The following is a 57,671-nucleotide window of genomic DNA, read 5'->3' as shown; positions in this document are numbered from 1 at the left end:
CGCTGCAGGAGGATATGGGGAACCGATAGCTATTCTAAGTCAGAATGAAGTGAGTGAAACAATAAAAAGCGGTAGTCTAGGACGTTAATTCTCGTCCAAAGGCTGTCCGCTTTTTTCAAAAAATCATATTATTTAAACTCAGCCTTAATCAGTGCTATCTCACTATTCGTGCCAATGCGTAATGGCGGTCCCCAAGTCCCTGCACCAGATGTAACGATGACGTGAGGACTGTTCGAATTCTTCTGATAGTGGCCATAATCTACTGTAAACATAGCGTTGGTGATTAGGTTTCCAGGGAATACTTGTCCTTGATGCGTATGTCCGCTAATGATTAGATCGACGTCATCTCCGTATTGAATCATATTCGTTGGTTGATGGTCCATTACGATAACGGGCATATTTGTATCAATCTTACTCATCACTTCGGAAGTAATTGCTCTTGGGTTTCCTTGATTGCCAATCGGTGATGAATCCCTCCTACCAACAACAACGAATTGATTATCTATAACAACATGCTCATCATTTAGAAGTTTAATATTACTCTTATCTATAAAGTTCACAATCTCATCGTATGATCGCCCTGCATCATGGTTGCCTAAGCAAGCATAAACTCCATAGGTGGACTGAAGGGTACTTAATAACTCCATTCCTTTGGAAGGATTAGAGAGCGCGTAGTAGTTACCATTAAAGATATCCCCTGTCATTAACACAATATCCGGCTGTAATCCATTAATACGATCAACAACGTCTTCAATAAATTTCACATCATTTATGTAGCCCAAATGTAAGTCGCTGATCAGAACAATATTTAATTGATCTAATGAGGTGTTTTTATGAATTTGGATCGGATAAGTGACTTCTTTTAACTGATTCGCATTATAAATCCCATAAGACACTAACCCTATGACTAGAACTAACACTACTGATCTTGTATGAAAAATAACACGCGCTGGTGTAGGAGAGGGGATGATTTTAACCCACTTACTAACCAGTAAGATTATATCTGAAAGGATCAATAGCAATAGCAAATAGAAATAGATCCCCATCCAATAGTCCCCGAATTGACCCAAAAAGTTAACGATGCTTAAATCGGTCATCATAGCTGAAGAGGACAATAGTAAATTAATTATGATTGTTAACGCACATAAGCTGTAGATGACTCCATATAGAATCCCGTTTACATTTGGAAATATATGTTGCAGCCATTTAAAAATCTTTCTCGCGATATAATAGTTAGTTGCCGCGTACAAAGCGAATATACACAGAAATGCAAATATCATATGATGAATCACCCTTTTTCTTTAGATTTCTGAGAGTAAACAATTATTATCAATAAGAATGAATAAATAGTCATGTACTCAGTAAGAGTAACATATTTTTTCATGTTGGAAGAGGAGATAGTTGATTTTGAATAAGAAGAATCGAAACGGTTTGAACATATTTTAAAGCGCTTACTTATATGAAATTTATATAAAAATGTAAACTATAGCATTTTACGACAATATTCACCTTACTTTTACATGGGGGGTATGATATATTCTGGGCGAATATGGATAACTCAAACAGAAAGGAAGTATGCGTATGGAAGCGCTGGTGTGGACATCCAATCATAAGCTGGAACTCTGCGAATGGGAAGAGCCACAGATCACAGCCCCGGATGAAGTTAAGATCCGGATTGAGATGACTGGTATTTGTGGAACAGATCTAGCAGTCGTAACCGGTAAAGAGGAAGGAGTATCAGGGGTCATTCGCGGTCATGAGGCTGTAGGGACTGTAGTCGAAATCGGCAGTAACGTTGACCGTGTTAAGGTGGGCGACCGTGTAGTTATCGATCCGAATCAAAGCTGCAATGAATGTTATTTTTGTTTGAAGGAACAGCCGCACCTATGTACGGGTCAGGATGGAAATGGAATGCCTATTGCTGGATTGAATCGAAACGGGACATTCACTTTTTTTTATGCTACTGCACAAACGTTTGCACACCTCCTTCCTGATCATATGAGCTGGGAGACGGCAGTCTTGATCGAGCCACTTGCCTGTGTGCTGCACAATTTCAAAGAGGCTAACGTCTCAGCAGACGATAAGGTGCTCATTCTTGGATCGGGTCCGATGGGACTGTTAAGTCAAATTGTGAGTAAATCCAAATCCGCGCTCACGGTGGCGACAGAAATTAATCCCTATCGGTTGGCTTTTGCCAGAGAGATTTCAGATTTCGCTCTGACACCTTCCCAATTAAATCAAGCTACTGTGGATGAAATCTGCGAGGGACATAAGTTTGATCTGATTATCGACACAGTGGGGACACAGCTCGAAATGGCAGAGAAGTGGATTGAGCGTGGGGGCCGCATCGTTCCTTTTGGTATTAATGCAAAGTACCGGTATACCTTTTCTCCTACCAAATTCGTACAGCTTGCAATCAAAATTATTGCGGCAGGCGAATACCGCTACATGTTCGAGGAGGCTTTGCGGTTTGCCGCTGAAACACCTGAACTGGAGAAGCTGGTAACTAGAAAAGTTAGGCTCAGCCAGCATGAAGCAGCAATAGACGAGTTGATCGGCTATGAGTTGAACTCTTTGAAGGTGGTTAGGAGTGAAACCGTAAAGACGGTTTTTGTTCCTTAAAAGAAATCCTACAATCAATGAGAGGTGGCACTGATAATGAGCAACGACAGCAAATTTAGGCTAGTTCAGGACTACTTGTCTATACACAGGGAAAAAGACGTGGAGCCCATTTGGATACCTGCAGTGTGGAATGAGTGCCAGTATGAGCGTGTTCTCTTTGAAAAAGACGGTGAAATCTGTGTACATCCGTATGATTTTATGACGGAGCATTTGAAGTATGTGGACAAGCTTTCGTGGAGGTATTTGCTCAAGGAACGCACGAATCTGGACGACAGCGCGATCTATTCCTCACTTATTCGGTATTCGACGGCTTGGGATTACAACCATGATGGAACAATCGAATCTGGTACGTTTTTAAGATTCCTTATTCTTCTGCCGCTGCTAAAAAAAATGGGCATCAATATTCTATACATGCTTCCTGTGAACCAGTACAGCAAGTTAAATCTGAAGGGGGATATCGGATCACCTTACGCGGTGCAGTCGTTATTTCACTTGGACCAGAACCTGCATGATAGCTTGTTGGATGGTATGGAAGAGTTCACGATCCACGATGAGCTTAGCGCTTTGGTAGAAGCTTGTCATTTACTTGATATTAAGACCGTTGTTGATTTCATTCCCCGTGTAACGGCGAAAAACAGCGCGTTCATTAATGAACATCCTGAATGGGTGTATTGGATCAAGATGGATGAATTAGAAGGCTTTGCGCCACCACCGATCCCTGAGCTTGGTTTTTTTCAGGAGTGTACGCCTGACAAATTGGAGACGGTCTATCAAAGCCAGGAGACCGCAGCATTTCTGCGGAAGTTCTCACTGCCACCCAATGAACTTCATCCAATCCTTTGGCAGCAATTAAAAGAGAGGGCTGATAGAACTGGGGAGGAGATATTAACTTTGGTGGAGCGAGAGATGGGGATAACGACTGCTCCAGCGCATTCGGATTGGATAAATGATGTACAGCCGATTTGGACAGACATTACGTTTTTACGCCTATACAAGGACTTTTCTCCACAAGTGAGACATCTTATAAGTCCGGATCAGGCGCCATATGTCCTTTTTGATACGATTAAATGCAATGACTATCCTGGAGAGGAGCCGAATTTGGAGCTCTGGGATGTTCTGGAGGAGGCCGTACGGTTTAATCTCGAAAAATATGGAATTGACGGCTTTCGCATCGACATCGGACATGTGCTTCCAACACCGTTGCTGACTCGAATTTTTAATACGATTAAACAGCTGAATCCGAATGCAATCTTGATCAGCGAAGATTTGTTCAATCGTAACCACAAGAAGGCAGCGAGCACCGGTTACAACATTATGCTAGGGAGCGGATGGAACGTTATGACTCAGATTACTAAGGAGAATCTCGTTTCATTCTTAGAGGAGCTGCCGGAGTTGAACATTCATGTGTTTGCCTGTGCAGAGACGGCGGATACTCCCCGGATCACAAGCCGTGGCGGTATAGACGTTGCTCGAATGATCGCGGTGTTTAATCAATTTCTTCCGAACGCCATTCCGTATGTGACGACGGGCTATGAAATGAATGAAGAGCAGCCCCTCAACTGCGGTCTTGGAGACAACACGAACGGAGAAGAGATTTCTCGTGCTTTTTTTAACGTCATGCAGATTAATTGGACCAATCCTGCACCGATGCTGCCGCTGCTGACGGAGCTAAGTGAATTCAAGAAAGACTGGCGCCAGCTAGTTCAGCCAGAGAATTTTTTCGTGGCTCAGTCCCCGGAGGGTACTGTTCTGTACGGATATATGCACGGGGATCGGACGCTGTTATGCTGCTTTAACTTGAGTGCTGATACTTCCTGCCAAGTCGATTTAAAGGCTGCCGTACCTGGTCGATACCCAATGTCCGTGACACTGGATAGTTGCTTAACGGACAGCAGCGTAGGTCAGGTGTTCGAAAGCTTACTGCTTGCGCCTAATCAGGCACTAGTGCTAGTAAACAATCATAGACAAGTTAGTTAAGGGAGAGAGGTTGCAATGGAAAAGAAAAACAAGGAAATCGTGTTATGGCATGAGTTTGATGGTCCGGGAGATACCTCGATTGAGGTGTTAGAGGGAATTTGCAAGCTGTATACGGAGCGCTTTGGCGTACAAGTTACACCTCAAGTGATGAATATTACAGAGCTGACTGCGCGCCTGAACCGAATTAAGGATACCCACCAAGGTCCGCACCTGGCGATGGTTCCCGCCGACATGTCCTCTTATGTCGAGAATGGCCTCTACTCCGAGGTGCCTGGCGGGCTGCTCGATGATGTGTTGACTGAAGGGACCCTTTCAACGATGCAAATGGATGGCGTTCAGTATGGTATTCCGGTATTGCGGGGCAATCATCTGGTCCTATACTACAACTCAGAAATTTTCACTAGTGCGCCGACGACATGGGATGTGTTCGAAGAGGAAGCTGAGAGGTTATCCGCACAAGGTATCGTGCCGATTGGCGCAGATTTACAACAGGGCTATTGGTTTATTCCGTTCCTTACGGCTTTTGGTGGTTGGCCTGTACAGAATGGAAAGCCGAATATCATCACCGCTGAAATGAAGCAGGCACTACAATTTATCCGCGACAAGATGGATCAAGGTGTACTTGTAAGTCTTGATGGTTCTACAGGACTGCTAGAGCAGTTCATTGATGGTAAGATCGGCGCCATCATTTGTGGCGAGTGGATTTATAATCATCTGGATAAGCATATGAATCATAGACTTGCGGTTTGCCAGCTTCCGGTCATCGAGGGGAGGCAATCGCTATCCATGACTTCTTCCATCGGCCTGATCTATCCCAATCATTCGTTAACATCAGAGGAGCGGGAAGATATTTTATCATTCACGCGTTTTATGCTGAGTGATGAATGCCAAACTATGTGGACGCTGGATGTGCAGCGGATTCCGGCACAGGAAGAAACACTTAAACGGTTAACTGGTATTGTGGCACCTAACAAAAAAATAATTTTATCATTATTGGATCAAGCAAGGCCGATGCCGACTTTCCCCTTCATGATCCACGTATGGGAGGCACTGAATGCAGGTCTTATCGAGTTGCCCTTGAGTAATCCTGAACAAGCGCTTAAAAAAATAGAACAGAGCCTCCAAGCATCTTGGGGCGCATTTAAAAGCTAATAAGAGACGGGGAGAAGACAAATGAAAACAACGATATTCAGCCAAATTTCGATTGACGGAAAGCTCACGATGGGAGCCGGTAATTCGAGTAAAGAGCTTTTTTCTTTGTTTTCCAATGAGGATATGGAATTCATCCATCTATTTCGGGGGAACGTGCAGGGCATTATGGTTGGAAAAAATACGATCCTGACAGACAATCCGTTTCTTACTAATCGATATGAGGAGAACAAAAATCCAATTCGTATCATTCCGACAACTACCTTGGATATTCCGCTAGACTGCAATGTTCTCTCGGATCAGGGGAAGACGATTATTGTCACAACCGAGAAAGGACGGGATGAAGAAAAAATCAAGCAGATTCGGGAAAGAGGCAAGGAATGCCTCATTTGCGGCGAGGATAAAGTCGATTTCGTTGAGCTTGAACGTCAGCTTGAGAAAAATTATGGGATTACTAGCCTGATGGTCGAGGGCGGCGGATTTTTGAACTGGCATATTTTCAATCAGGATATCGTTGATGAAATTATTCTGATGCAGCTACCGATCATTATAGGCGGCTCCACGAACATTACTTTAGTGGATGGAGACGGGTACCAGCAATTGAGCTTTGCAAAAAAGTTCAAAGTTGTAGAAATTCAGCCAAAAGATAATTACACGCTCATGCGCTACAAAAAAGTAGTATGACCTCTCACAAGGTCATAGACTCCAAAAGGCTATGGATTCGGGAAAAATTAAGAATATGGGGGTTGTGAACATTACATGTCAGATAAAGAGAATTTCTACAAAAGTGTGTATAAAATAGCTGTGCCCGTCACACTTCAGAGCTTACTGATGGCCTTGCTCAATTTGACGGATCAATTGATGGTCGGTCAGCTTGGAGATGTGGCGATTGCCTCGGTGGGGATGTCCACCAAAATATACGGAATTATCGCGGTTGTCTTAGCCGGTTTATCGACGGGTGTATCTATTTTTGCTGCCCAATTTTGGGGGAACAAAGATTCCAAAAGTGTCTCCCAGGTGCTGGGTCTCGGTCTGATCGTCGGCTTCGCGTTCTCGTTCCTGTTCTCTGCGGCTGTATTCATCGATTCGCCGTTCTTTCTGAGTATGTTCACTACAGATGCGAATGTAATAAATGACGGGTATATTTTTCTGCAGATTATGTCGATTGGCTTTGTGCCTGTCATGCTCACGATGATGTATTCTGCGATTTTGCGCAGTACCGGGCATGCCAAATGGCCGATGTATGTTAGCTTAATTGCTGTTGGATTGAATCTTATACTGAACTACGTGCTTATCTTCGGTCACTTCGGCGCTCCTGCACTTGGCTTGAAGGGTTCGGCAATCGCTACACTTGTTTCCAGAGTGATCGAATGTTTATTAATCATTGGCGCCGTGTACCGGTATCGGTTACCGGGAGCTGTCGGATTAAGGAACTTGTTGATCATTCCTAAACCGCTCGTCCGCAAGTTTTTTGGAACGACTTATCCGCTGTTGCTAACGGAATTGATCTGGGTGTTGGGTGAAACGGCATATGCAATCATCTATAGCCGCATGGGAACGACGGAAATGACAGCAATGACCATTACCTTCCCGTTGCAAGGGCTTTGTATCGGCTTATTATCCGGTCTGGCTAGTGCAGCCGGGGTGCTCGTTGGCAACCGTTTGGGCGCGAACGAAACAGATATCGCACTCGATCACGCCAAAAAATTCATTCGGCTTGGTATCATTATCTCTCTGATTGTAGGGGCTATCATTGCGGCAGGTTCGAAGCTGTATGTATCCGCATTTAATATCTCCGAGGATGCCAAACAAATGGGTGTGTATATCGTTATCGTATTCGCTGGATTTCTTTGGGTCAAAGTATCTAATATGATTATAGCGGGTGGCATTCTAAACAGCGGGGGAGATAGCAAGTTCGTATTTAGCATGGAATCGACAGCAACGTGGCTGATTGGGGTCCCATCTGGGCTGCTGCTGTCATACGTCTGGAAGCAGCCGGTCTACCTCGTGTATCTTGTCATCTCACTGGAGGAGCTTGTCCGCTTTGGTTTTGGCTATGCCCGGATTTACTCCCGCAAGTGGATGAGAAATTTAGTTAGCGATTTGGCTGAAAAAGCGATGTAGAGGTTAAGGTTACATAAAACTCTGCAACTATCCGGGATGATTGGTTTTTGTTGCTACCGATTTGATTGTCGTATGGGGTGGCTTTGAATGGGTGATAATTAGTTAAACGGATCTAGTCAGAAAGGAACTGCTATGCGAGAAACCTCTAGAAGGTATAGGTTCAATGATGTTATTGAAATGATTTTGTACATCATATGCGGTGTATCATTTGTTTATTTTAGCGTGATTGGGAACTATGGTAAAACCTTTCAAGCGGGTCTTATCATTGTCGTCCTATTACTCTTTAGGGGCTTAATCACATGGACTAGAAGCGAATTGCCTCCTGCACTGCGGTTCTCGGTGCTGATCTTTATCACGATTACGATGATGCTCGCCAATTTATTCAATATGTATGCGTTCATCCCTTATCTAGACAAGATTGAACATCTGCTGTCCGGAGTTATTCTATTCTTCGTAGGACAATTCATTTTGATCAAGATGGCTAAGCGTAAAGAGCTGGGCGGTTTACCTCCCAACATTATCATCTGGTTCGCTTTCCTGTTTGCTGTTGCCATGGCTGGGATGTGGGAGATTTATGAGTTTACAGTAGATCATCTATTCGGATTACATTCACAAAACGGTAGTTTGAGCGACACGATGATGGATATGATCTGCGGAACATTGAGCGCAGCCGTCACAGCCGTTTATTTGTACAATAAAGCGCGCAGCACAAGAAAATATGACTAACGTTGATTTAAACGATCACTAGGAGGCTTTTTAGGAATTGTAATCTGAAAAATAGTTTCTGTCGTTGTTCCCTCGAGCAATCGCACGCTGCCATGGTATAATTCCGCAATTTCTTTGACGATTGAGAGGGCGATGCCTTTGCCCCGATTTTGACCGTGAGATTCACTTCCTCTGTAACCTCCGTTAGTCTAATTCCCAGATAATGGCCCTCTTCACCGTACCGAACGACATTATCCAGTAAGTTGCGGAAAGCGCATTCGACAGCGGCGCGTCGATTAGTGCTGGCAGAATGGTTTTTGCGATCATCCATTTGAGAAGTAGAAGTCGGCTGTTGATGAACGTATAATGGGTACATTGAAAAGGACAGAATTGGGAGCTACATACATCATAATTTAGGTCATAACTGAGGAGTGGAAGGGATGGCGCGTGTCTTATTTATTAATGCAGGATCAGAGGGACATATCAATCCAACGATTGGTATTGTACAGGAGCTTATTTCTCGTGGAGAAGAGGTAGTGTACTTCTCTATAGAAGCTTTTCGGGAACGTATTGAGGAGACGGGCGCTTTAGTGCGGACATTGGACGATCAACAGTATATAAAGGCTTTTATTTCAGGTGGAAGAGATTATTTACTCGAAAGAGTGAATGGGCTTTTACTTACAGCGGATATAGTTATTCCGGGCGTTCTTGAGCAGATCAAAGGGGAGCATTTCGATTACATCATTCATGATTCCATGTTTGGTTGCGGACGTTTAATTGCTCAAATCCTCAAGCTTCCTGCAATCAACTCTTGTACTTCTTTTGTACAGACAAAGGCATCATTTGATCAACTTATGGAGCAGTTTTACATGGAAGCTCCTGCAGAAATAGTAAAAGCTGTGGACGATAGATTTCAAAGCCTGACGGCAAAAATAAAAGAAGAATACGGCGTGGAAATCCATTCTCCTTATGAAGTGTTCTGTAATCCTGCACCACTTACAATCGTTTATACGACAAGGGAGTTTCAACCTTATGATGAAGCCCTGGATCAATCGTATAAGTTCGTGGGTCCATCTATCTCCTCACGATCAACTCTAGATGATTTTGACCTTTCTGCAATTAAGGGAAAAGAATTAATTTACATTTCAATGGGCACAGTTTTCAACCAAGCCATAGATTTCTATAAGCTCTGTTTTAAGGCATTCGGGAATATGGATCATACGATTGTGATGTCCATTGGGAATAAAGTCCAAATCTATGATTTGGGAGAAATTCCGCAAAACTTCATTGTGAAAAATTATGTTCCACAAATGAATGTATTGCAAAACTCGAGAGTATTCATTTCTCATGGTGGAATGAACAGTGTGCATGAGGGTCTCTATTCCGGGGTTCCGCTAATTGTAATCCCACAAAGCGCGGATCAACCGATCATTGCTGAGCAAGTTGCCAATGCAGGAGCGGGTATTAAATTACAAATGCAAGGATTAACTGCAACTGAACTACGTGAAGCTGTAGAGCGTGTGCTGACCCTTCCATCATTCCAAAAAGCTGTTGCAACAATTAAAGATTCTTTTCGGACATCCGGTGGGTCACATCAAGCTGTGGATGAGATTCTCGAATGGAGGCTTCAATATCTTGGTTAGTTTGCAGGGTCATCCATTGAAGGATGGCCCTCTTCATGCCTTAACTTACAAGACAAGTCTATCGCGTACGCTCCACATAATTAAAAATAGCATCTTTCAACTCAAATTCGTACGTCAAACCATCCACTAATCCCACCACATGATTGCTGTCATAAAGATCAAGCATGAATCCAGCCATCTCCTTTGCGGTATGGAATTTAGGCACAGCACCGTGATATTCGAAATCCGTGATATCAAAAGCATGCTTCGCGAATTCTGTTTCTGTTGCGGCAGGTGCCAACACTTTAGCCTGCATAGGTGCACCTTGACTCTTCAACTCATGAGATAGCCCTTCAGTAAATGCACTTACATAAAACTTGCTCGCACAGTACGTTATAGCATTGCCCACAATCGTATAACCGCCACCAGATGAAACGTTAATTAATTGAGTGCCTTCAATAGTGGAGTAGTCTCGAACGAATAGAGAGGAGAGTATAGTTAACGCTTCTATGTTCAGATGTAGCATTGTAGTTATTTTATTTAAATCTTGTTCGGCCACTGAAGCAAAGTTCCCAAATCCGGCATTGTTGATCCAGGTTTCGAGGGGATACTCTTGCAAGCTTTCGTAAAGTGAATAAGCATTCTCAATAACGGATAAGTCAGTCGTTCGAATGATAACTTCTACATCAGGCTGAATACGGGTAATTTCAGACTGTAACTCCTCCAGCTGTTCCTTTCTGCGGGCAACAAGAATTAAGTTTTTTCCACGCGCTGCAAAAGCTAGAGCAGTTTCATAACCTATCCCTGAACTAGCGCCGGTAATTACAGTGTACTTCATGTGATTTCCTCCTATTTTTAAACGAGCATGTAATTTTATCCTACAGCGATTTGATTATATAGGTTAGAGTTTACTCTAAGGCAAATGTTTTTTATAATCAGGGTGACTTTCAAAACATATTAGATTCGAGGACTCATATGTACACGATTAGCGAGGTATCCAAGTTATTGGAGATAACTACATATACACTGAGATATTATGAAAAAGAAGGGATCGTTGCTCCGATTCGCAATGCCAATGGAGAAAGGGTATATGAGGATACTCATCTTGCTTGGCTGCGATTTGTACTGAGGTTGAAACAAACCCAAATGCCTATCGCACAGATCAGGCAATATGCCCAGTTATACCTAGAGGGCGAGCATACAAGCCAAGCCCGTTTGGATCTTCTCGAAGATCATAGAAGCTCAGTTCAGGATCAAATCAGGCATTTAACAGAGACAGAGAAGATGCTGAACGACAAAATTACCAATTATAAATCCTTCATTAGTAAAGGGAATACACTGGATTTGTCTATGCATGATTAGTAGTACAATTACACTTCGTCCATGCAGAAGGGGATTACCTCAGGCCTTACGGCCAACAGGTAATCCCCTTCTGTTGCAGCGATAACAATTATTTTTCAGAGGAATTTTGATCTCCAGTTGTTTGTTGTAATTTTTAACTACTTTACCTTCGGCATCTACTTTGTAAGCCCCGGCAGTGCCTTTTTCAAATACGGCTTGATAAGGTCTGATAATCAGATATTCTGCGGCTGGGCGAAGTGCCTCGAACAATAAATCTTCAGAAACAGAATTCTGAGTTGTTGCAACAGATTCCCGTGCAATATATTCTAATTCATTTCCCAGATTATCATAAATGTCATATCCTAAAGCCTGTGCTTGGTTAACAGTCCCTTTAACTGCTAAAGCAATACGCACAGAAGTCTCTCCCACAGCAACGCGAGTGGTTTTGATCTCAAATTGGTTGTCTTTCTTTAAAGCTGGCAGCTGAATGCTACGCGCTACTCCTGCTTGCTTGAGAGAAAACTTTAGTACATACGGAGCTTCGATTCCGTTAAGCTTCACATGGATGCTCAATTCAGAGGAAGCCAGGCTTGCCTTTTGTTGCTCAGTAAGCCATCCGGTCTGCAATACAACAACTGCCTTGTTGGCATCACCGTCACTGATCCAGCGTGGTGTTTTTAAATCAATGTCTCCTGGTTGAGTGAGCTTGGCGTCTACTCCCACAATTGTTCCTTCTGCAAGATAAGGTTCACCTTTATCATTCAAGGTTACGCCTGCGAGCATTCCTGAGAACAGGGATCCTTCACGGCTCAGATCGATCTTAATATAGTTACCGTCAAACTGTGCACTGCCCTTTAAAGTAAGCTGATCGTGTGAATCGGCGACTTTTGTTGTATTCAGGGAAGCTTCAGCGGCAGGTTGAACACTGGCTGCTTGGGTTAAAGCCGGCATTCCCAGCGCTCCAAGGCATACAGCAGCACTTAAAATTACAGACCATTTCTTGGTCATTTTCTCCATGATATCATTCTCCTTAGTTTTTATTTAACTAGCACGTTTATTTCCAGACCATCGATATAATGCTTCACAGGATTTCCGGAACTATCTGCTTTGAATGCGCCACTCTTACTTTTAGAGTCCTCGAACTCATAAAGATAGCCATGGATTGTGAGCATATTAGGATATTTCTCGAACGGCTCAATAAGCAGATTCACATCCTGTGATCTATTGGAAGAAAGGAGCGCTTTTTGCGATATATTTTTCAGAACCAGTCCCTGTTCATCCTTCACTTCAAAGCCCAATGTATTAAAATCTGTGTGATCCCCGTCAGTCTCCTGTTCAATATTGAGTAACAGACGCGTGGTTAATGGGCTATATTCCAGCTTTTGCAGCGTCAGACTCCATCCCTGTGCTTGTGCACGTATATCAGGTACGGCAATACTATTTTCTGTTACCTTTCGTGCAGGAATCTCCAGAACATATGGTGTATCTATACCGTTCAAGTGAAGGGTTACAGTCAGTACAAATTGATCAGGAAAAGGCTTGGTGATCCCCAAATTCGAAGAATCCACCAGTTCAAAAATAGCTGTATTCTGCTCCTTGCCTTCCGTCCAGGTTAGAAAAGGAACAGCTTTCCAATGACCATCTGAGAATTCCTCCAGGGAAGACCCGTCGATCAGTACTTCTACAGAAGTTATGGCACCTTTCGATAGAAAAGGCTTCCCATCCTCTCCAATCGTTACTCCGGCTAGCTTACCTTCCAGTTTATCTCCCTCACGTTTCACAGAGAATGCCAATCGGTTGCCATCAAATACAGCCTCTTCGGCAGATAAGGTGATTCCTTCATGCGTATCACTGCTGTTCGGCCGGGTGATTAGACCCAGACGCTGAGCGGCTTGCAATCCTATATCATCTGCCCGTTCAAAAATTCCGCCTATCCATGGAAGCTGTTTGAGTGCATTGGCCAACGCTGGCGGATAGACGGCTGTTAGCATAACACTTAGCACTATCGCTACAGATACAGCAGCTGCGATCTTTGGATATATCCGTTTTTTCTTTTCCTTTTCCACAGGATCCTGGACAATTGTGGCGAGCGATGCATAAATCGAATCCTGCCGCGACCGCAGTAAAGGAGGAAGCTCCTGTATATTAGCCTTGCCTAGCTCCCTGATCTGCTTTTCTAAATGGTTATTATTCATTAGCAAGACCCTCCTCCCGCACAGGATGTATCTGTTTGGACAACAATCTCCGTGCGCGCTGAAGTCGTGCCCTGACCGCTCCCTCGGAGATGTCGAGCACATCTGCAATCTGCTTAATGGATAAATCGTCATAATAAAAAAGCACGATAGCAAGCCGCAGAGATTCGTCCAACTGATTAATGAAGCTTTGCAGGTCTACGTTGCCTGAATCTTCAAAATGCACATAGGAATCGACCGGTTCCTCGGGAATTTCCGCCACAGCTATAGTTCGCTCTCGCATACGAAGTAACTGATTGCATTCATTAATCAGGATGCGTATAACCCAGGTTTTAAAAAACTTAGGCTGTTTAAGGTTGGCCAACCCTTTATACACCTTCAGTGTCGTTTCCTGAAGAGCATCCGCGCAATCTTCATCTTTTAGCAGAATGGTTTTGGCTAATCTGTACAACTGGGGTTCCAGTTGCCTGAAAAGACGGGTAAACGCCTCGTGGTCGCCTTTCTGCGCTTTTTTGATATCCAGTTCGTTTTCCAGCAAATGATTTTTCCTCCTTGAGGGCCCTCTGTATGATTAGATGGAGAAGGCATACAAAAAGTTATATTTGGATAAAAAAATCTAAAATCTATTTACTATCATCTATTCCAGAATAGAGGAAAATGAAGATTAAAGCCTATAAAGCTTGCTTAAGCATACAAAATGTTTTCTTTTCATCCGTTACTAAATATTTTAACTATTGGTATATTGATTTGTAAGTGCTTACATAACTTAGGACGCACATATATGCATCTGAAAATTTAGAACGGAAGGTGATCAGAACATGCGAGTTAATCAAAAAGGTATCTCTGTCTTTTTAGCAGTGTTGTTGATGTTAAGTTCATTCTCATTCAACATGAGGAGTGCTTTGGCTGCAGATTCGAATAGTTCGTTAATAGTAAATGGCGGTTTCGAGGACGATTTCTGGGAAGATGGATCATGGAGTGTCGATACGGCAAATTGGGATCAAGTAGAAATCAAGCATTTTGCATATGCCGATGATACTTGGCTAAGCCCTGATGAAGGAGCTCATGCTTTCAAATATTGGATTAACAAAGCCGCTACTGGAAACCAGACGATCGCGCTTAAGCAGACCATAACGAATCTCCCTGCGGGAAGCTATGAGCTCTCAGTCAAGTCGATGGGCGGTACTGACAAGGAAACAGGGAATGTTGAATTGTTTGCGGGTGACGAGAAGGCATCCGCTGTTGCTACCACTGGCTATAATGCTTGGGGAACGCTCAGCCTGAAGTTTATCTTGAAGCAGGATACCCCGAGTTTTGAGGTTGGTGCGAACATAAGCGGCGCTCCAAGCGCATATGGTTTTTTGGACAGCTTTGAGTTGAAACAGTTGAGTACGGATACGACCCTGCCGGTGCCGGCGGATATTTTTGTGAAGAAGGTAGAAGGACTTCAGCCTGATTTTATTAAGGGCGTGGACATCTCCAGTATTATTTCTTTAGAGAATAGCGGAGTCGAGTTTTACAATGAAAACGGAGAAGTGCAGGATATATTTACAACCGTACATGAAGCTGGGGTTAACTACGTTCGGGTACGGATATGGAATGATCCTTTTGATACAACTGGTAATGGTTATGGCGGTGGTAATAATGACCTGGCAACCGCTATCGAAATCGGGAAAAGAGCGACTGCAAACGGTATGAAGCTACTGGTCGACTTCCATTATTCAGACTTTTGGGCCGATCCCGCCAAGCAGCATACGCCTAAGGCGTGGGCAAACTTGAGTTTTGAAGATAAGAAGACCGCACTTTACGAATATACCAAAGTAAGTTTGGAAGCCCTGCTTGATGCAGATATTGATGTTGGCATGGTTCAGGTTGGTAATGAAACGAATGGACAATTCGTCGGTGAATCTGATTGGACGAAGATTAGCCAATTGTTTAGTGCGGGAAGTAAAGCGATTCGAGAGATCGATTCTAATATTCTGATCGCTCTGCATTTTACAAATCCTGAGGGGGCAGGCAGATATGCTTCCTATGCGAAAACCTTGCAGAATAATAATGTAGACTATGATGTATTTGCAAGTTCTTATTATCCGTTCTGGCACGGCACTTTAAGCAATTTGACATCCGTGTTGACGCAAGTGGCTGATACTTATGGAAAAAAAGTAATGGTAGCCGAAACCTCTTACGCGTATACCGCTGAGGATGGAGATGGACACGGAAATACAGCACCACAAAGTTCGGGTCAAACTCTAAACTATCCTATCAGCGTTCAAGGTCAGGCCAACTCGGTTAGAGACGTGATCGAAGCTGTTGCGAATGTGGGTGAAGCGGGAATAGGTGTGTTTTATTGGGAACCTGCGTGGCTTCCGGTAGGCCCGAAAGATAATCTGGAGCAGAATAAGTCGATTTGGGAAAAATACGGTTCAGGCTGGGCATCTAGCTACGCCAAGGAATATGATCCAAAGGATGCAGGGGAATGGTACGGAGGAAGTGCTGTTGACAATCAGGCTTTGTTTGATTTTAACGGACATCCGCTTGCTTCACTGAATGTATTTAAATACGTTAATACAGGTGCTGTTGCTCCGATTGCTGTAGATGAAGTAAAAGATGTAACTGTCACAGCGATTGCTGGGGAGCCAATCCATCTGCCGAAAGACGTAAGTGTTATTTATAATGATGGAAGTTCGGCAATGATTCCAGTAACGTGGGATCAGGTTGCGCTTGAGCAAGCCATTAGCCAGGGAGCGGGCAACTATGTGATCGGTGGAACGGTAGAAGGCGGTCAAACGGTTAAGGCTTTTCTAGTCATTAAAAAAGAGAACTTTATCGTCAATGCTGGCTTTGAAAATAGCGATAGAAGCATGTGGAAAATCACCTATGCTAACGCTAAAGAACCACACACAGACTTCCAAAACAAAGTCTCAGATGCCAAGACGGGCAACTACTCTCTACATTTCTACTCTGCGAAAGCAGTGGACTTTAGAGTGGAGCAGACTATTTCTGGGCTGAAGCCGGGATATTATAATCTTTCAATGTTTATTCAAGGGGGAGATGCTGTAAACCCCAACATGAATCTATTTGCTGTAACGGATGGTAAAGAAGTGAAAATAGACACTGGTGTGAAAGGATGGACACAGTGGAATAATCCTGAGATTCGGGATATTCTCGTTACCGATGGAACGCTAACGATCGGAGCAAATATCAAAGCCGATGGCGGCGCATGGGGAACGATTGATGATTTCTATTTAAGCTATGTAAGAGGTATTGAAGAGTCTGCTATTGTTGATACAAATGCAGAAGTACAACAAATCACTTCTATGACTGCTAAGGTTGGAGGAAACATCACTTCGGATGGTGGTGCTGAGGTTACAGAGCGGGGAGTTGTATATTCCACTACCGCCACTCCTACAATTGCTGACGGTAAGGCCATAGCTGAATCGGGTGGAACAGGAGCCTTTTCAGTGAAACTTACGGGACTTCAATCGGGATCTACCTATCATGTACGTGCCTATGCCGTGAATGGAGTCGGAGTAAGCTATGGGCAAGAGATTACGTTTACGACATTAAGTTCTAGTGCAAGCTTGAATAGCATGAATTTGAGCGGCATAACATTGGATCAAACAGTGAGCGGAAGTGTATACGATTATACAGCGAGCGTACCGTATTCCTTATCTAACTTCACAGTGACGGCAACGGCGAGCGATGCTGTTTATGGTACCTTAACAGCGAGTGTGTACAATAGTGCCAATACGCTTGTGGCTGGTCCGATAAGTTTGACAAGCGGGGAAACGAGCGTAGAAATTCCTCTTGAAGTAGGTAGTAATCGTTTGGAGTTATTCGTAATTGCCCAGGATGGCACAGGTACGAAGTATACTGCAACGATAACGAGAGCTGCACAAGATAACGGTTCTGATGATAATGGCAACGGTGGTAATGATGGCGGCAGTAGCTCCAACATCGTACTTCCGGTTATCTCCACCAACGGGAAATTGACGCTTCCCGCAGGTCAATCCGGTGAAGTCAGACTGGATAATGGGCTTGTGATTTCTATTCCGGCTAATGCTTCAGGCAAGCAACTGACATTAACAATTGAGAAAGTACTCCAAACAGAGAGTCTTCTCAGCAATCATGAGATTCTCGTAAGCCCGATCTATGAGATTCTAAAAAACTTCGCGGAGAACTTTAGTAAACCGGTCACGCTAACCTTTGTGTTCGATTCAGGACAAGTGAAGGGCGGCCAGACTGTAGCGATCTTTTATTATGATGAAGTGAAGAAGAGCTGGGTGAAAGTTAACGGCGGCAAAATAGATGGAAATCGCATTGCTGCAGATGTGGATCACTTTACGAAGTTTGCTGTACTCGTAGTGGATCAAGCGACCGGATTGCCGGTAACAAATGCATCTACTGAACCGACAACAGAAGCTGGGTTCAGTGATATCTCCGGACATTGGGCGGAGGCCAATATTAAGAAAGCGGTGAGCGAAGGGATCATCAAGGGTTATACGGATGGAACGTTCAAGCCGAATGCTACGGTGACACGCGCTGAATTTGCGGTGATGCTGATGAATGCGCTGAAGCCTACTGGAAACGGTGTGGAACTGGGCTTCACAGATACAATCCCTGCTTGGGCCGAGAAGTCCATTGCACAAGCCTTAGAGGCGAAGATTATACGCGGCTATGAAGATGTTACCTTCCGTCCGGCAGCGAGCATAACACGTTCGGAGCTGGCAGTTATGATCGCTAGAGCAGCAGGGGTAGATTTAACATCGGCGGCATCAACAGGCTTTGCTGATGATAGCCAAATTCCTGCATGGGCAAAGGATGCAGTTGCAGCCGTGAAGAAATCAGGCATTGTGAGCGGACGTAATGGCAATGTATTTGCACCAAATGAGACCGCAACAAGAGCAGAGGCAGTAACCATCATTATGAATCTCCTACAAACTAAATAGTAAGCTTACTTGATTAAGCAAATAGACCGTCCTTCGGATGGTCTATTTGCTATGTACAGCCATGCTGAGGGTACAAAAAAAGAAGAACCGACAGACTATGCCGGTTCTTCTACATATAATTAATTTGCATGCAAAGAAAGTTCGTGATAATATTATAGAACTGCTGTTAATTTCACTTATTTACACATAAGTATAACATCTTATCTACACTATTATAATACCATGTGGATCAGCAGTTTGTCAAATTTAATTTTTGCTTCTTTATAACAAGAATGAAAAGGAGCGTGTTCGTGAAGATGGTAGACGTAAACGATTGGCAGCAAGAACAAGAACGGCTTGATTTGGTTACGGAAAAGCTGCGATTAAGAATCGCAGAACTAGAACCCGAAGTAACTGGGTTACGTGATCAGGTGGTGGACATTCGCAAGCGGTTTTGGGAAGAAGTCACGGTCAATACGAGCACAGACGAAGATTTCGAAGAGACCTTCTACAGTATAAAGCAGCAAGAAGCGTTGTTGTCCGAGCGGGAACGCAGTCACCGGCAACGGGTCCAGCGTTTTAATAATATGAAACGGCTTCTGCCCTCTCCCTATTTTGGGCGAATGGATTTTCATGAAGACGGCCTGAGCTCCAGTGAGAAAATTTATATCGGAGTGGCTTCTTTCGTCGATGCAGACGGAGTGGACTTTCTGGTGTATGACTGGCGAACGCCTATTGCAAGCATGTACTATGACCATTCTCCGGGGAGATCCACTTATGAAACGCCAGGTGGGCAGATTACAGGTGAGATGATGCTGAAGCGGCAATATCAGATCCGTTATGGCCAGCTCCAGAACGTGTTCGATACGAGCTTAACGATCGGGGACGAATTGCTTCAGCAGGTGCTTGGCAAGGGCGCGGGTTCACAAATGAAGAGCATTGTGGCGACCATTCAGAAGGAACAGAACGCCATCATCCGCAATGACAAAAGTCGTATGCTCATTGTACAGGGGGCGGCTGGCAGCGGAAAGACGTCCGCAGCGTTGCAACGGGTAGCCTATTTATTATACAAACACCGCGATAGGCTTAAGGCGGATCAGATCGTTCTTTTTTCGCCAAATCCTATGTTTAACAGTTATGTATCGACGGTTCTGCCCGAGCTTGGCGAGGAGAATATGCAGCAAACGACGTTTCAGGAATACCTTGCTTATTGGCTTGGATCCACGGTTCATCTAGAGGACCCCTTCGAGCAGATTGAATATGTACTGACATCATCACAATCCTCGCAGGGATATGAAGCACGGCTAACGGGAATGCAATATAAGGCTTCTGAAGCCTTTCTGCATGCTCTCCAAAGCTACGCACAATGGCTAGGGAAAGAAGGAATGCTGTTCCACAGTATTCGTTTCCGGGACCGCGATTTGATTACTGCGGAGCAAATGAAATCGCAATTTTACAGCTACGACAGCTCTATCCGATTGGCGAATCGCGTCGCTTTACTACGTGAATGGCTGCTGCGCGAGTTGACTAAGCTAGAACGTCAGGAAATGGAGGCACCCTGGGTTCAAGATGAGGTCGATTACCTCGACAACGATCAATATGCCGAAGCGTACAGTGAGGTGCTTAAGAAGTACCGGCGAGAAGAGGCTGTCTTCGATTTTACGGAGCAGTATCTTGAAATCTATGGCGATTTTCGTATTCAGAAGGACGGGGAAGAGAATGTTTTTGACTTTAGTTCGCAGGAAGAAGAACTGCTGCGTCGAATGATCGTGAAGGAGCACTTCAAACCGCTGAGACGGGATGCCAAACGGTTGAAGTTCATAAATACGATTGGATTATACGATCAGTTGTTTAGTGATGCTGCTATCTATCAGGAAATGACGGGTGAGACCGAAGTACCTGATCAATGGTCAGAAATCTGTATGCAAACGAAGGAAAAGTTGAGCCATACTGAACTGTTTTATGAAGATGAGACTCCGTTTCTGTATTTAAAAGAGCTTATCGAGGGTTCTCGCACGAATACAATGGTACGGCATTTATTTATTGATGAAGGACAGGACTATTCGCCGTTCCAATACGCATTCCTCAAACAATTATTTCCTCGAGCCAGCATGACGGTGCTCGGCGATTTCGGCCAAGCGATATTCCCGCAAGCTACCAATCTGCAAGAGGTCAATTCTCCTTTGATTCGGCTTTATGGTGAAGAAGAAACGAACCTGTTTCGTCTAATCCGAAGCTATCGCTCCACTCGCGAGATTGTGGAGTTTACGAAGGAACTTCTACCCAATGAAGAGATCATACCTTTTGAGAGAGGCGGGGAGAAGCCGGGCCTAATGAAGGCTAGCAACAACGTGCAGCGGGCGGTGCGAATAAAAGAGGATCTTGGGGCGCTTATGGCTGAAGGGCTCGATTCCATTGCCGTTATTACAAAGACTGCTGCAGAAAGTCGCGAGGCTTATGAAGCATTGGCTGCACAGGGCTGCGACAATCTGCGGCTTATTACGAAGGAAACGCTCACCTTTGAGAAGGGAACGTTGGTTATTCCTGCGTATCTTGCTAAGGGGGTAGAATTCGACGCCGTACTAATTTACGATGCTTCTATGCAGACTTATTATCGGGAGAGCGAACGTAAACTCTTTTATACGGCTTGTACTCGCGCGATGCATCGCCTTCTGCTGTACACGACAAGCGATTGGTCACACTTTATTCAAGCCTTGGATACCTCTTTGTATGAGGTAGTGTAATTAGATTGTCCGCACGGCTTGCTGTTGACGACCGGATGTCAGGTTCTTTTAGTGTTTATTTTCTCTAAACTTGTTGGGTGTTTGGGAGTAGACTTCTTTAAATTTTTTGAAGAAGAAGGAGACGCTTGAATACCCGACTTCTTCTGCGATATCAGGAATGGGAAGTTCTGAATTGGACAAATAGATGACGGCCTTATTCAACCGTTCAATCTGGAGAAGTTCCTTAAACGACTTCCCGGTCGCTCTTTTGAGCATAGCCGAGATATAGTTAGGGTGATATTTATAGTGCACAGCCATTTTGGTGAGGGTGCAATCACGATGATTCTTTTCAATATATCTTAGAAAATCAATAACAATAGAATCTTTTTGACTTATATTTCCGGCCTCAATACTGGTCTTGGTGTTACTGTTTCGAATCAATTCTGTAAAAAAAACGAATAAATAAGAGTCAATCATATCCGTAGAACAAAAATCTGGATCGAAATATTCACACATTATATTCTGCATGATTTCTACGATTTTAGAGCCGTTTTCTAAGGGGAAGTGGAGATAATTATTTGCTCTTCGAGAATCGATCAGAGAGTCTATCAACAATTGAGAGATAGTGCTTTTTTGTGTGAAACGGCTAAGAAAACCTGAGGTCAAGTAATCATGTTTTAGCTTGATATCGATGACAATATCCGAGTTGGAAATTCCTTTTAGTGTGTGAGGGGTTTGCTTATCAATGATGATGACTCCGCCCTCATGCATGTTGATTTCCCCATTTTGCATGACCACTGTGCATTTTCCTTGGTAGACGTAAATCAATTCGATGTATTGATGAATATGTAGCGGGACTACTGAGGAAGGCACGGATTGAAAAATAACAATGTTATCCTCAATGGGTGTATAGGCCATATCAAAACTTAAGTTAAATATATAAACCCTCTGACCATCTACCTCTATCGTTTCAGCGTTATATGTGTTTTTAATAAGTTCCCAATCTGGCACATCTCTAAGGTTGTTCGAAATCAAATAGGATCGTAATTCACTATTATTCATTGGAAGGCTCCTATTCTTTGAAACCAGCATGATATATCTTTTTTAAATTATAGTTCAATATATGTTTTACCTCAATGGCGTGATGAATTAGTTTATTTGGAAGCTCCTAAGAAAGAGAGGAGCTTTTTTTATTTTTATGAATGGCTTCAGAATAGTGAAAATAAAATCTTTGAAACGAGCACTAATGTGCTTGGATTTTAACATTAAAATAAATGAAAACGCTTGCTAAAATAAGTGGTGAAGGAGGGTTTAAACACATGAGGTGAAAGGCTGAATTTGAAGCTAATTATGATTTTAAGGGGGACAACAGATGGCTACACCGGCGATGGGAACCGAAGCGATTATAGTAGATAACGGAGCTCAGGATGCTTATACAAAGATATCGTTGAAAGAACGTTTTGGATATGCGATAGGTGATTTTTCTACAAATATTATTTGGACAGCTATTACAACCTTTCTCACCTTTTTTTATACAGACATTGTTGGAATTTCAGCAGGTATTGTAGGTACAATCCTTCTGGTTACTCGACTCCTAGATGGTGTAGCTGATGTAGGCATCGGTGCTTTGGTTGACCGGACGAAGAGTAAGCATGGCAAGGCTCGACCTTGGATCAAATGGATGGCTGTGCCGTTCGGCTTGTCTGTCATGATCTTGTTTACAGCACCAGAATTAGGCCACACAGGTGCCATTGTCTATGCGTCGCTTACGTATTTCATTGTCAGCTTAATCTATTCATCCATTAATATCCCCTATGGTGCTTTGAATTCGCTTATGACACAGGACCCTTATCAACGTTCTTTGCTTAGTATAACTCGGATGGTCTTAGGAATTTCAGGAGGGGTTCTCATTAGTTTTTTCGCCATGCCTATGATAAACACATTCGGTGGCGGGAAAATGGGTTGGTTTTTAACCTTTGTGATCATCGGGGTGATCTCCCCACTCTTATATGCCATTACGTACAAAACAACGAAGGAGCGCGTAAAACCAATTGTTGTACAGAGGGCTATTCCATTCCGAGTGGGTTTTAAGGCTTTGCTGCGGAATAAGTTCTGGTTAATTGTTATTCCATTCTCCACGTTGATTTTCCTAAGCTCGGGCGTTAGCGGGGCGCTAAATATCTATTACGCTCAATACATTCTGCATAATCCGGCCCTTGTCGGAGCCTTATCTCTTGCAGGGTTGGTGCCAATTGTGGTCGGCATGATCATCTCAACACCTCTCATTAAGAAGGTTGGAAAAAGAAATGCAGCTTTAATTGGAGCTTGTATCTCCTTGGTTGGATCATTACTGATTCTTGTAGACCCAACAAGCTTTCAAGTCATTATGATCAGTACAATATTGAAGACACTTGGAATAGCTCCAGCCGTTGCCACAGGTGCAGCCATGCTTGCTGATACCGTGGATTACGGAGAATGGAAAACAGGAGTTCGCACGGAAGGTTTAATTTATAGCGGACACAGCGTAGCATCGAAAGTCGGTAGTGGGCTGGGAGGAGCGGTTGTTGGATGGACATTAGCCTTCGGAGGATATGTAGGTGGGCTTGAAGTTCAATCGGATATGGCTCTATTATCCATTAAGAATTTGTTTATATATGTTCCAATGGTATTGGCTGTACTGCAAATCGTGTTGATGTCTATTTATAGTCTGGATAAGAAATATCCTGCAATTATGGCCGAGCTGCAAGCTTTGGCTAATGATAAGAAGGCCTAGACCTTAACGGAAACTGCAAGAGCCATTTACGTGGTGAGGTTCGTGCAGTTGTCCGAATCGGGGCTTTAAAATATAGAATAAATTAGGATTAGGAGTGTTGATTGTGGAGAATTTATTTCCTGTAAACTTTATTTGGGGTTCATCTACGGCAGCTTACCAAGTAGAAGGTAACAACACGAACAGTGATTTTTGGGCAGAGGAACATGCAGAGGGTTCTCCTTATTTAGATAAATCAGGCGATGCTGTTGATCACTATCGGTTGTACCGAGAAGATATTGCCCTTATGGCTAGTTTAGGCTTGAAAGCCTACCGTTTTTCCTTGGAATGGTCGAGGATTGAACCGGAATCCGGACAATTTTCACGTTCTGCTATCCTTCATTATCGAGATGTGTTGCAGACCTGTCATGAGTTTGGACTTACTCCGATTGTGGCATTGCACCATTTTTCTTCCCCCAAATGGTTAATGAGACTAGGAGGATGGGCTAACCCGAATATTCCGGATCTTTTCTCAGCCTATTGTGAGGTTGTTATCCGTGAACTGGGCGATTTAATCCCCTATGTATTGACTTTCAATGAAGTAAATCTTCCGATCATGTTACGGGATGTTTTCTCCAATATCGGAGTTATTCCCCCTGTAGGGATCGATACCAAATCCTGGTCCTCGCCTAAATGGAGAGAATCGGCGGCTAAGCTCTGTGGAACTACAGTCGACCAATACTTCACGTTTCATATGATCTCTGATGAAGCAAGTATCAGCATCCTTAAGGAGGCACACCTGAAAGCACGTGAAGTTATCAAGGGTATACAGCCTAACATTCAGGTAGGCTTATCCATGGCCCTTTCCGATTTTCAGTCGATCCCGGGTGGAGAAGCACTCGCCGAGAAGAAATGGAAAGATAACTTTGGTGAGTATGCAGATATAGTGAAAGGGGATGACTTCTTTGGGCTTCAAAACTATACCAGGGAGGTTTACGGTCCGAATGGTCTGGTCAAGCCCGCGGATGAAGCAGAGCTTACACAAATGAAATATGAGTTCTACCCTGAAGCGCTTGGGAATGTCATTCGAAAAGTAGCGAAAGAGCTACATATCCCCATTATTATTACGGAGCATGGAATTGCTACAGATGATGACAGTCGTCGGATTGAATTTATTCGTAGAGGGTTAGAAGGCGTACAGGCTTGTTTGGCAGAGGGGATCGACATAAGAGGATACATGTACTGGACATCCTTTGATAACTTCGAGTGGAATTCAGGGTATTCGATGACATTCGGGATTATTGGAGTAGATAGAGGCACACAAGAACGTAAAGTTAAAGAAAGCGCCGAGTATTTAGGACGGATCGCACACAATAATAGTTTGAATTTTTAAAATTAAGGCTAAATGATTTAACCAAGAGAGCAACTGAATAATTATTAGAAAGGAGCCAGTCTCAACATGAGAAGGCTCCTTATTTGTATTCTTGTTATTTGCCAATGTGCTGAGTGGATACATTTTAGTTTACATTGGTCGTACTAGACATATCAAAATCAACCTCTTCGAGAAATTCGATAACTTCTCCATTCGGACTGTGAATAATCGCGTTCCTAATCTGTAAGGGAGGTTCACCAAGAGAAAGAGAAGCGGGTTCTATAAAAGCCTTTGCTCCATGAGCAAGGGCTTTTTGATATATTTCATCCACATTATCCACATAGAAGGCCAAATGTAATAACGCTCCGTGAGCTACTTCTTCTTCAGATAAGGCTTTTTTCCCTTGAGCAGCAATCACTGCATCGTTATCAAAAATCTCTATGCAAGTTCTTTGGTCAGGCGAAATCAGCATCGATGCTTCTTTAATTTGAAAGGCTGGCAGACTCCAGTGATGACCTAACTTGAATCCTAAGACGTTAATATAAAAAGAAATGGTTGCTTTATAAGCCTTGGCTTGAATCGCTATATGTGCAATACCTTTTACGCTCATCTTTAATCGCTCCTATCGCTAATGTACTATTTATTATAGTTGGATTAAAATAGGAGATACATATATAAGATAAGTGTTTTATAGTGACATGGTTATTGAATATAAGGTATTTTAGTTGAATGGGTTTATTATATAAAATTGGGTGAGGAGGCGCTTACTATGGAACATCTTATGGATGATATTGATAAAAAGATTATGCAATTACTGCAGTACAATGCCCGAATGCCCATTTCACAAATCAGCAAAGAGGTTTCGATGTCACAGCCTTCCGTTAAAGAAAGAATTATTAAGCTAGAAGAAAGGAACATCATTTCGGGGTATCACACAGCTTTTAATTTGCGGGATCTGAACCGGGGTACGACTACCTTTATTCTAATTAAAACAGAACAATGCCAAGAGCTCACTGATTTTTGCAACAATGCTATGGAAGTTACCGATTTGTTCCGCATTAGTGGAGAATATAACTATCTTATTAAGGTGCAGACCTCATCGATTGAGGCGCTTGCTGAATTTCAAGATCAACTTATAAAGTTTGGACCTTCCAAATCGCATATCAGTTTGAAAAACATTTTGGAGAACAGAGTGCTGCTCTAAAGATAGCTTCCAACATACAAAATATAGTAACCGCTTTCTTTTCGTTGTAGAATGGGTGGAAATAGTAGTTATGATGGATACGGAGATAAGGGAGCATGCGCATGGAGAGGAAACTGCTTAGTAAAAAATATATTCCGTTCACATACAAGATGATGATTCCGTATCTGATTCTAGTATTGCTGACAGACATGCTGGTTGGCTATATAGCCTATACAATGCTCGTCGAATCCAGGACCGAAATGGCAGAAACGAATGTCCGTACGGCTTTGAAGCAGACGAGAAGCAACATCGAATACCAGACAGATGAAATTAAACGTATGACCAACTCGCTGTTTCTAAATACGAATTTTCAGAATGCCCTTCAGTTCAGGGGAGATCCTTTGGAAAACATGCTCAAAATGAGAGACGATATTGTTCCTTATATGAAGGCTCCTCTGCAGCTGTATGGAAACAAGCTGAGACTTGCGCTTTTTACCGTTAATGAGACGATGCTTGAAATTACCGGTGATGATATGTCGACGCCCATTGGTAGAAGTGATTATTATGTCCTTTCTGATCAGGTGATCGAGAATACAGATTGGTTTAAGTCGATCATGGCAAATAACGAGGACAGCTTGTGGCTTCAAGCGGACAACGATCGTGAACTAGGCAATATTTCGTATTTTCGTAAGCTCGTTTCTTCCAAGGCAGCTCCGGCTATCATTGGGTACATTCGTGTTACGGCGAGAATCGACGAGCTTTTTGGCAGTTTCGATACTTTTCCAATTGAACAGGGGCTTAATCTTCGTCTGATGGATAGGGCGACAGGGTTGACGATGTATGAACAAGGTATTGTCGATGAAGCTGCGAAGCAAGACTCTTATTTAATAATAAGTGAAGATATTCCGGTATCCAGCTATGTCATTGAGGCACGCGTGCCCCACTCTTATTTGAACAAAGACGCCAGTAGAATGCGGAAGGTGATTAGTACCGTTTGTTCCATTAGTTTTTTGGTGATGGCTATTATCGGTTTTCTAGTTGCACGTATATCTGGCAAAAAAATTAAGCGGATTGTATATTTGGTTCGGTCGTTTCAGGAGGGGAATTTCTATAAAAGAATCGGATTTCCGGGAAACGATGAATTTGTCTATATTGCGAATAGCTTTAATCAAATGGCGACCAGCATTCAGGAACTCATCCGGAACGTCTATGTGCAGGGTATTCAGAAAAAGCAAGCGGAGCTGGATGTGCTCCAAGCCCAGATCAGCCCCCATTTCCTGTACAACACATTGTCGACGATTGGCAGTCTGGCCAATTTGGGGGAAACAGAGAAGGTTACACAGATGGTACATGGCCTGTCTAAATTTTATCGACTCACGTTGAATGATGGGCATGTATACATCTCACTTGAAAATGAGCTGGAGCAGGTGAGGATGTATCTGGAGATCCAGAGAGTAAAATATGCGGATGCCTTTGAGGTTTATTATGATGTCGATCCGGAAATTTTACAGATTCCTATTATCAAGCTGATTTTGCAGCCGTTTGTGGAGAATATATTCAAGCACGCTTGGTTCGGGGAGACCATTGCGATTCGTATTACTGGAAAGCGGCTTGGTGACCGCATCGAACTCAAGGTCATTGATAACGGGATCGGCATGCGACCGGATACACTTCGAAACATGCGGTCAAGCGCATACCAACCTGGCAGCTACGGTCTTAGAAATGTGGAAGAACGAATTAAACTGAGATACGGCAGCGATTTCGGCATTCAAATCGGCAGCTATTTTGGAGCGGGAACGACAGTTCAAATCATCTTACCGGTGGATAATGCGGAAATTAGGGAAGTTATGGGGGAGTGAGAAGTATGGCGATGGAGATCAATGTTCTGCTGGTGGATGATGAAGTAATCGATTTGGAATGGCTCAGACGGCGTGTGGCCGGCAGTGATCGTTTGCCTTTGCATAACGTGAGAACGGCAACGAGCGGGTTTGCCGCTCTGAAAATAATGGAGCAGCACCCTATTGATATTATTCTCTCTGATATCGGTATGCCGATTATGTCGGGCGTGGAATTCGTGCGTAAAGCGAAGGAGATCAACCCTGAAGTTCATATTCTTTTTATTAGTGGACATCAGGATTTTAATTATGCCAAAGAAGCGATTCAATTGAACGCCTACAGTTATTTGCTTAAGCCTGTTGATGATGACGAGCTGAACGAGACGTTGACCGAACTCTGCACCAAGATAGAGAAAGAGCGTAAACAGCATATTTCCTTGTCGGAAACGCTGACGCTTGTTAATCAGGAGCTGCTACTGCGGTGGTTTAACGAGGCTGCTCCGGGACAGGTGGAGATGCACATTCATAACGTTCTCACACCATACTTACAAGGTGCATCGGCAGTTGCCATCATCGAGATCGACGACATGGCGCGGAGAATCCAAACCTGGACAGAAGAAGAGCGGAGCTCGTGGAGCAGCAGTGCTAATCAGTTCATTCGTAAGTTCGCTCAGGATCAAAATTTGGGCATGGTGATTACGGCCTATGACTATCGCTTTGTAATCCTCGCTGCGGTTCAGGAGCAATATTTCATTGCTTTGCTGGAAGAGCTGCTTCGGGCATTCTATCAGGAGTTTTCCTGTTCGATTACAATTGGAAGAGGAATGTACACAACCGACCCGGTCAAGCTTCATGACTCCTACCGGCAGGCTCAGGCCGCTTTAAGCATTAAATGGATCGTAGGTAAGAATAGGCTCATTCAAGATGCCTCGGAGTGGCACCCGAAGGAAAAAATCGCTTCGGATTTAGAGGTAATTGTTGATCGGATGCTTAAAGCTATGCTCGAATACGACCTTACCACTGTAGACGATTGCTTGCTGCAGCTATTTGCCGGAGACAGCCCGCTCTCCCAGAAAAACGACATTTACGATATCATTATCCGGATTACCTCCAAGCTTCATGCTGATCTACAGCAAATGAATGAGCATTTGTACGAGATTTTAAACTGGGATTCTCATCAACCTTTTGTGCTGTTTCAGTTTGAAACGGTGCATGATATCCTTTCGTGGTTAAGAAGAAGGTTCTTTGAATTGTCGGAGCGGCTTTACTTGAAGCGCCAAAGACAAAAGCGGAAGTTAATCGATGAAATTACGGAATATGTGAAGGAAAGGTTAGATCAAAAAATAACATTAAACGAAGTCGCCGCCCACTTTGATTTTACGCCTAACTATCTGGGTCATTTGTTCAAGGTAGAAACTAATAGTTTATTTAGCGATTTTCTAAGTGAATTGCGTATGAAGCGGGTATGCGAGCTACTCGAAGATCCAACGAAGAAAGTATATGAGATTGCGGAACAAGCCGGATATAAGAACATTATTTATTTTAACAGGCAGTTCAAGCAATACATGGGCATGTCGCCCGGCGAGTACCGGAAGAAAAATAAAATCTGAATTGATTTCTTATTGAGGAGGCTCATGTTCTAAATGGACAGGGGCTTTTTTTCTTATCAAATCGTTGAATTAGTATTATGTTTAGTTGTTTGGCTGAATTATCTTACTGCCGCCATCCTTTTATAATGAGAGCTATAGAGAAGAAAGGGGTGCAAAGATGAAAGGGCATACATTTTGGAGCGATTTGAAAAACTACAGGGTTTTGTTGCTGATGCTGGCTCCGGCGGTTGCTTTTTTTCTTTTGTTTGCCTATGTCCCAATGGCAGGCATTATTATTGCCTTTAAGCATTATGATTACGCGGGCGGTATTTTTGGGAGTGCCTGGAACGGGTTCGACAACTTCCGCTTTTTCTTTGAATCAGGGGATGCCTGGCGGGTTACACGAAATACTGCATTGTACAATATTGCCTTTATCGTGGTGAATAACGCTTTGCAAATTTTTGCAGCGATTATGTTGTTTGAAGTCGGTGGCAAATGGTTTCGCAAAATTACGCAATCGGCGCTGTTCCTTCCTTACTTTATTTCATGGGTTGTTGTTGGTGCAATCGCCTATAACCTGCTCAATTATGATATCGGTACTGTGAATGCTCTCCTTAGAGGACTTGGGCTGGATCCTATTGATATTTACAATACGCCTGCCTACTGGCCATATATCCTGGTTATCGTCTCCGCCTGGAAGGGTCTTGGATACGGAACGGTGATGTACTTGGCAGCGATTACAGGCATAGATACTGAAATGTACGAAGCGGCTGAAATCGATGGCGCCAACATTTTTCAGCGGATCCGGAAAGTGACGATTCCAAATCTTTACCCGACGATTATTATCTTGGTGCTGCTGGCGGTCGGGAATATTTTCCGCGGTGATTTCGGAATGTTCTATAACATGATCGGCAACAACGGTTTGTTGTTCTCTTCAACAGACGTTATCGATACTTTCGTGTTCAGATCGCTGATTACTTCGAATGATATCGGCATGTCGGCTGCGGCAGGTGTTTTCCAGTCCGTTCTTGGCTTCGCAACGATCATGACTGTGAACTATGCTGTTCGTAAATACGATAAAGACCGCGCCTTATTCTAACCGCATCAGAGGTACAGTTTTCATAATGGAGGTAACGATATGAAGCAGCTCGATCGTAAAATATTCTCGGGTATTGGTTATGTATCCCTAATCTTTCTCGCAATTTTATGTATATTCCCGTTTATACTTGTCGTATCTTCATCGCTGACGGAAGAAACTAAAATTCTAACGGATGGCTATCAATTTATACCGACTGCCTTCTCAACGGAAGCCTACAGGATTTTATTTAAATATCCCGACCAGATGATTCAAGCTTACACGGTGACAATCGGCGTTACTATAATAGGCACACTGTTTGGCTTGTTTCTGACTTCGATGACGGCTTATGCGCTTTCCAGAAAAGATTTTAAATGGCGTAATAAGTTCTCGTTCTTCTTCTTCTTTACAACTTTATTTAACGGCGGTCTCGTTCCATGGTATCTGCTTATGGTTAACTATCTCCATATAAAGGATACACTCATGGCTTTAGTGATTCCGATGATGCTTAATGTCTTTTACATCATTGTTATGAAGTCTTTTATGGGCAGTATTCCGGAAGCGATTGTGGAATCGGCCAAAATTGACGGCGCAGGCGATTTTAAAATTTATGCCCGTCTAATCCTGCCTCTTTCCAAGCCGGCGCTAGCTACAATTGGTTTGTTCCTGGCCCTTGCTTATTGGAACGACTGGTACAATGCCCTTCTATTTATTTCTGATGAGAAACTGATGCCGCTTCAATATTATTTGTACAAAATGCTAGGCAATATGGACGGCATGCGAAAAGCCATGATGGGTGCAGGAGCAGTCGTAACCACATCGATCCCGAGCGAGAGCTTGAAGATGGCAATGACGGTTGTGGCCACAGGTCCGATCCTGCTCGCTTATCCATTCGTTCAGAGATATTTTGTTCAAGGTTTAACGATTGGCGCTGTGAAAGGATGAACCCGGGTATATCCGGTTTATCAATATAATTAAACACAAGGGGGAAGGCTTGAGATGCTGAAGAAAAATAGATTGATCATGCTGGCGCTCGTTTTAACCTTCGTAATGATTCTAAGTGCATGCGGCGGTGGCAATAACAACGCTAATACGCCTGCAAAGGCTACAAGTAATACAGAGGTTGCAGGTGATGCTACGAACGCACCAGACGCCACCAACACCTCAGAACCTGCAGCTGACCCGAACACCATTGATACCTCAAAAGAAGTTAAGCTGAAAATGATCTTCGTTGGTCCTAAACCGGTAGACTATGATAGTGTTTTTGCTGAGATTAACAAAAAGCTGAAAGAAAAAATTAATGCGACCCTTGAGGGCGAGTTCTTGGACTGGTCTGACTGGGCTCAAAAATATCCATTGAAGCTGGCGGCAAATGAAGATTTCGATCTCATCTATTCAGCAAACTGGGCTGGCTATAATGATCAGGCGCTGAAAGGCGGGTTTCTAGAATTAACCGATGAGCTGATTACGAAATATATGCCGCAAACTAAGGCAGTGATGTCAGATGTGAGCTGGGATCAGGCAAAAGTAAATGGCAAACTGTACATGGTTCCACAAAACAGAGGAGAGTCTGTTGAAAAGCTGATCCTGTATCGTGAAGATTTGCGTAAGAAATATAATCTTCCTGAAATCAACAGCCCGGAAACGTATGCTACGTATTTGAAGACGATAGCTGAAAAAGAAAAAGGAATTACACCTTTCACTCCGGAAACGGGAGACTGGAAGTATCATAACTTAGACCGTGTATTACTGAAGCAGCAAAGCGAATGGAATATGTTTGACCTCGACCTTCCGTTTGCCTTCAAATTGACGGATGAAACAGGAAAAGTCTTTAACGTCTATGAAACACAAGAGTTCAAAGATTTGCTCGTGTATTACAAAGATCTAGCTGATAACAATGCCTGGTCAAAAAACGTACTAAACAGTAAAAATGATCATCAGGCGGATTTTAAAGCAGGAAAAACCGCGTCGATTACGCACAATAACGGAACACTTGGAGCACTCATGGCTTTAATGCGTCAAGAAAATTCACCTTATGAAGTGGCACTAGCCGATATCAACCAAGGTAAGAAAAAATCAGTAGCGATTTCTACACAAAACGGTACGTCGATTCATGCGACTTCCAAAAATGTGGAACGTTCCTTGATGCTGATCGATCTGATGCAGAATGATAAAGAGCTGCACGACCTGATGATGTACGGAATTAGTGGCGTACACTATGAACCGGTTGGCGACACCAAATATAAAGCACTCGATAAAAATCCGAACTTTACCGGCTTCTCTAATTGGAACTTTAACTCGCCACTCAACCTTGACAATGAAGCATTCCCTCAAGAAGCTAACGATCTAGCTAAGGGCTGGGAAGCTAACGTCTACCATTATGCTCTTGAAACCTTTGTATTCGACAATAGCAAAGTGAAGACTGAAATTGCCAATGTGGGCAATGTAATGCTCCGCTATGCCATTCCGCTTGAGTACGGTGTAATTAAAGATATCGACAAAGGACTTGCAGATCTGAACAAACAACTAAAATCAGCTGGTGTTGATAAAATTCAAGCTGAGCTGCAGGCTCAAATCGATGCTTTCTTGGCGAACAAGTAAGATACAGGATAAGGAAGACCCAACAGTCATGGGATGGCTGTTGGGTCTTCCGCTTTTTGTTGAAACAAGAGGAGAAGCACCCTGACAGCAGTTGATCCTTATCCCTGCTTGGAAATAATCGGAGCTATTCAACAGGGGTGGTGGTTTCGTTTTCCGGGCATGTTACTTAAAACATGTTAGGAGGGGATAAGGGATGTCCAGAAGAAACAGGAAATATGCCGTGCCGGGAGTCAGCCGCGGAATGCAAATGTTTAAAGCCGAGGTGATGAGGCGCGAGGGTTATAATGTAGATCCGGAGCGGCCTGATGATGTGAAATACGAAGTCGCAAAAGAACTTGGTGTCCCATTGGAGCACGGTGAAAATGGACATTTGAGTACAGAATCAGTGGGTAAGATTGGCGGGAAAATTGGTGGATCGATGGTCCGCGAAATGATTCGTCTCGCACAGCAGCAATTGGTGGACCAGGAGAGGGAATAGCATTTTTCTAATCATAATGTTGCAGTAATCATGGGAGGCGGCTTTAGTCCTAAATTGCCTGGGACGGAGACCGTCTTCTTTGCGTTTTCCCAAAACAACCTAATTAATGGTAGAATTTTACCGATGTTCCACGGTATAGTGAAGAAGGATATAATGCCATTCAATTCTGTATTGGGAGAGGAATCGTCGGATGAATCAGAGGTATCGTAAACGCAACACAGCTGCTTTCACAGGGGTATCGTATTTTGCATTGGCTGCAGGTCTTTTTCTATTCTGTTTGGGGGTGTACAACGACGATTGGGAATTGAACGTGAAAGGGTATTATTTGCTTTGCATGGTGTTAATTACGATTAGCTGTATCGTTGTGCAAAAGGTTGTTAGAGACAATTCAGAGGATAAAGAAATTAAGCTGGAAAATCCGAAACACAGGATGAGAAATACAGGGGCTTTCACAATTATGGCTTTTGCAGGCTTGGTTATTGGGTATGTAATGTTCTTTATTGGTCTGTACAATGCTCCATTTCAATTGAATGTAAAGGGGTATTATATAGCTGTTATTCTGTTGATTTCATATAGCGCCGTTGGCGTTCAGAAAGTGACGAGAGATAACGCCGAGGACAAAGAGATTCTCGCCGAGCAAGATGCCAGGAGGGACATTCAAGGATAAAGAGGGACAATTATCATAGATTATAAAGAAGAGCTTCGTGAGTAGTGACGAAGCTCCTTTTTATTTTAAAATCCCTTATCCAAATCCTCCAGCACCATTTCCAGAATCATCCTCGTATCCTGTTTCAGTTCGCCATTCAAATGCTCTCTGATATAAGAGACAGCCGGTTCGCCGAGTCCAATCATTTGTTCGTACGCTTCGTAGTCGGTTTTCCAGAAGCTGTAAGGGCTGCCCTCACCGAATTCACCCTGCTCGATGACAGTAACCCAATGAAGAACCTGCCCTTTAAGCGGTTTCTGCTGCACTGCGTTGACGGCTACCTGGAAGGCTTTGTCCTTCTCGTTTACATTAGGCATCGCCTTATATAGCTGCTCCTCGCTAACGCATTTTCGAAGCAACTGACTGGTGGTGAGAAAATCCCCTCCGACGCCATCCGCCGCAGAGACGTAGGCGATGAAATCATCGGTGCGATTGAGCTGCTGAAGGTCATGCTCCAAACGATGAATCACATCAATGGCTATCAGGAAGAGCTGGGAATCTCCAAGTGTTTTCTCCAACATATAGTTTTCTTCGATTGCGAGATATCGGGGCTCGTCCATGTTGATGCAGTAGAGAATACTCAGCCACTTCTGAAGCCGCTCAGGTATTTCTTCATACATGAATGTGTAGTCACCTTCTGCGTATTTGAATTCCTGATAAAGCTGCTCGCGGGCCAAGTTATAGTGGTCGTTTTTTCTTTCAAGATACCGCTGACGATTATGTTCAAGGGCGTCCTCCACACTTTGGTTCAAACATTCCAGATTGTTGATGTAAATTAGATAGTCTCCGTGATACGTATCAGTATAAATGGAAAAGGTGTAGACATCCTTGTTGTTCCCCTCTGCGATATAATTCCTCAAAGCAGATTTACAAAACTCATATAAGGCTTCTTCAACGTCTTTGGAACTCACAACGATACCATCAGTCGAGCTGATCGAATCCATCTCGATGATTTTCTTATCGGGGGTACAGAGGATATAGCTTCCACTGCCATCCAATTCCCGTCTTCCACTGATTAGCTTGCCGATATGCACATCATAAGCACTCATTGTCGGAACATCTCCCTTTGTTTGAATGTGTATGCAATATTCAACGTGAGTTGGAGTATTTTCAGCTTATTAACTTTCTTGAGGGAGAGTTGTAAAGCTAAAGTTACTCCGTTAAAGTGATCATAAGACATGTTAGATAAGGAGCAGTGAAATGAAATTTATAAAAGAAAATCTCTTCTGGCAACATCCAACGAGCACTTTTTCTATTACAGATGACAGGATTGAAATTGTAACTGAGCCTAATACTGATTTTTGGCAACGCACCTATTATGGGTTTAGAAATGATAATGCACCTGCGCTGCTAATGAAGACGGACGAGAAATACTTTTCTTTTATAGTGAAAACTGATTTTGACAGCGCTCATAGATTTGACCAGTGTGGAGTAATTGTTTATCAGGACAGTGACAATTGGTTCAAGGCATCGATTGAATATGAGAATGAAGAATATCAAAGATTGGGTAGCGTAGTTACGAATCACGGATATTCAGATTGGGCAACAACAGATATCGATGCAACAATAAAAACAATGTATTACAGATTAAGTCGGCGTGAGAGTGACTTCTGTGTTGAAAATTCTCTTGATGGAATTACATTTAAGCAGATGCGTATATTCCATTTGTTTGAAGGGAGTGAGCAAATAAACTTTGGTTTATATGCTTGTAGTCCAGAGGATTCGTCATTTAAAGCAACATTCACAGAATTAGAAATAACAGAATGTCAGTGGTTGGAGCACAAATAAGATTCATAAAGCACTCAAGCGGCTACAGCATGCATAATTGGCTATCTTCTCCTTCATATTATAGAGGGTACTCATCTAAGAACAAAGGAGAATATACTTTGCAGCAGCAACAACAGTCAGGAAGCTTGACGATGGGCGGACAGCAGCTAGGTCACGGCGCCCACGAAATGTTCGATGTGCACGAGGTATTGTCCTGCCAGATCAATGTACTGGACCAGTTCATGATATTCAGAACTTTTGTTCAGGATCAGGAGCTTCTGTCCATCTTGGATCGGCAGTACAATTTCATGCTGGATCAGTACAACTTGACCTGCCAATGCTTTAAGACAGGGCAAAAGCCGAGCCAGGAAACGGCTACCTATCTCATCCCGAATATGACACAGCCAGTTTATGGCCTCCAACCTGCCCAGCCGAAGAAGCCTAACACGTCACTGACAGATGTGAAAGATGCAGGGGTCAGCGGGTATATGCTTGGTCTAATCAAATCCCATGCCTCTTTGCTGGCTATGTCATCACCTGAAGTGACGAACCCAGCGCTGCGCCGGGTATTGGCTTCACAGGTGCAGCAATTTATTGAAATGGGTTATGAGTTGTTTCTTTATCAGAACAAACATGCCTATTATCAGGTTCCGCAGCTTCAGGTTTCAGTAATACAGCAGATGCTGGATGCCTATGTTCCTTATGCCGGATCTCCTCAGATGCCGACAAGCAACTAGAGCACTACCGATCTCTAAATTGTAAATTACCCGGCTTCGTTCGTTATTGAACAGAGGCCGGGTTTTCTTGTGCCTGCCTAAGCTTGTACCAGAATAAAATAGCACCCGATAACGCATAGTAAAACCAGACGGAGGGGATATACATATGGGTACTCCAACTGGCAAGCTACCCTGGTGGCAGCTTACTCTATTTGGTGTAGGCTGCACGATTGGCACGGGATTCTTTCTTGGTTCCAGCATCGCTATCCGTAAAAGCGGATTATTGGTGTTGGTTATTTTTGTGTTGGCGGCTGTGGCAACTTTGTTCGTCTATGAGGCGCTGGCCCAAATGACTATGCAGGATCCTCAAAAAGGTTCTTTTCGTAGTTATGCCAAGGAGGCTTTTGGCCGCTGGGCAGGCTTTGGCATGGGTTGGATCTATTGGTGTTCAGAAATTCTAATACTTGGCAGCACCTTAACTGCCTTGGGCCTGTTCTCGCGGGTATGGTTTCCGAGCTGGCCGCTTTGGATTTTTACCGCAATTTATGCTGTGATGGGTCTGCTGGTCATTATTCTAGGTAGCCAGGGGATTAACAAAGCGGAAAATCTATTCGCCATGATTAAAATCGCCGCGGTACTGATGTTCATCGTGGTCGCTGCGGTTGCCCTTTTGAGAGGAAGGGGAAACTGGGATACGCTTCACAGTTCGGCAGCATGGCTGAATAAAGGTTGGATGGGTGCCTGGAAAGGATTACTTTATGCGTTCTATGCTTTTGGCGGCATTGAGGTCATGGGCTTTATGGCGTCGGATCTCCGGGACTCCAAAGAAGCTCCGAAAGCAGGCAGGTTTATGCTGCTGGGCGTGACATTGCTGTATGTACTGTCGATAGGACTCGCCCTATTATTCGTGAGCCCTGAGAAAGTGAGACCTGATCAAAGCTCAATTATTGCTGCACTTGAAGCGATGGAACTACCTATTCTTGTATATGTGCTGAATGGGGTAATGATCGTGGCCGGATTCTCCATTCTAGTGGCTTCGTTGTATGCGGTCTCGACTATGCTGGTGACCTTGGCTGAGGATAAAGATGCTCCTTCTTTGCTGGCGGTGACTAAAGGAAAAAGGGAGATGCCGCTCTACGCGCTTGGTATCAATATGCTGGGCCTGTGCGTGACAATTGTACTGAGCTTGTTTCTGCCAAAGCAAATTTTTGAGCATATCACCACAGCGGCCGGTCTAGTTATTTTGTACACATGGCTATTCATCCTTGCCTCTTTCCTTAAGTTACTGAAACCAAAGATGGGCGGTTGGATTAGATCCATGGTCGCTATGGCGCTGATCATTGCTGCCGTGGCAGGTACACTTTTTGAAAAAGGGGGCCGTCCCGGCTTCTGGTCCAGCCTTCTGATCATCTGTGTCATTGCGTTGATTACCTGGTTTAGGGAGCACCTTTTGAAAAAACGCGGACAAACTTCATAAGCGCTTAAGAGTGAAATTTCATTCCTATTGCTTTGAACTTGTTCTTCATATAAGTATATGGACATTTAGACGGTGCACTCTCGTCATCTCGTAGAAAATATTGCTTCCATTCTAAATTGCTCTCCTGCCCATACCATTGAAGGGAAGGATGTGCGGGAACACTATCGTAGTCAGCGAGCTTCTTGCGGATCTGCTTCTTCATATTGCGCCCAAATGCGGTAGAATCGTTAATATTCTCAAATACCCAACGCGGCTGAAAGGCAATGACAAAATAAGGGGTATGGCGGCTTCTCCGCAGCTCATGCGCCGGGGTTGCGCAGAACGCAAAATACGGATGCCCATCAAAGCAGAACTCCCACGAAGGATGGGAGGGATCTGTAGAAATTTCATCCGGCCAGGGCACCGTGTCCACCGCGCTGACGCGGTCCAGAACCGACCAGAACAAATCCTCATATTCCTCAATGGTGAAACCTTTGGCCAAATCTTCCGGTGTTTCAAAAAATAGAACAAGGGACGCATATTTGCCGGTATCCCGTGAGCATTCCCCATATTGACGAAGTAATTGAGCGACCTCTATTGCAGAATCTTCACTTCGTGGATCAGCTACGAAACCAAAACGCAAATGATTGGACAGAAACCCCTGACGTCCCGGAATACAGGGGTATTTGCCTTCGGGATCTGCAATCATAGATGTAAATTGACGAAAAGCATCCTGTTGCCAGTACGCCAGCTCAGCTAGATGCTCATCGAGCCAGACCTTTGTGTTCAAATGGGCCATCCAAAAACACCCTCCTCGTTAAGTTCAAAACATCCTATGCGAAGGGAGGGAGATGGGTGAAGGCCTAGAAAAGCTCCTGCTTGTTATACATATTAGCCAAACAACTGTGTAAAAGCCTGAAAACCGAAGTAGATGCCAAAACCAAGAAGGCAAATCCCCGCTGTAAGGGAAATGAATCGGAGCATAGAAGGGCCGGTGAACCGATGAAGGAAGCTAGACAGCATCGCCATCACCACATCCCAGAGTAGAATACCAACAAAAATACCCATGCTATTCCACAGCACCTGATCCAAATGTTGATTTTCTATGCTTTTGGCCAGAATGGAGCCGTAGATGCCTAACCAGAAGAGAATGCTGAGTGGGTTCATCAGTGCCATCAAAAAGCCAGTACGGAAGGCGCTAGTACCGGTCTGTGCACCACGCGAGGCGGATCCAGGGACGGCATTGATATTTTTCAAAGTGTCAATTCCGGTATAAAGGAGAACAAAGCTGCCGAATGTCCACAGGAAGGTTTTCATAAACGGGGTATTCAGAAAGTGGGCTAGTCCAAAGTAAATGAGTAGCATATACACTAAATCCGCACACATGGCTCCCAGTCCAATCATCCAGGATTGGAAAAATCCCATCCGTGCTCCCCGGTCGAGCTGGGCTGCATTGATGGGACCAATAGGTGCAGATAATGAAATGCCGAGTACTATATAGGTGAAAAAGCTATTCATGGTCATCGCTCCTTGAATGAGATGTTAACTTGTACAAGACATTCTATTCAAGAAGTAGGTAAGTTAGAAGACAAGCCTTCTGGCACTAACCTCTTTGCGACATACTCTAAAGGATCTCTACGGCAATCGGTGTACATTTATACCCATTGCAGACACTTTCGGAGCAGGGACAAGCCGATATGGCAATGATCAGATCCATCTCAGCCCGCAGCTCAATATAATCCCCAGCTTTAGAAAGCGGTCGCTCCACGCTGACTTTTCCAGAAGGGTCAATGACAGTATTCATAAAAAGATTAAACGGATAATGCTGATCGGGAGCGGGCAGGCCAAACTCCGCCAGTGCCTCATTTAGGTTATTGTAGCAGCTGGCGTGTTCCTTTTTGTTATACAGCACCTCATACATCTCGGGACGGCAGGCAGAGTTAATGAAATCATGACGGCCCACAGTATCCTTAATAATCGTAAGCAGTGGTCTGTATTGATTGGAATAGAGGATGTCCCCCGGGAGCACATTCATCTTGCCTAGAGCATCGATCGTTACACCGGGGTCAATCCGTTCATTAGGGTGAACGGCGTTATAAGCAGCGAAATCTGCTACCTGCTCTCCTTCTACATCGGTTACCCGAACGATCTGCCCTTTGTCCAACTTGAAGCCCAATCCCATGGTTGCTGGAATTAGCCATTGTTGTTCGCTCATGAGTATTCTCCTTCGGGATAGTCATAGTCTGTGAGAGTTAGTATGGCTTTTTGCTAAAAAAGTCATACAAAGTATGGAGTTGTGTGGTGTACCATAGAAACAATCGTATCCGATTCGATGACATCACAAGCCTATAGTAGCGTTGTTGCAGGAATCATCCCATTTGTCGTTGAATATATCCCGTTAACCGTATTGCGTATTCAAGATACGCAGCCACAGGAGGGAACAACATTGAAATCGACTACCGTTCAAAGCCTTACGGAGACGTTTAAACTGGAAGTGCTTGCAGGTGCTAGCTGCATGGATCGTGAAATCACTCGTTCAAAGGCGCATAGACCTGGTCTGGAGTTCGTGGGTTACTTTGATTTCTTTCCAACGAAGCGGGTACAAGTATTGGGCTGCAAGGAAATCAATTATCTGTTAACCCTAAGCGTTGAAGAGCGCAAGTTACATATTGGTAATATCGTCAAGTATCATCCACCCTGCTTTATTGTGACGACAGGTCAGCAGGAGATTCCTTATTTAACTCTATTCTGCGAAGAAGAGGGCATCCCGCTGCTTCGGACGCAGGAGACGACGACAGAGATCATCGCAAAGATTGACACCTATCTAGTGAAGGCGCTGGCGCCAGAGCTTTCAATTCATGGGGTATGTGTAAACGTGTCCGGTATAGGTGTCCTACTCAGAGGTAAGTCAGGGATTGGAAAAAGCGAAACCGCGCATACGCTTATTAGAAGAGGCCATCGGTTTGTGGCGGATGATATCGTGGTTCTGAAGAAGCTGGGACCGGCGACGCTTCTCGGCACACATAATGAGACGACCCGCGAATTCCTAGCGCTGCGCAGTATTGGTCTGATCAATGTTGTACGCCAATACGGGCGTAGAGCTTTTCAGGATGAGACGCGAATTGTACTCGACATCGAGTTGTCTCCTTGGCGAGAGAATTCCTTGAATAATGAGCTCGAACTGGAGCCGAAGTTCACAGACTATCTTGGTGTTCAAATTCCACATATTGAAATCCAGCTTCAGCCCGGCCGTGACGTAGCTGGTCTAATCGAAGCTGCCGCTAACAACTGGTATCTGAAGCAGCTTGGCTATAGCGCCGTTGAAGAGTTTATGCAGAGGATTGAAAACGGGATGTAGTCGTGAAGGTAAAATATATCAATAAATAGAATATTCTAGTATTTTTGAAAGGACTGTCCGCAGGTGAGAGTACTGCTTATGGACAGTCTGTCTATTTGTTATGACCTACGCATTACTTTTTGTGTGTGCTAAACTGATAATAATGAAAAGGGGATGAATCATGGGTAGAAAACAATCTTTTACTGAAGCCGAGCTGCTTGATATGACAAAAAAATTAGTATTGGATCATGGCTATGATGGCTTTCATCTCAAGTTGCTCTCGCAGCATCTGTCCGGCGCCCGAAGTACCATTTATCAATATTATTCTAATAAAGAAGAGATCGTTGCCGCTTGTATGAAGCGCGTAATCGCAGCGGTATTAGATAAGGCATTAACAATTAATGAGGCAAATCCCATGGACGCTCTTGAGCAGTTACTTCTTATTTACGTAGAAGAATCTTCGCTCCATCAGCTCCTGGGAGATGCCAGTAAAATAAACACAGCGAATTCTGCTGCAGCAGCGAGAGACCTTGAATTTATTGAAGAAGCACATAAGACTCTTAAGATTCAGTTATCTGGTTTGTTCGCACGCGCACAGCAGGAAAATAGCCTTCGGAAGGATATCCCACTTCCTGTACTTATTGGCGTTTTTTTTAACCTAATTAATACACCTAATATGTTAAATATCCCAACGCCTGATTGGGGTAAGGTGTTATTTGAAATGTGGATTGGGGGCGCAAAGAGCTGAACTAATTTTGAATAAAATTTGACACATGTGTCATTTATGTTGTTTAATAAATTAGACGTGTGTCAGTGCCATTTAATTTGACACATGTGTCAAATTAAATGTAAAGGGAGCTGAAAAAGATAATGTTCTTAGCTATGAAGGAATTGATGCATAGTAAAATGAAGTTTTCAATGATTACCGTTATTTTTGTATTAATTGCTTGGTTGGTATTCATTTTATCAGGTTTAGGTACTGGATTATCTACACTAGCTGCCTCCACAATCATGACTATGAAGGCTGATTATGTAGTTTTTGAAGAAGGGTCGCAGTCTTCGATGAGCAAGTCCCTTCTGTCTGAGCAGTTATTGGCCGAAGTGGAGCTATTGCCAAATGTTAGTGCTGCAGCACCGATGGGAAGTACAATGGCAACAGCGCTGAAAGGACAAGGTGTTAAGAACGAGGACAAGGTAGACATCGCAATTATAGGAATTAATCCAGGAAGTTTCTTGGAGCCGGCTACCGTGGAAGGGGAGAGCTTAACTTCTGAGAATTCTACTGGTGTACTGGTGAACTCGACCATGAAGGATGAGGGCTATAGCCTCGGTGATACTTTTCTGTTAGACGGTACAACGGAATCATTGACGATTATCGGGTTTGTGAAGGATCAGACCTATAACCACGTTGCTTCCGTATTTACTCCGATGGAGGAGTGGCGGAAGATTAATTTTGCTGCTCCGGGTTCAGATAAAGGAGTTCCAGGTCCGGTTAATGCAATTATGCTGCAAGGCAAGGATATCGATCCAGAAGTAATAAATAGCAAATTATCAGGTACGGATACGGTTACCCGGGCAGGAGCTGTTCAAGGGATGCCAGGCTACAAGGAAGAGAATGGTACGATTTTAATGATGCTAGCATTTTTGCTGGCGATCTCAGCATTCGTGCTTGGAGTGTTCTTCTATGTAATTACGATGCAGAAGACCAACCAGTTTGGCATTATGAAAGCTATAGGTGCTAGTAACAAATTCCTTGGAAAAGCCATTGTATCGCAAGTATTTATAATTTCTTTGACTAGTATTGTAATTGGAATCTTACTGACTTATGGGACAGCCGCCATTATGCCGAAGGGTATGCCTTTCAAGCTGGAAACGAATCTTGTCGTAACTTATTCTGTAATCTTACTAATTATCGCTGTGTTAAGTTCGATGGTATCCGTTCGAAAGATTACAAAGATTGATCCGCTACAGGCATTGGGGAGGATTGAATAATGACTAAGGGATTACAAATGAATGATGTTACAAAATACTATGCTGAAGGAAGTAATCGTATCGCCGCACTTGATCATGTAAGCCTGTCGGTCGAGCCGGGTGAGTTCGTGGCTGTAGTTGGACCGTCGGGTTCAGGTAAAAGTACGTTCTTGTCTATTGCTGGAGCGATGCTTGAAGCTTCAGAAGGGGAAGTTAAGCTGAATGGGCATTCTATTTCTACGCTTTCTGCCAAAGAACTGTCGAATATAAGACTACAAGAAATCGGATTTATTATGCAATCTTCAAATTTGGTTCCTTATTTAAATGTTTTGGATCAATTGCTAATAGTAAAAAGGATGTCGAGTAAAGTAACTAGAGAGGATAAGCAATTGGCGGCTAAGCTGCTCGAAGAGCTGGGTCTTGGCGCGAAGCTAACAAGTCTTCCAGAAGAGTTATCAGGTGGGGAAAAGCAACGGACAGCCATCGCTCGGGCATTAATAAATAATCCTAATGTCATCTTGGCGGACGAGCCTACAGCAAGTTTGGATACTAAACGGGCCCATGAAGTAGTTAGTCTAATTGCGCAAGAGGTGAAGTCACGCCAGAAAGCAGCGATTATGGTTACTCATGATGAGCGTATGCTTGAATATTGTGATAAAGTATACCGGATGGAGGATGGTAAGTTATCTTTGTTTCCTCTAAAAGATGTTTATAAATAAATTATGCCTTCGTACTATTAACCCAGGCGGATTTAGAGCCGCTAAGATTAGCCGTTCTAGATCTAATTGAGAAATTAGAGGATCATTTAAGATCAGAGGGTGTACTCAACCAGTTCGAGTCAGTTGCTGTGTTTGAATCTTTTGTTAAAGGCTGCTCTCATAGTGAAAAGAATAGTAAACAAAGAGCGACTGTGGCTGACACGGCGCTTTTTTTTGATGATTGTATTCCTATTACGACATACTATTCCTAGGTATAACCGCCTCAAGGGTATGGATATGCAGGAGGGCATGCATGATTGGAAGGTCATAGGCTATAAATGGTATAATTTCTAATAGGTATTTTGAGTGATCGTTAATAGGAGGTATTAATGATGAGTGATGAACTATTGGCAAAACTGGATGAGTGGCATGAGGAAGATGAATTTCAGGAAATCGTGGATGCAATAACAGAAATTCCTGAAGAGGAAAGAGATTATGTTTTAACTAGTCATTTGGGAAGAGCGCTTAATAATCTCGGGCAATATGAAGAGGCCTTAGAGCAGTATTTGAGCATTGAAGAAGAGGGCGAAGGAGACCCACTCTGGCATTACCGTATCGGAGTTTCCTATTATTATCTTAAGCGGTATGATGAAGCTTTAAAAGCATTTACAATTGCAGATGAGCTAGAGCCTGATGATGAGGACACCTTGGAGTTTTTGGGTTGGATCAAACGCAAATTGGCTAAGAAAGCTGCGAAGAAGCCTGTGAGCAAACCTGCAAAGAAGCCTGTAGTAGCGATCGACACCACCAATTTTTGGGATGACAGCGAGTATGCGTTCTCAGAATATATCTCTGAACCGCCTACAGATGCATTGATTGCTTCAGTGGAAGAAGAGCTGGTATTTAAGCTGCCAAAATATTACGTTGAAATGATGAAGTTACATAATGGGGGGATTCCTCATAACAATCGCTACCCGATTCCGGGCACAGGAGAGTTTATTACGATCTCAGGGATCCTCGGGATTGGACGAGATAAGAATAAGTCGCTGTGTGGAGCTTCAGGCAGCCGGACTGTGATTGAGAATGGACGTTATCCTGAGGTTGGCGTGGTGATTTGTGATTGTCCTTCTGAGAATGAAGTAATCATGCTGGATTACCGCGAGTTTGGAAATGATGGCGAACCCGAGGTTATTCATGTAGATCGAGATAACAAATACAAGATCACACGCTTGGCTGACAATTTTGAGACCTTTATCGGCGGACTGGTGAAATAGTGGGTTTCGCTGGCTAAGAATATGATTACCGAGGCACTCCTTAACAGGAGTGCCTTTCTTTATCACTTGTCGCTATGGAATACCTTAGATTGAAGCACATCCAGCGCTCGGTTGATTTCTTCTAGTTCTTCAACAGAAGAATCCTTAATCCGGTCCAGGAAACGTTCGCCGATCCGCTCAAAAGCTGCATTCATCATCGCTTGTCCCTCTTCGGACAGTCGGATGAATTGCTTACGCCGATCTTCTGCGACATCCAGCTTTTCGCAAAGATTCTTTTCTGTTAATTTCTTGAGCTCACGGCTCGTGTTCGGCATAGAGATATTCTTACAATCACTGATTTGACTGAGAGTCACAGGCTGACTGACCGCTATATACTCCAGAATACTATATTGAACGGGCGTAATACCTTCCGGTCTAACATCTTTGGTTAAGTCGAATGTTACTTCATGGACTGCCGTCGTAAAGGTCACAAATTTATGAAAAAACGCTTCTTTGTCCATAACGATCACCTCTTAGTTTAAACTTTAACAAATTAATTATCATAATACAATTATCATTTGACAACTAAATAAAGGTTATGATACGATTTTGTTATCAAATGATAATTAAAGAGGTGGAGCAATGAACGTTTTAGTTATCTATACACATCCGAATCATAAAAGTTTAAGTTATGCTTTTTTCAATAAAGTCATTCAAGGAAGTAATGAGAATGCTAAGATCTCGAAGATCGAGGTGCTTGATCTATATGAAGAGCAATTTGATCCGGTGCTGGTCTTTAATGAAAACAAACGTAGAAGAGACATGCATATCGATCCCAAGCTAGAGAAATATCGTGAGCAGATTCGTCAGGCCGACAAAATTGTGTTCGTGTACCCGATCTGGTGGGGCCGGCCTCCCGCTATGCTACTCGGGTATATTGATCAAATGTTCGCTTCTAATTTCGCTTACAGAGAAAAGGGCGGGCTTATACCTGAAGGGCTGCTGAAAGGGAAGTCAGTAGTTTGTATTTCCAGTATGAAGGGGCCAACCCTGTATCCTTTATACTGGTTAAATAACTCCCATAAAGTGCTGATGAGAAAAGCATTATTTCAATATTGTGGGATCAAGAAAGTGAAGTTTTTCGAGTTTGGGAATATGGAGAGCCCGAAAGGTAAACATGAAAAGAAGCTAAATCAGGTGTATCAATATTTTAAATCTGTAGCTAATTAATAAGATAGACTCAGCAGCACTATGATTATTTCGGCTCGTTGTATAGATAAGCAACATAATCCTGCAGTACTGAGGTATGGCCCATTTGTCGCAGCATTGTACCGATATTCCCACGGTGATAGCTGCCATGGTTCGCAACGTGAAAGATAGCCCCGGAAATGGATGTCTCAAGCGATCCCATCGTTGGATGATCTAACACAACGGTGGGATCCTTATCTATTTGACTAGCCAACACCATTTTATTTTTGCTGGTTAGCTCACGATAGAGGACATCCATTTCTTCAATATCTTTTATTGCTAACAAGGGCTCTAATTGGGCAGCTGATGCTTTAGCTTCATTCCTAGTTCGTCCTGAAATCAAGTCAAACCAAATATTCTCCACGACATAAATATGCGTCACAACCTTTGCTACCGAAGAAAAACCACTCTGAATATCCTTATGATAAATGTCTTTAGGCAACTCCTTTAAGCGATGGATGATCGTTTGATTGGCCCATACATTATAATCATACATTTCTAACGCGGGATGCTTTTTCATGAGTTTCTCCTCCTAAAATTATGGATGCTTTAATTATACCCATCCCCAAAAAGCCCGGTACAATTTAGAAATGTTTATTACAGGATCTTTTGTCCAAAATAAACCAGAATACAGACGACAGCGATAAAGCAGAGGAGTAACCAATCCGCTAGCTTCATTCCCATCTAAACCGTACCTGCCTTGATCATTGTTAAGTTCTCACCACTTACTTGTTTGATTAAATTCATTACCTTATAGGCTCCTCTGCCGTTCTCATAAGGCTTCATCTTATCTTTGTAAGTAGAGCGGTTCTCGTATAGCGTCATAATCGAATGAACAAAGGTTTGAGTGGTCATCTCTTCTTCAAGTAACATTTCAGCGAGTCCAGTTTGTTGAAAATACTGCGCTTGGGCAAGTTGACCAGAGCGGCTGCCACCATTCGTGTGCGGAATTAATAACATTGGCTTTTGCATAGAAAGAAGCTCCATCATAGAATTTGAGCCTGCACGGGATACGACAACATCCGCCATAGCTAATAAATGCGGCAGCTCACAGCTTGTAATGAATTCATACGATTTGTAGCCTGACATCGAGAGGTGATAATCAACTTTTCCCTCCCCGCAAATATGAACCACTTGAAATTTATTTATCAACTCAGCGAGTACATTGTTCACCATTTGGTTAATGCTATGTGCCCCTTGGCTTCCTCCCATAATAAGAAGAACAGGCTTAGCAGAGGTGAATCCGCAAAAGACTAAACCACGTTGTTTATCAGCTAATTTGAATTGCTCCTTCAAGAGCGGTCCTGCATGAACGGCCTTGAGAGAAGCAGATTTGGTTAAAGTATCCAGAAAATTTGTACACAGATGAGTGGCAAACGGAAGTGATATTTTATTAGCTAGTCCAAGATTCAGGTCTGGTTCATAAATAATGATAGGCACTTTGTTAAGTTTAGCCCCAATCACGACGGGTACAGAAACAAATCCACCTTTAGAAAAAATTACACTTGGTTTGATGGTTCGTAGGAGCCGGTAGGATTGAAAGATGCCCTTCATGATTTTGAATACATCAGTTACATTCTTCCAATCGAAGTAGCGTCTCAATTTTCCTGTGGAAATAGGATGATAGGTCACATCCTCCTTGTAATCAGACAAAAGCTTACGCTCAATCCCTTGTTCAGAGCCTATATAATGAACGTCCCAATCCTCTGCTAAACACTTAGGGATCAACACGAGGTTGCCGGATACATGGCCAGCGGAGCCTCCACCTGTAAATACGATCGAGGTACTCATACTAGAAACCCACCTTGTTGTAACATTTCTTTTATCGCAGGTTTGCTCATCAACACATGATTGGAATCATAGCTTTGGAAGTCCACAGGCGGGCAAGAGGCATAAACCTTTTGTAACCCTTCTATAGGAAAAGGAGGGAGAATCACATAATAGTGATCATCCAGATGAATAGAAGATGTGCTCTCGAATTCCGAAATTAGAGCCTCACTTAAGCTCTCTCCGGGGCGGATTCCTGATTCCTTGATTTGGATCGGGCCAGTTGATAAGTTATCAATTAAGACTTGGGCAAGATCCTTAATGCGACAAGCAGGCATCTTGGTCACAAAGATTTCTCCGCCTTTGCTGTCTTCTGTCGCCTTAAGGAGTAAGGTAATTGCATCATCTATGGTTAAGAAAAAACGAGTCATTCTAGCATCTGTAAGAGAAATGTCTTTTCCATTTGCAATACTTTGTTTGAAAATAGGAACCACACTGCCTGTTGAGCCTAGGACGTTGCCACTTCTAACACAAACAAACTGAGTTTTGGTTTGTCTGAGATTGGCATGGACCATTAGCTTTTCGCCGAGTGATTTTGTCATTCCGTAGGTGCTCGATGGTTGCGCTGCTTTATCGGTTGAGACGTAGACTACTTTTTTTACACCATGTTTAATAGCGGCTTGAATCACATGCTGAGTTCCGAGTACGTTAGTCTTCATCGCACTGTCCGGCTGTTGTTCACAGATCGGCACATGCTTCAAGGCTGCTAAGTGATAGATATAATCTACTTGATGGCAAGCCTGCATCAGTTCATGCTTATCACGAACATCACCAATGATGAAGGTTAGTTTGGGGTTATGATGGTATTCCTGTTGTAGTTCTACTTGAAGAGATTCATTACGGGAAAATATTCTGATTTCTTTAGGTTCTCTTTCCAATAAACGTTTTACTAGCTGCCGTCCCCAAGATCCGGTTCCTCCAGTAATTAATATGGTTGTATTCTGCACGATTTGTTCCTCCTATGATCTTAGCTATAGAATAATCATAGTGTTGGTATGTTACGTGAATATGGCAAAGGGTTAAGAAGCCTTTACAACCGGCCCCTTAACCCTTTTTTTAATCCTTAATATCCGTCCGTTTGTGTACCAGATTGCTCTGCAATTTCCGCGCCCTCTCGATTATCTGAGGTACCTAGATGTTTGTGGTCGGCTTTGGCTTGAGCAAGACCTTCAGCCACTCGGCGGCCGTAGTCGGGATCAGCCTTTGTGAAATGCTCGATCATATTGTTCTGAATAACAGGCGCACATATTTTCAGTGCATCGACCAAGTTATGAATCAATTCATCCCGTTCCCAATCCTCGAACTTGCGATAGGTATCACCAGCTTGCCCGAAGTCATTTGTCCGACTAATTTTGTCGCGAACTAGTCGATCATTATACATCGGTTGATGTTCTTTGCCAGAAGGAGCTGCCTCCTTTAACCCGCCAAGCGAGGAAGGTTCGTAATTGACATGTGGGTTTTGCTCAGGCGCTTTATCCACATGATAAGTCATTTGCCCATCCCGCTGATTCGTTGCTACCCTTGTCTTTGGAGCGTTGATCGGCAATTGAATGTAGTTCGCGCCTACCCGGTGCCGCTGAGTATCCGAATAGGAGAACGTCCGGCCTTGCAGCAGCTTGTCGTCCGAGAAATCCAGACCGTCTACTAGAACTCCAGTCCCGAAAGCGACCTGTTCGACCTCGGCAAAATAATTGTCTGGATTCCGATCCAGAACCATCTTTCCGACAGGTAAAAATGGAAAACGTTCATGATCCCAAAGCTTAGTAGGATCCAGTGGATCAAAATCGAGCTCAGGATGCTCATCGTCACTCAGGATTTGCACACAAAGTTCCCATTCGGGGTAATCCTTGCGTGCAATCGCCTCATATAAGTCCTGCGTAGCGTGACTGACATTTTTAGCTTGTATATCTTCTGCAGCCTGCTGAGTTAGATTCTTAATGCCATGTTTCAGTGGTTCCCAATGGTATTTGATTAAGACGGCTTCACCCTGTTCATTCACCCATTTGTAGGTATTGACCCCAGACCCCTGCATTTGCCGATAGTTGGCCGGAATCCCCCAAGGAGAGAACAGAAACGTAATCATGTGAGTGGCTTCAGGTGAGTTCGATACGAAATCAAACATCCGCTCTGGATTTTGCAGATTGGTCACAGGATCAGGCTTGAAAGCATGAACCATGTCAGGAAACTTTAGCGGATCACGGATAAAGAAGATCTTCAGATTGTTGCCGACCAAGTCCCAGTTGCCATCCTCTGTATAGAACTTTGTGGCGAAGCCGCGTGGATCACGAAAGGTCTCCGGAGAGTAAACACCATGAACTACCGTAGAAAATCGTACGAATACAGGTGTCTTTTTGCCTGCTTCTTGAAATAGCTTAGCACGCGTATACTTCGAGACGGGTTCATCACCTACTTTTCCATAAGCTTCAAAATATCCGTGGGCGCCTGCCCCCCTAGCATGAACAACTCTTTCTGGAATACGCTCTCGATCAAAATGTGATATCTTCTCGATGAAGTGGTAGTTTTCGAGCGTCGATGGCCCGCGATTTCCTACCGTTCGTATATTTTGATTATCTGTAATCGGATGCCCCTGTCGATCCGTTAAAATCATATCTTCTTTTTCCTTATCCATACAGCAAAGCTCCACCTCTCTTCAGATATGAATAGTATTTTCTACCATAATTCTGAAAAGTATGCGAAACCTACTGACAAGAGATGTTATGAAAGTTACAATTTTTATTGGCATTTGAAATAATGACTGTTATATTTGAAAATACTATGCGTTATAAGCTTAGCAACTTGGTATCGACAGAATGGAGAGGCGGAAGTACATGCAACAATTTTTAGATAGTATGATTAGCGTAACAAATGATTTTTTGTGGTCCAAAATATTGGTGATCCTTCTTATTGCTTGTGGACTTTATTTCACCGTAAGATCGAAATTTGTACAGTTTGGTATGTTCAAAGAAATGTTTCGGGTTCTTAAAGGATCCAATGAAAGGTCAAAAGATAGTATTTCATCCTTCCAGGCCTTCTGCATTAGTATGGCGGCGAGGGTAGGGACAGGTAATATAACGGGAATCGCAATTGCTATTGCCATAGGTGGCCCAGGGGCTATCTTCTGGATGTGGGTGATTGCCATTATTGGATCAGCATCCGGCTTTATAGAAAGCACCTTGGCACAGGTATATAAAGTGAAGGATAAGACCGGATTTCGCGGTGGTCCTGCCTATTATATGGAGAAAGGCCTGAACAAGCGCTGGATGGGAGCGATATTTGCGGTTCTGATCACGTTATCCTTCGGCCTTGTATTTAACGCGGTCCAATCGAATACGGTCACAGTGGCCTTTGAAAATTCGTTTGGCACCAACCGGGCCATTCTTGGGGTTGTAATGGCTGCTGCCTTTGCGGTGGTTATCTTCGGCGGTGTTAAGCGTATCGCAAGAATGTCTGAATACATTGTAGTGGTAATGGCAGGGCTCTACATTGGGGCTGCTCTTATTATAATGCTGATTAATATTACGGAGCTCCCGGGAGTTATCGCACTCATTGTGAAAAGTGCCTTCGGATTTGAACAAGTCGCTGGTGGCTCTCTTGGTGCAGTAATTCTACAAGGTGTGAAACGTGGCTTGTTCTCTAACGAAGCAGGTATGGGTAGTGCGCCTAATGCTGCGGCAACGGCAACCACGAGTCATCCGGTAAAGCAAGGGCTAATGCAAGCGCTAGGCGTACTCACAGATACGTTACTCATTTGTTCGAGTACGGCGTTCATTATCTTGTTGTCTGATGCCTATAAGCAGCCAGGGCTGGATGGAATCAAGCTGACACAAGCCGCATTAAGCGAGCATATTGGTTCGTGGGCATCCGGATCACTAGCGATTATGATTTTTTTGTTTGCGTTCAGCACGTTAATTGGAAATTATTATTACGGTGAGACTAATATAGAATTTTTGAATTCCAATAAAAAAGTATTACTATTCTATAGATACAGTGTTTTGGCGATGATTATTTTTGGTTCCGTAGCAAAGGTTCAATTGGTATGGGATTTGGCCGACTTATTTATGGGCTTCATGGTTATCGTGAATTTGATTGCCATCCTGCTATTATCTAAAGTGGCCTTTGCCGCCTTGAAGGATTATAAAAAGCAGAAACGTGAAGGAAAGGATCCTGTTTTCTATAAAGACAGCATTCCGGGACTTGAGAACGTTGATGGTTGGGACAATTCTTCAGATATAAAGAGATAGAATTAGAAAAACGAGCCTTTCGAATCGCTTCTGAGGCTCGTTTTTCGTTTTGCATTGAAGATATAAAATTAGTTTTTCTTAATTTAGGGTTTAACCTGCGGCCCATACATCTAACTCGATTTTTAATTCAGGTAAACCTAATCCTTTGACATAAGCAATGGTCATTGAAGGAGGCGTCTTGCCGAATACCTTATTCCAAATTTCATAGAAATGGTCCCAATCGATTTCTTCCGTGGCCCAAATGTTGATTTTGACTACATGATCCGGTGTCAGCTTTTGAGAAGAAAGGACTTCAACAATATTACTCATTGTATTAGTTACCTGTTGATTAAAATCTGTAGGGATATGATTATGATGATCGATTCCAATTTGGCCGGAAAATACATACATTTCAGCATTTCTACTTATCTTTGTTACATGACTATAGTTACCAACGGGTTTCGCAATATTCTCTGGATTATATCTTGTAACAATATTATTATTTAAGTTCATTTTTATGAAGTCTCCTTTAAATAGAAGATACATAACGATATCTAGGTGATATATCTCCACTGTTTTTTAGTTTTAATTTTTGACAGACTTATCCTATCAATCATTAATTCTAGAAAAAAACAGCCGTAGAATACCCAATACCAAAGGACAAAGATTTTAGCGATCTCTTTTTCATCGGGTATTCCTCCTTCTTATTTAAAGTAAGATAACTTCATCCGAATGATATCATTAATTCATGGGAGACGGCAACTTTGCTTGCTCCGGCAATATAACCTTAATATGACTAGGGATAACAATCAGCGAAAGGGCTCAGGAATTGAGCTCTTTTTGCTATATTAAATGATAATTTTGATTTATTTTTTTAAATAAATCAAAAAACACTTACATTATTGGATTTTATATTGTTATAATTACAAACAGACCGGTTGGTATGTCAGGAGGAATACGATATTATGGATACAAAATCGCTGATAATTGATAAGGCGACACTCCTTTTTCAACAAAAAGGATATAAGAGTGTAGGTGTCAGTGAAATTTTAAAAGCTTGTGAGGTCACAAAAGGAGCGCTATATCATCATTTTCCAAATGGAAAAGAAGAACTATTAATTGCTAGTTTACACGGATTAAATGAAACCATCATGATAGATGTCGAGGATATTTTTAGTAAACATTCATCGACTCAAGAAGCTATACAATTCATGATCGATAAGTTAATTTTGAGCTTAGAAACAGAGGGTACCATCACTGGATATACATTTAGCAGTATTGTCAGTGAAATGGCTACCGTGAGTGAACCTGTACGCAAAGCATGCAGTTTGTTATATGAGAACATTCAAAGTATTTATCGTGCAAAGCTTGTATCTGACGGATTCACGAATGAATCAGCCTCTACGATTGCTATGTGGATGATAGCTTCGATTGAAGGTGCGATGATGTTATGTCTAACGCAACAATCATCAGATCCCCTAAGAACTGTGGCACAACTATTCCCTATAATATTGAAAGGAAGAACATCATGAATCAAGAAGCAAGATTACCAAGAAACGGCAAGGAGGGGGCATTATATGGTGCAATCATTTGTACACTGACGGTACTGTTTATGTCTTCAATAAATATCATTTTAGGAGTTGGAGAATTTAATAGTGAAGTTGCCTTAATGATTCTTAAGGTGTTTCCGATCATTTGGATAATTGTCATGATTATTGAGCCTGTTGTTATTGGTCGTATTGCCGAAAAGCTGACAGCTACATTCACACAACCCACCGATAGTTTCAACGCCAAAATCCTTTTCCGCATCTTATTCACCGTACTGGGAATGTCATTTTGTATGACGTTTATTGGAGACATGATCGGAAATGGGTTGAGTTCTCAAACGTTTAATCACTTCTTAGCCAATTGGCCAAGAAATTTCCTGATTGCACTATTCGCTGAAAGTATATTGATACAGCCATTTGCAAGATTTGTGATGGTAAAGCTACATGCTTCTCAGGACAAAAAGAAATCCAGCGCTGCTGGCGTAACTATACATGGATTATCGGAACAAAAATCGTAATATAAATAAGCTCTCAGGCGAAGCGATTCGTTTGAGAGCTTTTCTATTACCGTATATAATGATATCTTGGTTGAATAATTGAAACTTAAATCTTTGCCCGTACTTTCGGGTAAGCCCTCCTATATAACAATGAAAGCATAACAATGAGAGGTAATTTTGAATATGATGATTTATAGTCGTCTTGCCATAATGATGCCCCCATTTCCCTAGCTAGGCTCATATTCTTGTAGTTGTTCGAGGATATAAGCTTGTAGGAGGGCGAATTTAATATGAAAAAATATGCAGCACCATCTTTACTGCTAATGATTGTTCTTGTGGCTTTTCCGCAAATTAGTGAGACGATCTATACTCCATCTTTGCCGGATATTGCGGTTGCACTTGGCGTCGCTAATAGTTCTGTACAATTAACATTAAGTATATATTTTATCGGATTTGCTTTAGGTGTTTTGTGTTGGGGTTGGCTCTCTGATTTCATCGGACGGAGACCTGCCATGCTGGGTGGCCTCATTTTATATGGTATTGGAAGCTTGATGTGTTTTTACTCGGAATCCATTAATCTGCTGTTAATCAGTCGGTTTATACAAGCGTTCGGAGCAGCGACAGGCTCGATCATTACACAAACAATTCTTCGTGAGAGTGTATCCGGAAATAAGCGGCATGCCATGTTTGCCCAGATTTCGGCTGTGATTGCTTTTACTCCAGCAGTAGGGCCGCTTATTGGCGGCTTCGTGGATCAAGCTTTTGGTTTTCGAGCGGTTTTCTTTACATTAGTGATGATGAGTGTGTTGTTGTTTATGTATGCCTTTTGGAAGCTGCCAGAAACCACAGATGTTTCCGCGAGAAAAAAGGTGGCCATTCTACCTATCGTTAAAAGAATGCTCTCATTGCCACGTGTACTAGTGTTTGGGTTACTGATCGGGGGCATCAATGGAGTTTTATTTAGCTACTATGCGGAAGCACCCTTTATATTTATTGAACATTTTAATATTTCACCGGGAGTATATGGTTTTTTAGGCATTGTTGTGGCCTTGGCATCGATAGTTGGAGCAATGATGTCCAAGAGATTATTGAGTCTCTATGCCGCAGAAAAAATAATTCACATCGGCTGTCTAGTGATGGCTGCTGGTTCCTTGCTATTAACACTTGTGAGTAGTCTTGGAGCGTTGCCAGATATAATACTGATCGTATGTATCTTAATCACCCTTTTTGTTATGTTAATGGGGGCCGGTATCGCTTTGCCTAATTGTCTAAGTCTTGCTCTTGTTCAATTTCAGGACGTTGTAGGAACGGCAGGCGCGATCTTCAGCTTGGGATATTATCTGCTAGTAAGTTTAGCGACGTGGGGAATGAGCGCCCTGCATAATGGTTCATTACTGACGATGCCTATCTATTTCTTAGGGATTAGCGGCGGAATGTGGTTATTAAGTAAAAAGTTTATTGTAGCGGAATAGAATTTTTATAAGTGATTTGCAAAAAAGAAGATATGGAACGGGGTATCCATAAAATAATGGCAGTCTGGAACTTTTTGAGTTCCGGACTGCTTTTTATTTGTTAGTCTACCTCCGGTACAATGACTTGGATATGACGAGGGAGAACACTTAGCGTAATTGGTAAAATCGGACCTTCTTCACCATCCACATTGGTTCTTACGGCTTCTGGAGAGCTGACTGTCACATTTTGGGCCGTGAAATAGACAACGTCTTTATGATCCTTAAGGCTGCCAAGTAGTAAAGAAATACTGGCTGTAATGGTATTGAGTATACTAAGGTCTTGAATAATAAAACAGTGAAGCAGACCATCGTCAACCGCAGCATCAGGTATTAGATTCTCGAATCCGCCAACGGAGTTGGTTAACACGGCGAGAAAAAGCGGGGAATCGCCTTGCCATGTCTTCTCGTCATAATGAATGACAAGAGGGTGGGTGGAAGTGCTTGTAAGTTGTTTTAGGCCTTCTTTCAAATATGCCAATGAGCCGAGCTTGGTTTTCTCTTCGATTGATACGGAGGATAATGATCCGGCGATTGAACCTACAGCAACAACATTTCCGAATAAGCGGTCATTCAAGCAACCAATATCAACTGTCTTTACGTTAGAGGAAGCAAGGGTTTGAATGGCTATTTCGGGATTCAATGGGATCTGTAA

General features: G+C 43.1%; 50 protein-coding genes and 2 pseudogenes (1 of these 52 only partly in view). 34 read left to right on the top strand and 18 right to left on the bottom strand.

Annotated elements, in window-relative coordinates; genetic code table 11:
- Nucleotides 1–128: 128 nt before the first annotated feature.
- Nucleotides 129–1,280 carry a metallophosphoesterase gene (locus tag ACDZ28_RS07650; RefSeq protein WP_375104378.1) on the bottom strand — a complete coding sequence of 384 codons (1,152 nt, stop codon included), beginning with the start codon at nucleotides 1,278–1,280 and terminating at the stop codon, nucleotides 129–131.
- Nucleotides 1,281–1,581: 301 nt separating this feature from the next.
- Here ACDZ28_RS07650 and ACDZ28_RS07645 point away from each other — a divergent pair, with 301 nt between their 5' ends.
- From ACDZ28_RS07645 to ACDZ28_RS07615, 7 genes are all read left to right on the top strand, one after another.
- Complete coding sequence (locus tag ACDZ28_RS07645) at nucleotides 1,582–2,622, top strand: zinc-binding dehydrogenase (RefSeq protein ID WP_375104377.1); 1,041 nt, start codon at nucleotides 1,582–1,584, stop codon at nucleotides 2,620–2,622.
- 36 nt (nucleotides 2,623–2,658) lie between these two features.
- Entirely contained in the window at nucleotides 2,659–4,599 is a 1,941-nt protein-coding gene (locus ACDZ28_RS07640) for an alpha-amylase (RefSeq protein ID WP_375104376.1), read from the top strand.
- Between the two features lie 15 nt (nucleotides 4,600–4,614).
- On the top strand, nucleotides 4,615–5,751 hold the full coding sequence (locus ACDZ28_RS07635; protein ID WP_375104375.1) for an extracellular solute-binding protein: 1,137 nt from the start codon (nucleotides 4,615–4,617) through the stop codon (nucleotides 5,749–5,751).
- Between the two features lie 21 nt (nucleotides 5,752–5,772).
- Complete coding sequence (locus tag ACDZ28_RS07630; protein WP_042131655.1) at nucleotides 5,773–6,432, top strand: dihydrofolate reductase family protein; 660 nt, start codon at nucleotides 5,773–5,775, stop codon at nucleotides 6,430–6,432.
- Nucleotides 6,433–6,507: 75 nt separating this feature from the next.
- Entirely contained in the window at nucleotides 6,508–7,872 is a 1,365-nt protein-coding gene (locus ACDZ28_RS07625) for an MATE family efflux transporter (RefSeq protein WP_375104374.1), read from the top strand.
- 222 nt (nucleotides 7,873–8,094) lie between these two features.
- Nucleotides 8,095–8,598: a hypothetical protein gene (locus ACDZ28_RS07620; protein ID WP_375104373.1), complete on the top strand. Its 504-nt coding sequence runs from the start codon at nucleotides 8,095–8,097 to the stop codon at nucleotides 8,596–8,598.
- Between the two features lie 419 nt (nucleotides 8,599–9,017).
- Nucleotides 9,018–10,220 (top strand): macrolide family glycosyltransferase, encoded by a 1,203-nt coding sequence (locus ACDZ28_RS07615; protein WP_375104372.1) that lies wholly within the window; start codon nucleotides 9,018–9,020, stop codon nucleotides 10,218–10,220.
- 58 nt (nucleotides 10,221–10,278) lie between these two features.
- Here ACDZ28_RS07615 and ACDZ28_RS07610 read toward each other — a convergent pair whose 3' ends face one another.
- Complete coding sequence (locus ACDZ28_RS07610; RefSeq protein WP_375104371.1) at nucleotides 10,279–11,037, bottom strand: SDR family NAD(P)-dependent oxidoreductase; 759 nt, start codon at nucleotides 11,035–11,037, stop codon at nucleotides 10,279–10,281.
- A gap of 137 nt (nucleotides 11,038–11,174) precedes the next feature.
- Here ACDZ28_RS07610 and ACDZ28_RS07605 point away from each other — a divergent pair, with 137 nt between their 5' ends.
- Nucleotides 11,175–11,561: a MerR family transcriptional regulator gene (locus tag ACDZ28_RS07605; RefSeq protein ID WP_042131650.1), complete on the top strand. Its 387-nt coding sequence runs from the start codon at nucleotides 11,175–11,177 to the stop codon at nucleotides 11,559–11,561.
- A 39-nt stretch (nucleotides 11,562–11,600) separates the two neighbouring features.
- Here ACDZ28_RS07605 and ACDZ28_RS07600 read toward each other — a convergent pair whose 3' ends face one another.
- The 3 genes from ACDZ28_RS07600 to ACDZ28_RS07590 are packed head-to-tail and all read right to left on the bottom strand — an operon-like array spanning nucleotide 11,601 to nucleotide 14,270.
- A complete protein-coding gene (locus ACDZ28_RS07600) occupies nucleotides 11,601–12,557 on the bottom strand; it encodes a DUF5643 domain-containing protein (RefSeq protein WP_375104370.1) in 957 nt (318 codons plus the stop codon).
- 20 nt (nucleotides 12,558–12,577) lie between these two features.
- Nucleotides 12,578–13,735: a DUF4179 domain-containing protein gene (locus tag ACDZ28_RS07595; protein ID WP_375104369.1), complete on the bottom strand. Its 1,158-nt coding sequence runs from the start codon at nucleotides 13,733–13,735 to the stop codon at nucleotides 12,578–12,580.
- Nucleotides 13,728–14,270 carry a sigma-70 family RNA polymerase sigma factor gene (locus tag ACDZ28_RS07590; RefSeq protein ID WP_375104368.1) on the bottom strand — a complete coding sequence of 181 codons (543 nt, stop codon included), beginning with the start codon at nucleotides 14,268–14,270 and terminating at the stop codon, nucleotides 13,728–13,730. Before ACDZ28_RS07590 ends, ACDZ28_RS07595 begins: the two co-directional genes overlap by 8 nt.
- 280 nt (nucleotides 14,271–14,550) lie before the next feature.
- On the opposite strand from ACDZ28_RS07590, the gene ACDZ28_RS07585 reads away from it, so the two are divergent.
- Together ACDZ28_RS07585 and helD are read left to right on the top strand one after the other, a co-directional pair.
- Nucleotides 14,551–18,681 (top strand): glycosyl hydrolase 53 family protein, encoded by a 4,131-nt coding sequence (locus tag ACDZ28_RS07585; protein WP_375104367.1) that lies wholly within the window; start codon nucleotides 14,551–14,553, stop codon nucleotides 18,679–18,681.
- 296 nt (nucleotides 18,682–18,977) lie between these two features.
- Nucleotides 18,978–21,404: an RNA polymerase recycling motor HelD gene (gene helD, locus ACDZ28_RS07580; RefSeq protein WP_375105317.1), complete on the top strand. Its 2,427-nt coding sequence runs from the start codon at nucleotides 18,978–18,980 to the stop codon at nucleotides 21,402–21,404.
- A gap of 48 nt (nucleotides 21,405–21,452) precedes the next feature.
- Here the strand turns inward: helD and ACDZ28_RS07575 are convergent, their stop codons facing one another.
- Nucleotides 21,453–22,445 (bottom strand): AraC family transcriptional regulator, encoded by a 993-nt coding sequence (locus ACDZ28_RS07575; protein WP_375104366.1) that lies wholly within the window; start codon nucleotides 22,443–22,445, stop codon nucleotides 21,453–21,455.
- Between the two features lie 310 nt (nucleotides 22,446–22,755).
- Between ACDZ28_RS07575 and ACDZ28_RS07570 the strand changes: the two genes are divergently transcribed.
- Nucleotides 22,756–24,156 carry an MFS transporter gene (locus ACDZ28_RS07570; protein WP_375104365.1) on the top strand — a complete coding sequence of 467 codons (1,401 nt, stop codon included), beginning with the start codon at nucleotides 22,756–22,758 and terminating at the stop codon, nucleotides 24,154–24,156.
- Between the two features lie 103 nt (nucleotides 24,157–24,259).
- On the top strand, nucleotides 24,260–25,525 hold the full coding sequence (locus tag ACDZ28_RS07565) for a glycoside hydrolase family 1 protein (RefSeq protein WP_375104364.1): 1,266 nt from the start codon (nucleotides 24,260–24,262) through the stop codon (nucleotides 25,523–25,525).
- Nucleotides 25,526–25,649: 124 nt separating this feature from the next.
- Here ACDZ28_RS07565 and ACDZ28_RS07560 read toward each other — a convergent pair whose 3' ends face one another.
- The gene (locus tag ACDZ28_RS07560) at nucleotides 25,650–26,114 is read right to left on the bottom strand and encodes a VOC family protein (RefSeq protein WP_375104363.1); all 465 of its coding nucleotides are present in this window, start codon (nucleotides 26,112–26,114) and stop codon (nucleotides 25,650–25,652) included.
- 159 nt (nucleotides 26,115–26,273) lie between these two features.
- Here ACDZ28_RS07560 and ACDZ28_RS07555 point away from each other — a divergent pair, with 159 nt between their 5' ends.
- The 9 genes and pseudogenes from ACDZ28_RS07555 to ACDZ28_RS07515 all read left to right on the top strand — a co-directional run bounded on the left by ACDZ28_RS07555 (nucleotide 26,274) and on the right by ACDZ28_RS07515 (nucleotide 34,932).
- Nucleotides 26,274–26,708 (top strand): Lrp/AsnC family transcriptional regulator, encoded by a 435-nt coding sequence (locus ACDZ28_RS07555; protein WP_375104362.1) that lies wholly within the window; start codon nucleotides 26,274–26,276, stop codon nucleotides 26,706–26,708.
- Nucleotides 26,709–26,809: 101 nt separating this feature from the next.
- On the top strand, nucleotides 26,810–28,546 hold the full coding sequence (locus ACDZ28_RS07550) for a sensor histidine kinase (RefSeq protein WP_375104361.1): 1,737 nt from the start codon (nucleotides 26,810–26,812) through the stop codon (nucleotides 28,544–28,546).
- Between the two features lie 5 nt (nucleotides 28,547–28,551).
- A complete protein-coding gene (locus ACDZ28_RS07545) occupies nucleotides 28,552–30,132 on the top strand; it encodes a response regulator (RefSeq protein WP_375104360.1) in 1,581 nt (526 codons plus the stop codon).
- A 157-nt stretch (nucleotides 30,133–30,289) separates the two neighbouring features.
- Complete coding sequence (locus ACDZ28_RS07540; RefSeq protein ID WP_042131644.1) at nucleotides 30,290–31,210, top strand: sugar ABC transporter permease; 921 nt, start codon at nucleotides 30,290–30,292, stop codon at nucleotides 31,208–31,210.
- Between the two features lie 39 nt (nucleotides 31,211–31,249).
- Nucleotides 31,250–32,131 carry a carbohydrate ABC transporter permease gene (locus ACDZ28_RS07535; protein ID WP_042131643.1) on the top strand — a complete coding sequence of 294 codons (882 nt, stop codon included), beginning with the start codon at nucleotides 31,250–31,252 and terminating at the stop codon, nucleotides 32,129–32,131.
- 54 nt (nucleotides 32,132–32,185) lie between these two features.
- On the top strand, nucleotides 32,186–33,787 hold the full coding sequence (locus ACDZ28_RS07530) for an ABC transporter substrate-binding protein (protein ID WP_375104359.1): 1,602 nt from the start codon (nucleotides 32,186–32,188) through the stop codon (nucleotides 33,785–33,787).
- 193 nt (nucleotides 33,788–33,980) lie between these two features.
- Nucleotides 33,981–34,265 carry a small, acid-soluble spore protein, alpha/beta type gene (locus tag ACDZ28_RS07525; RefSeq protein WP_375104358.1) on the top strand — a complete coding sequence of 95 codons (285 nt, stop codon included), beginning with the start codon at nucleotides 33,981–33,983 and terminating at the stop codon, nucleotides 34,263–34,265.
- 190 nt (nucleotides 34,266–34,455) lie between these two features.
- Nucleotides 34,456–34,638: pseudogene (locus tag ACDZ28_RS07520) on the top strand (YiaA/YiaB family inner membrane protein); the annotation flags it as partial.
- A 57-nt stretch (nucleotides 34,639–34,695) separates the two neighbouring features.
- A complete protein-coding gene (locus tag ACDZ28_RS07515; RefSeq protein ID WP_306035596.1) occupies nucleotides 34,696–34,932 on the top strand; it encodes a YiaA/YiaB family inner membrane protein in 237 nt (78 codons plus the stop codon).
- Nucleotides 34,933–34,997: 65 nt separating this feature from the next.
- Here ACDZ28_RS07515 and ACDZ28_RS07510 read toward each other — a convergent pair whose 3' ends face one another.
- Complete coding sequence (locus tag ACDZ28_RS07510; protein WP_375104357.1) at nucleotides 34,998–36,020, bottom strand: hypothetical protein; 1,023 nt, start codon at nucleotides 36,018–36,020, stop codon at nucleotides 34,998–35,000.
- 151 nt (nucleotides 36,021–36,171) lie between these two features.
- On the opposite strand from ACDZ28_RS07510, the gene ACDZ28_RS07505 reads away from it, so the two are divergent.
- From ACDZ28_RS07505 to ACDZ28_RS07495, 3 genes are all read left to right on the top strand, one after another.
- On the top strand, nucleotides 36,172–36,759 hold the full coding sequence (locus tag ACDZ28_RS07505) for a DUF1349 domain-containing protein (RefSeq protein ID WP_375104356.1): 588 nt from the start codon (nucleotides 36,172–36,174) through the stop codon (nucleotides 36,757–36,759).
- Nucleotides 36,760–36,890: 131 nt separating this feature from the next.
- Nucleotides 36,891–37,475: a spore coat protein gene (locus tag ACDZ28_RS07500; protein WP_375105316.1), complete on the top strand. Its 585-nt coding sequence runs from the start codon at nucleotides 36,891–36,893 to the stop codon at nucleotides 37,473–37,475.
- A 145-nt stretch (nucleotides 37,476–37,620) separates the two neighbouring features.
- Nucleotides 37,621–38,931, top strand: a complete 1,311-nt coding sequence (locus ACDZ28_RS07495) for an amino acid permease (RefSeq protein WP_375104355.1) — start codon at nucleotides 37,621–37,623, stop codon at nucleotides 38,929–38,931.
- Between the two features lie 4 nt (nucleotides 38,932–38,935).
- Here ACDZ28_RS07495 and ACDZ28_RS07490 read toward each other — a convergent pair whose 3' ends face one another.
- The 3 genes from ACDZ28_RS07490 to ACDZ28_RS07480 all read right to left on the bottom strand — a co-directional run bounded on the left by ACDZ28_RS07490 (nucleotide 38,936) and on the right by ACDZ28_RS07480 (nucleotide 41,125).
- A complete protein-coding gene (locus tag ACDZ28_RS07490; protein WP_375104354.1) occupies nucleotides 38,936–39,709 on the bottom strand; it encodes a YqcI/YcgG family protein in 774 nt (257 codons plus the stop codon).
- A gap of 92 nt (nucleotides 39,710–39,801) precedes the next feature.
- The gene (locus ACDZ28_RS07485) at nucleotides 39,802–40,428 is read right to left on the bottom strand and encodes a LysE family transporter (protein ID WP_375104353.1); all 627 of its coding nucleotides are present in this window, start codon (nucleotides 40,426–40,428) and stop codon (nucleotides 39,802–39,804) included.
- A 106-nt stretch (nucleotides 40,429–40,534) separates the two neighbouring features.
- On the bottom strand, nucleotides 40,535–41,125 hold the full coding sequence (locus ACDZ28_RS07480; protein WP_375104352.1) for a DUF1989 domain-containing protein: 591 nt from the start codon (nucleotides 41,123–41,125) through the stop codon (nucleotides 40,535–40,537).
- Nucleotides 41,126–41,356: 231 nt separating this feature from the next.
- On the opposite strand from ACDZ28_RS07480, the gene hprK reads away from it, so the two are divergent.
- The 5 genes from hprK to ACDZ28_RS07455 all read left to right on the top strand — a co-directional run bounded on the left by hprK (nucleotide 41,357) and on the right by ACDZ28_RS07455 (nucleotide 46,190).
- On the top strand, nucleotides 41,357–42,268 hold the full coding sequence (gene hprK / locus ACDZ28_RS07475) for an HPr(Ser) kinase/phosphatase (RefSeq protein WP_042131632.1): 912 nt from the start codon (nucleotides 41,357–41,359) through the stop codon (nucleotides 42,266–42,268).
- 160 nt (nucleotides 42,269–42,428) lie between these two features.
- A complete protein-coding gene (locus tag ACDZ28_RS07470; protein ID WP_042131631.1) occupies nucleotides 42,429–42,995 on the top strand; it encodes a TetR/AcrR family transcriptional regulator in 567 nt (188 codons plus the stop codon).
- A gap of 122 nt (nucleotides 42,996–43,117) precedes the next feature.
- Entirely contained in the window at nucleotides 43,118–44,239 is a 1,122-nt protein-coding gene (locus ACDZ28_RS07465) for an ABC transporter permease (RefSeq protein WP_076120378.1), read from the top strand.
- Nucleotides 44,239–44,937, top strand: a complete 699-nt coding sequence (locus tag ACDZ28_RS07460) for an ABC transporter ATP-binding protein (protein WP_375104351.1) — start codon at nucleotides 44,239–44,241, stop codon at nucleotides 44,935–44,937. The genes ACDZ28_RS07465 and ACDZ28_RS07460 overlap by 1 nt, the downstream gene beginning before the upstream one ends.
- 371 nt (nucleotides 44,938–45,308) lie before the next feature.
- A complete protein-coding gene (locus ACDZ28_RS07455; protein ID WP_076120377.1) occupies nucleotides 45,309–46,190 on the top strand; it encodes an SMI1/KNR4 family protein in 882 nt (293 codons plus the stop codon).
- A gap of 62 nt (nucleotides 46,191–46,252) precedes the next feature.
- On the opposite strand, the gene ACDZ28_RS07450 is transcribed toward ACDZ28_RS07455, so the two are convergent.
- Nucleotides 46,253–46,690, bottom strand: coding sequence for a MarR family winged helix-turn-helix transcriptional regulator (locus ACDZ28_RS07450; protein WP_076120376.1), 438 nt, complete (start codon nucleotides 46,688–46,690; stop codon nucleotides 46,253–46,255).
- Between the two features lie 121 nt (nucleotides 46,691–46,811).
- Between ACDZ28_RS07450 and ACDZ28_RS07445 the strand changes: the two genes are divergently transcribed.
- Nucleotides 46,812–47,399, top strand: coding sequence for an NAD(P)H-dependent oxidoreductase (locus tag ACDZ28_RS07445; RefSeq protein WP_042131626.1), 588 nt, complete (start codon nucleotides 46,812–46,814; stop codon nucleotides 47,397–47,399).
- A gap of 25 nt (nucleotides 47,400–47,424) precedes the next feature.
- On the opposite strand, the gene ACDZ28_RS07440 is transcribed toward ACDZ28_RS07445, so the two are convergent.
- The 4 genes and pseudogenes from ACDZ28_RS07440 to ACDZ28_RS07425 all read right to left on the bottom strand — a co-directional run.
- Nucleotides 47,425–47,937, bottom strand: coding sequence for a DinB family protein (locus tag ACDZ28_RS07440; protein ID WP_375104350.1), 513 nt, complete (start codon nucleotides 47,935–47,937; stop codon nucleotides 47,425–47,427).
- Nucleotides 47,938–48,101: 164 nt separating this feature from the next.
- Entirely contained in the window at nucleotides 48,102–49,208 is a 1,107-nt protein-coding gene (locus tag ACDZ28_RS07435) for an undecaprenyldiphospho-muramoylpentapeptide beta-N-acetylglucosaminyltransferase (protein WP_375104349.1), read from the bottom strand.
- A complete protein-coding gene (locus ACDZ28_RS07430) occupies nucleotides 49,205–50,191 on the bottom strand; it encodes an SDR family NAD(P)-dependent oxidoreductase (RefSeq protein ID WP_375104348.1) in 987 nt (328 codons plus the stop codon). The genes ACDZ28_RS07435 and ACDZ28_RS07430 overlap by 4 nt, the downstream gene beginning before the upstream one ends.
- A 116-nt stretch (nucleotides 50,192–50,307) precedes the next feature.
- Nucleotides 50,308–51,846 (bottom strand): annotated as a pseudogene (locus ACDZ28_RS07425) (catalase); the annotation flags it as partial.
- A 226-nt stretch (nucleotides 51,847–52,072) separates the two neighbouring features.
- Here ACDZ28_RS07425 and ACDZ28_RS07420 point away from each other — a divergent pair.
- Complete coding sequence (locus ACDZ28_RS07420) at nucleotides 52,073–53,485, top strand: alanine/glycine:cation symporter family protein (protein WP_375104347.1); 1,413 nt, start codon at nucleotides 52,073–52,075, stop codon at nucleotides 53,483–53,485.
- A gap of 90 nt (nucleotides 53,486–53,575) precedes the next feature.
- On the opposite strand, the gene ACDZ28_RS07415 is transcribed toward ACDZ28_RS07420, so the two are convergent.
- Nucleotides 53,576–53,977: a RidA family protein gene (locus ACDZ28_RS07415; protein WP_042131620.1), complete on the bottom strand. Its 402-nt coding sequence runs from the start codon at nucleotides 53,975–53,977 to the stop codon at nucleotides 53,576–53,578.
- A gap of 452 nt (nucleotides 53,978–54,429) precedes the next feature.
- Here ACDZ28_RS07415 and ACDZ28_RS07410 point away from each other — a divergent pair, with 452 nt between their 5' ends.
- The 3 genes from ACDZ28_RS07410 (at nucleotide 54,430) to ACDZ28_RS07400 (ending at nucleotide 56,980) form a co-directional block, all read left to right on the top strand.
- Entirely contained in the window at nucleotides 54,430–54,996 is a 567-nt protein-coding gene (locus ACDZ28_RS07410) for a TetR/AcrR family transcriptional regulator (protein WP_375104346.1), read from the top strand.
- The gene (locus ACDZ28_RS07405; protein ID WP_375104345.1) at nucleotides 54,993–55,529 is read left to right on the top strand and encodes a DUF2798 domain-containing protein; all 537 of its coding nucleotides are present in this window, start codon (nucleotides 54,993–54,995) and stop codon (nucleotides 55,527–55,529) included. The genes ACDZ28_RS07410 and ACDZ28_RS07405 overlap by 4 nt, the downstream gene beginning before the upstream one ends.
- Nucleotides 55,530–55,798: 269 nt before the next feature.
- The gene (locus ACDZ28_RS07400) at nucleotides 55,799–56,980 is read left to right on the top strand and encodes a multidrug effflux MFS transporter (protein WP_375104344.1); all 1,182 of its coding nucleotides are present in this window, start codon (nucleotides 55,799–55,801) and stop codon (nucleotides 56,978–56,980) included.
- Nucleotides 56,981–57,080: 100 nt separating this feature from the next.
- Here ACDZ28_RS07400 and ACDZ28_RS07395 read toward each other — a convergent pair whose 3' ends face one another.
- Nucleotides 57,081–57,671 carry the 3' portion of a diacylglycerol/lipid kinase family protein gene (locus tag ACDZ28_RS07395; RefSeq protein ID WP_375104343.1) on the bottom strand. It continues 300 nt past the right edge of the window, so 591 of the gene's 891 nt are visible here — the last part of the coding sequence; the start codon falls outside the window, past its right edge — the gene reads right to left on this strand; its stop codon occupies nucleotides 57,081–57,083.

The organism is Paenibacillus sp. RS8, assembly GCF_041956825.1.
In the GTDB taxonomy this organism is placed as follows: Bacteria; Bacillota; Bacilli; order Paenibacillales; family Paenibacillaceae; genus Paenibacillus_AQ.
This window is presented reverse-complemented; position numbering and strand designations above follow the sequence as displayed.

Excerpts from the sequence above, each read along its gene's own strand:
- ACDZ28_RS07485 (WP_375104353.1), bottom strand. The coding sequence starts at position 40,428 with ATGAATAGCTTTTTCACCTATATAGTACTCGGCATTTCATTATCTGCA.
- ACDZ28_RS07465 (WP_076120378.1), top strand. The coding sequence starts at position 43,118 with ATGTTCTTAGCTATGAAGGAATTGATGCATAGTAAAATGAAGTTTTCA.
- ACDZ28_RS07605 (WP_042131650.1), top strand. The coding sequence starts at position 11,175 with ATGTACACGATTAGCGAGGTATCCAAGTTATTGGAGATAACTACATAT.
- ACDZ28_RS07625 (WP_375104374.1), top strand. The coding sequence starts at position 6,508 with ATGTCAGATAAAGAGAATTTCTACAAAAGTGTGTATAAAATAGCTGTG.
- ACDZ28_RS07535 (WP_042131643.1), top strand. The coding sequence starts at position 31,250 with ATGAAGCAGCTCGATCGTAAAATATTCTCGGGTATTGGTTATGTATCC.
- ACDZ28_RS07460 (WP_375104351.1), top strand. The coding sequence starts at position 44,239 with ATGACTAAGGGATTACAAATGAATGATGTTACAAAATACTATGCTGAA.
- ACDZ28_RS07510 (WP_375104357.1), bottom strand. The coding sequence starts at position 36,020 with ATGAGTGCTTATGATGTGCATATCGGCAAGCTAATCAGTGGAAGACGG.
- ACDZ28_RS07595 (WP_375104369.1), bottom strand. The coding sequence starts at position 13,735 with ATGAATAATAACCATTTAGAAAAGCAGATCAGGGAGCTAGGCAAGGCT.
- ACDZ28_RS07540 (WP_042131644.1), top strand. The coding sequence starts at position 30,290 with ATGAAAGGGCATACATTTTGGAGCGATTTGAAAAACTACAGGGTTTTG.
- ACDZ28_RS07505 (WP_375104356.1), top strand. The coding sequence starts at position 36,172 with ATGAAATTTATAAAAGAAAATCTCTTCTGGCAACATCCAACGAGCACT.
- ACDZ28_RS07410 (WP_375104346.1), top strand. The coding sequence starts at position 54,430 with ATGGATACAAAATCGCTGATAATTGATAAGGCGACACTCCTTTTTCAA.
- ACDZ28_RS07585 (WP_375104367.1), top strand. The coding sequence starts at position 14,551 with ATGCGAGTTAATCAAAAAGGTATCTCTGTCTTTTTAGCAGTGTTGTTG.
- ACDZ28_RS07635 (WP_375104375.1), top strand. The coding sequence starts at position 4,615 with ATGGAAAAGAAAAACAAGGAAATCGTGTTATGGCATGAGTTTGATGGT.
- ACDZ28_RS07445 (WP_042131626.1), top strand. The coding sequence starts at position 46,812 with ATGAACGTTTTAGTTATCTATACACATCCGAATCATAAAAGTTTAAGT.
- ACDZ28_RS07495 (WP_375104355.1), top strand. The coding sequence starts at position 37,621 with ATGGGTACTCCAACTGGCAAGCTACCCTGGTGGCAGCTTACTCTATTT.
- ACDZ28_RS07415 (WP_042131620.1), bottom strand. The coding sequence starts at position 53,977 with ATGAACTTAAATAATAATATTGTTACAAGATATAATCCAGAGAATATT.
- ACDZ28_RS07570 (WP_375104365.1), top strand. The coding sequence starts at position 22,756 with ATGGCTACACCGGCGATGGGAACCGAAGCGATTATAGTAGATAACGGA.
- ACDZ28_RS07435 (WP_375104349.1), bottom strand. The coding sequence starts at position 49,208 with ATGAGTACCTCGATCGTATTTACAGGTGGAGGCTCCGCTGGCCATGTA.
- ACDZ28_RS07615 (WP_375104372.1), top strand. The coding sequence starts at position 9,018 with ATGGCGCGTGTCTTATTTATTAATGCAGGATCAGAGGGACATATCAAT.
- ACDZ28_RS07645 (WP_375104377.1), top strand. The coding sequence starts at position 1,582 with ATGGAAGCGCTGGTGTGGACATCCAATCATAAGCTGGAACTCTGCGAA.
- ACDZ28_RS07420 (WP_375104347.1), top strand. The coding sequence starts at position 52,073 with ATGCAACAATTTTTAGATAGTATGATTAGCGTAACAAATGATTTTTTG.
- ACDZ28_RS07405 (WP_375104345.1), top strand. The coding sequence starts at position 54,993 with ATGAATCAAGAAGCAAGATTACCAAGAAACGGCAAGGAGGGGGCATTA.
- ACDZ28_RS07600 (WP_375104370.1), bottom strand. The coding sequence starts at position 12,557 with ATGGAGAAAATGACCAAGAAATGGTCTGTAATTTTAAGTGCTGCTGTA.
- ACDZ28_RS07490 (WP_375104354.1), bottom strand. The coding sequence starts at position 39,709 with ATGGCCCATTTGAACACAAAGGTCTGGCTCGATGAGCATCTAGCTGAG.
- ACDZ28_RS07650 (WP_375104378.1), bottom strand. The coding sequence starts at position 1,280 with ATGATATTTGCATTTCTGTGTATATTCGCTTTGTACGCGGCAACTAAC.
- ACDZ28_RS07525 (WP_375104358.1), top strand. The coding sequence starts at position 33,981 with ATGTCCAGAAGAAACAGGAAATATGCCGTGCCGGGAGTCAGCCGCGGA.
- ACDZ28_RS07555 (WP_375104362.1), top strand. The coding sequence starts at position 26,274 with ATGGAACATCTTATGGATGATATTGATAAAAAGATTATGCAATTACTG.
- ACDZ28_RS07455 (WP_076120377.1), top strand. The coding sequence starts at position 45,309 with ATGAGTGATGAACTATTGGCAAAACTGGATGAGTGGCATGAGGAAGAT.
- ACDZ28_RS07515 (WP_306035596.1), top strand. The coding sequence starts at position 34,696 with ATGAGAAATACAGGGGCTTTCACAATTATGGCTTTTGCAGGCTTGGTT.
- ACDZ28_RS07450 (WP_076120376.1), bottom strand. The coding sequence starts at position 46,690 with ATGGACAAAGAAGCGTTTTTTCATAAATTTGTGACCTTTACGACGGCA.
- ACDZ28_RS07440 (WP_375104350.1), bottom strand. The coding sequence starts at position 47,937 with ATGAAAAAGCATCCCGCGTTAGAAATGTATGATTATAATGTATGGGCC.
- ACDZ28_RS07575 (WP_375104366.1), bottom strand. The coding sequence starts at position 22,445 with ATGAATAATAGTGAATTACGATCCTATTTGATTTCGAACAACCTTAGA.
- ACDZ28_RS07560 (WP_375104363.1), bottom strand. The coding sequence starts at position 26,114 with ATGAGCGTAAAAGGTATTGCACATATAGCGATTCAAGCCAAGGCTTAT.
- ACDZ28_RS07470 (WP_042131631.1), top strand. The coding sequence starts at position 42,429 with ATGGGTAGAAAACAATCTTTTACTGAAGCCGAGCTGCTTGATATGACA.
- helD (WP_375105317.1), top strand. The coding sequence starts at position 18,978 with ATGGTAGACGTAAACGATTGGCAGCAAGAACAAGAACGGCTTGATTTG.
- ACDZ28_RS07640 (WP_375104376.1), top strand. The coding sequence starts at position 2,659 with ATGAGCAACGACAGCAAATTTAGGCTAGTTCAGGACTACTTGTCTATA.
- ACDZ28_RS07550 (WP_375104361.1), top strand. The coding sequence starts at position 26,810 with ATGGAGAGGAAACTGCTTAGTAAAAAATATATTCCGTTCACATACAAG.
- ACDZ28_RS07500 (WP_375105316.1), top strand. The coding sequence starts at position 36,891 with ATGGGCGGACAGCAGCTAGGTCACGGCGCCCACGAAATGTTCGATGTG.
- ACDZ28_RS07400 (WP_375104344.1), top strand. The coding sequence starts at position 55,799 with ATGAAAAAATATGCAGCACCATCTTTACTGCTAATGATTGTTCTTGTG.
- ACDZ28_RS07530 (WP_375104359.1), top strand. The coding sequence starts at position 32,186 with ATGCTGAAGAAAAATAGATTGATCATGCTGGCGCTCGTTTTAACCTTC.
- ACDZ28_RS07610 (WP_375104371.1), bottom strand. The coding sequence starts at position 11,037 with ATGAAGTACACTGTAATTACCGGCGCTAGTTCAGGGATAGGTTATGAA.
- ACDZ28_RS07480 (WP_375104352.1), bottom strand. The coding sequence starts at position 41,125 with ATGAGCGAACAACAATGGCTAATTCCAGCAACCATGGGATTGGGCTTC.
- ACDZ28_RS07630 (WP_042131655.1), top strand. The coding sequence starts at position 5,773 with ATGAAAACAACGATATTCAGCCAAATTTCGATTGACGGAAAGCTCACG.
- ACDZ28_RS07545 (WP_375104360.1), top strand. The coding sequence starts at position 28,552 with ATGGCGATGGAGATCAATGTTCTGCTGGTGGATGATGAAGTAATCGAT.